Annotated in this window: 42 protein-coding genes (1 of these 42 running past the window's edge); 3 read left to right on the top strand and 39 right to left on the bottom strand. The window is 40.0% G+C overall.

The features are described from left to right. The 15 genes from J2786_RS04835 to J2786_RS04765 form a co-directional block, all read right to left on the bottom strand. Positions 1-2, bottom strand: a 2-nt sliver of a protein-coding gene (locus J2786_RS04835) for a tetratricopeptide repeat-containing sensor histidine kinase (protein ID WP_310024126.1). It extends 2,152 nt beyond the left edge of the window; a 2-nt sliver of its 2,154-nt coding sequence is all that appears in the window; its start codon straddles the left edge of the window (only 2 of its three bases are visible, at positions 1-2); its stop codon lies off the left edge, out of view. 159 nt (positions 3-161) lie between these two features. Continuing rightward, complete coding sequence (locus tag J2786_RS04830; protein WP_047430830.1) at positions 162-827, bottom strand: YoaK family protein; 666 nt, start codon at positions 825-827, stop codon at positions 162-164. A 67-nt stretch (positions 828-894) separates the two neighbouring features. After that, entirely contained in the window at positions 895-1,305 is a 411-nt protein-coding gene (locus J2786_RS04825; RefSeq protein WP_310024122.1) for a Dps family protein, read from the bottom strand. Between the two features lies 1 nt (position 1,306). After that, positions 1,307-1,732, bottom strand: coding sequence for a DoxX family protein (locus tag J2786_RS04820; protein WP_047430835.1), 426 nt, complete (start codon positions 1,730-1,732; stop codon positions 1,307-1,309). Positions 1,733-1,744: 12 nt separating this feature from the next. Next, positions 1,745-3,634, bottom strand: a complete 1,890-nt coding sequence (locus tag J2786_RS04815) for an amidohydrolase (RefSeq protein ID WP_047430838.1) — start codon at positions 3,632-3,634, stop codon at positions 1,745-1,747. A 6-nt stretch (positions 3,635-3,640) separates the two neighbouring features. Continuing rightward, positions 3,641-4,384, bottom strand: coding sequence for a M17 family peptidase N-terminal domain-containing protein (locus tag J2786_RS04810; protein WP_047430841.1), 744 nt, complete (start codon positions 4,382-4,384; stop codon positions 3,641-3,643). Positions 4,385-4,404: 20 nt separating this feature from the next. Next, positions 4,405-5,793, bottom strand: a complete 1,389-nt coding sequence (locus J2786_RS04805) for an alginate export family protein (protein WP_047430844.1) — start codon at positions 5,791-5,793, stop codon at positions 4,405-4,407. Between the two features lie 19 nt (positions 5,794-5,812). After that, positions 5,813-6,445, bottom strand: coding sequence for a hydrolase (locus J2786_RS04800; protein WP_047430847.1), 633 nt, complete (start codon positions 6,443-6,445; stop codon positions 5,813-5,815). A 34-nt stretch (positions 6,446-6,479) separates the two neighbouring features. Then, positions 6,480-6,791 carry a hypothetical protein gene (locus tag J2786_RS04795; RefSeq protein WP_047430850.1) on the bottom strand — a complete coding sequence of 104 codons (312 nt, stop codon included), beginning with the start codon at positions 6,789-6,791 and terminating at the stop codon, positions 6,480-6,482. 16 nt (positions 6,792-6,807) lie between these two features. Further along, positions 6,808-7,629 (bottom strand): alpha/beta fold hydrolase, encoded by an 822-nt coding sequence (locus J2786_RS04790; protein ID WP_047430853.1) that lies wholly within the window; start codon positions 7,627-7,629, stop codon positions 6,808-6,810. A 298-nt stretch (positions 7,630-7,927) separates the two neighbouring features. After that, positions 7,928-8,134 (bottom strand): hypothetical protein, encoded by a 207-nt coding sequence (locus J2786_RS04785; protein ID WP_047430855.1) that lies wholly within the window; start codon positions 8,132-8,134, stop codon positions 7,928-7,930. A 40-nt stretch (positions 8,135-8,174) separates the two neighbouring features. After that, a complete protein-coding gene (locus tag J2786_RS04780) occupies positions 8,175-8,975 on the bottom strand; it encodes a Cof-type HAD-IIB family hydrolase (protein WP_047430858.1) in 801 nt (266 codons plus the stop codon). A gap of 76 nt (positions 8,976-9,051) precedes the next feature. Then, positions 9,052-10,101 carry a UDP-glucose--hexose-1-phosphate uridylyltransferase gene (locus J2786_RS04775; RefSeq protein WP_047430861.1) on the bottom strand — a complete coding sequence of 350 codons (1,050 nt, stop codon included), beginning with the start codon at positions 10,099-10,101 and terminating at the stop codon, positions 9,052-9,054. Next, entirely contained in the window at positions 10,085-11,269 is a 1,185-nt protein-coding gene (galK, locus tag J2786_RS04770; RefSeq protein ID WP_047430864.1) for a galactokinase, read from the bottom strand. The genes J2786_RS04775 and galK overlap by 17 nt, the downstream gene beginning before the upstream one ends. Positions 11,270-11,431: 162 nt before the next feature. Then, positions 11,432-12,304, bottom strand: a complete 873-nt coding sequence (locus tag J2786_RS04765) for an AraC family transcriptional regulator (protein ID WP_047430866.1) — start codon at positions 12,302-12,304, stop codon at positions 11,432-11,434. Positions 12,305-12,460: 156 nt separating this feature from the next. On the opposite strand from J2786_RS04765, the gene J2786_RS04760 reads away from it, so the two are divergent. Further along, entirely contained in the window at positions 12,461-13,057 is a 597-nt protein-coding gene (locus J2786_RS04760) for a hypothetical protein (RefSeq protein ID WP_047430869.1), read from the top strand. 125 nt (positions 13,058-13,182) lie between these two features. Here J2786_RS04760 and J2786_RS04755 read toward each other — a convergent pair whose 3' ends face one another. The 6 genes from J2786_RS04755 to J2786_RS04730 are packed head-to-tail and all read right to left on the bottom strand — an operon-like array spanning position 13,183 to position 23,146. Next, positions 13,183-15,216, bottom strand: a complete 2,034-nt coding sequence (locus J2786_RS04755) for an alpha-glucuronidase (protein WP_047430871.1) — start codon at positions 15,214-15,216, stop codon at positions 13,183-13,185. A gap of 27 nt (positions 15,217-15,243) precedes the next feature. Beyond that, positions 15,244-16,218: a glycoside hydrolase family 43 protein gene (locus J2786_RS04750; RefSeq protein ID WP_047430874.1), complete on the bottom strand. Its 975-nt coding sequence runs from the start codon at positions 16,216-16,218 to the stop codon at positions 15,244-15,246. Positions 16,219-16,239: 21 nt separating this feature from the next. Further along, complete coding sequence (locus J2786_RS04745) at positions 16,240-17,349, bottom strand: endo-1,4-beta-xylanase (protein WP_047433279.1); 1,110 nt, start codon at positions 17,347-17,349, stop codon at positions 16,240-16,242. Between the two features lie 10 nt (positions 17,350-17,359). After that, positions 17,360-18,805, bottom strand: coding sequence for an MFS transporter (locus J2786_RS04740; protein WP_047430876.1), 1,446 nt, complete (start codon positions 18,803-18,805; stop codon positions 17,360-17,362). 28 nt (positions 18,806-18,833) lie between these two features. Then, positions 18,834-20,738, bottom strand: coding sequence for a sialate O-acetylesterase (locus J2786_RS04735; protein WP_082001957.1), 1,905 nt, complete (start codon positions 20,736-20,738; stop codon positions 18,834-18,836). 32 nt (positions 20,739-20,770) lie between these two features. Then, on the bottom strand, positions 20,771-23,146 hold the full coding sequence (locus J2786_RS04730; protein ID WP_047430879.1) for a glycoside hydrolase family 127 protein: 2,376 nt from the start codon (positions 23,144-23,146) through the stop codon (positions 20,771-20,773). A gap of 514 nt (positions 23,147-23,660) precedes the next feature. Between J2786_RS04730 and J2786_RS04725 the strand changes: the two genes are divergently transcribed. Together J2786_RS04725 and J2786_RS04720 are read left to right on the top strand one after the other, a co-directional pair. Further along, positions 23,661-24,347 (top strand): NUDIX hydrolase, encoded by a 687-nt coding sequence (locus J2786_RS04725; RefSeq protein WP_047430882.1) that lies wholly within the window; start codon positions 23,661-23,663, stop codon positions 24,345-24,347. A gap of 642 nt (positions 24,348-24,989) precedes the next feature. Next, entirely contained in the window at positions 24,990-26,711 is a 1,722-nt protein-coding gene (locus J2786_RS04720; protein ID WP_047430884.1) for an RICIN domain-containing protein, read from the top strand. A gap of 405 nt (positions 26,712-27,116) precedes the next feature. On the opposite strand, the gene J2786_RS04715 is transcribed toward J2786_RS04720, so the two are convergent. From J2786_RS04715 to uxaC, 18 genes are all read right to left on the bottom strand, one after another. Continuing rightward, complete coding sequence (locus tag J2786_RS04715) at positions 27,117-28,844, bottom strand: sodium:solute symporter family transporter (RefSeq protein ID WP_047430888.1); 1,728 nt, start codon at positions 28,842-28,844, stop codon at positions 27,117-27,119. A 3-nt stretch (positions 28,845-28,847) separates the two neighbouring features. After that, the gene (locus tag J2786_RS04710) at positions 28,848-30,005 is read right to left on the bottom strand and encodes an aldose epimerase family protein (protein ID WP_047430891.1); all 1,158 of its coding nucleotides are present in this window, start codon (positions 30,003-30,005) and stop codon (positions 28,848-28,850) included. Between the two features lie 27 nt (positions 30,006-30,032). Further along, positions 30,033-31,529 carry an L-arabinose isomerase gene (gene araA / locus J2786_RS04705; protein ID WP_047430893.1) on the bottom strand — a complete coding sequence of 499 codons (1,497 nt, stop codon included), beginning with the start codon at positions 31,527-31,529 and terminating at the stop codon, positions 30,033-30,035. A gap of 36 nt (positions 31,530-31,565) precedes the next feature. Continuing rightward, on the bottom strand, positions 31,566-32,276 hold the full coding sequence (locus J2786_RS04700; protein WP_047430895.1) for an L-ribulose-5-phosphate 4-epimerase: 711 nt from the start codon (positions 32,274-32,276) through the stop codon (positions 31,566-31,568). A 27-nt stretch (positions 32,277-32,303) separates the two neighbouring features. Continuing rightward, a complete protein-coding gene (locus J2786_RS04695; RefSeq protein WP_310024114.1) occupies positions 32,304-34,004 on the bottom strand; it encodes a ribulokinase in 1,701 nt (566 codons plus the stop codon). Positions 34,005-34,132: 128 nt separating this feature from the next. Beyond that, complete coding sequence (locus tag J2786_RS04690) at positions 34,133-36,121, bottom strand: alpha-L-arabinofuranosidase family protein (RefSeq protein WP_047430900.1); 1,989 nt, start codon at positions 36,119-36,121, stop codon at positions 34,133-34,135. A gap of 63 nt (positions 36,122-36,184) precedes the next feature. Next, positions 36,185-38,818: a beta-glucosidase gene (locus tag J2786_RS04685; protein WP_082001958.1), complete on the bottom strand. Its 2,634-nt coding sequence runs from the start codon at positions 38,816-38,818 to the stop codon at positions 36,185-36,187. A gap of 500 nt (positions 38,819-39,318) precedes the next feature. Then, positions 39,319-42,054 (bottom strand): T9SS type A sorting domain-containing protein, encoded by a 2,736-nt coding sequence (locus tag J2786_RS04680; RefSeq protein ID WP_047430906.1) that lies wholly within the window; start codon positions 42,052-42,054, stop codon positions 39,319-39,321. A gap of 268 nt (positions 42,055-42,322) precedes the next feature. Further along, on the bottom strand, positions 42,323-44,845 hold the full coding sequence (locus tag J2786_RS04675; protein ID WP_047430908.1) for a glycosyl hydrolase 115 family protein: 2,523 nt from the start codon (positions 44,843-44,845) through the stop codon (positions 42,323-42,325). Between the two features lie 88 nt (positions 44,846-44,933). Then, a complete protein-coding gene (locus J2786_RS04670) occupies positions 44,934-46,871 on the bottom strand; it encodes a glycoside hydrolase family 97 protein (RefSeq protein ID WP_047430911.1) in 1,938 nt (645 codons plus the stop codon). A 2-nt stretch (positions 46,872-46,873) separates the two neighbouring features. Beyond that, the gene (locus tag J2786_RS04665) at positions 46,874-48,250 is read right to left on the bottom strand and encodes a glycoside hydrolase family 43 protein (RefSeq protein ID WP_052186964.1); all 1,377 of its coding nucleotides are present in this window, start codon (positions 48,248-48,250) and stop codon (positions 46,874-46,876) included. 32 nt (positions 48,251-48,282) lie between these two features. After that, positions 48,283-49,155 carry an alpha/beta hydrolase gene (locus J2786_RS04660; RefSeq protein ID WP_047430914.1) on the bottom strand — a complete coding sequence of 291 codons (873 nt, stop codon included), beginning with the start codon at positions 49,153-49,155 and terminating at the stop codon, positions 48,283-48,285. Positions 49,156-49,483: 328 nt separating this feature from the next. Continuing rightward, positions 49,484-51,097 (bottom strand): glycoside hydrolase family 43 protein, encoded by a 1,614-nt coding sequence (locus tag J2786_RS04655; RefSeq protein WP_082001959.1) that lies wholly within the window; start codon positions 51,095-51,097, stop codon positions 49,484-49,486. Positions 51,098-51,183: 86 nt separating this feature from the next. Beyond that, positions 51,184-52,902 carry a glycoside hydrolase family 43 protein gene (locus J2786_RS04650; RefSeq protein WP_047430917.1) on the bottom strand — a complete coding sequence of 573 codons (1,719 nt, stop codon included), beginning with the start codon at positions 52,900-52,902 and terminating at the stop codon, positions 51,184-51,186. Positions 52,903-53,073: 171 nt separating this feature from the next. Then, positions 53,074-54,348, bottom strand: a complete 1,275-nt coding sequence (locus tag J2786_RS04645) for an MFS transporter (RefSeq protein ID WP_047430921.1) — start codon at positions 54,346-54,348, stop codon at positions 53,074-53,076. Beyond that, on the bottom strand, positions 54,349-54,984 hold the full coding sequence (locus J2786_RS04640; protein WP_047430925.1) for a bifunctional 4-hydroxy-2-oxoglutarate aldolase/2-dehydro-3-deoxy-phosphogluconate aldolase: 636 nt from the start codon (positions 54,982-54,984) through the stop codon (positions 54,349-54,351). Continuing rightward, entirely contained in the window at positions 54,981-55,979 is a 999-nt protein-coding gene (locus tag J2786_RS04635) for a sugar kinase (protein ID WP_047430930.1), read from the bottom strand. The genes J2786_RS04640 and J2786_RS04635 overlap by 4 nt, the downstream gene beginning before the upstream one ends. A gap of 4 nt (positions 55,980-55,983) precedes the next feature. Continuing rightward, positions 55,984-57,402 (bottom strand): glucuronate isomerase, encoded by a 1,419-nt coding sequence (gene uxaC / locus J2786_RS04630; RefSeq protein ID WP_047430933.1) that lies wholly within the window; start codon positions 57,400-57,402, stop codon positions 55,984-55,986. Positions 57,403-57,671 lie beyond the last annotated feature (269 nt).

The following is a 57,671-nucleotide window of genomic DNA, read 5'->3' as shown; positions in this document are numbered from 1 at the left end:
AACAGTGCAGGATTTTCTTGGGTCTGTGCTTTTGTATTGCATGAAAACATCAAAACCAACGAAAAACATACTATCTTTAGTAGATTTTTAGAAAAAAAATAAAGACTGAAATTCATTTTTTAAAGGTAATCTATTATCCTGTAATCTGCCATAGCCGAATACTAGTTTTTACGGTGGTAAAAATAGCAGATTATCATTGCCAGCCCCGGTACAATCAGTGTTACCAACCCATATTGTTTTCCTGCATAAGCCCCTAAAAAACAGCCTACCAGAAATCCGAGTATGGTAATCAGTTGCTTCTTCAGGCTTGCCCATGCGTCAGGATGGTGAAAGCCGTTTGATAAAAGCGTTCCGAAATCCAGGGAGGCCTGGGTCACGTTTCCTGTCATCATGGTAGTCGGGCCATGAGTGTCCTTTGCATAGAGTTTTCCGAAAGCATTCTGAAGTCCCATTGCAAAAACGGTAATCATAGCCACAGTATACATCACGACTGCTGAAAATGTTCCATAGTAACTGAAAACGGCAACAATAATTCCGGCCGACAAAAGCAATGCTCCTTCCCAGAACAACAGGGTATAATGGTTAATGACTTTCCCGGCGATTCTTCCTCCTGCCATAACCGCAAGAATAAATACCGGAAAAGTAAGCAGCTTTACCCAGGCATGAATATCCGATCCTTTCACAAACTGATAGGCAAAGACAATAAAGTTTCCCGTAACATGGGCCGAAAAAAGGGCATCTGCCGATACAAAAGTCACGGTATCGCAATATCCGGCAATCATGGTTAACAATAAGGTGACAAAACCGATATTATGTTTTACTTCCATTTTTTTATTTTAAATGTGAACGGAGCATCCAGGCCATTTTCTCATGAGTTTCCAGCAAACCTGTGATTTAGTCGCTTGTACCTGAATCACGGAATTCAACAGCAAAGTTTTCAATATTTTCACGAAGATGAATGATGATGCTTTCGTGGTCGGAAAGAAGTGCTCTGATATAGGTCAGACTGTCGTTCGATTCCAGATGATGCTCAGACAGATGCGTTAATGCAAGATACTCCCTTAAAGTCGCCGGCGCATAATGGCCCAGCGTTCTGATTCTTTCAGCCAGATCATCGATGATATCGTCCAGCTGTCCGTATTGTGCCTCGAAAAACAGGTGTTTATTGTAAAAATCCGCTCCTTCCACATTCCAGTGTGCTTTTCTTGTTTTGGTATACAAGACAAATTCGTCTGCTAAAGTGCTAACCAGTACTTCAGCAACTTTTGCTAAATTTTCGTTTTTAATTCCGATTGAAGTTTTCATTTTATAATAGATTTAATAAGTAATAATCAAGTGAATATCTTCCTGCTCCCAATGCAAGAACCAGTAACAGGGAAAGGGTGTACATAAAAGGAACATCCCGTACTTCCAGTGAATCTTTTCTGTGAACCACAAAATATCCGATAGCTGTCACTCCAATGGTCGGTAAAACCGCAAGCCTGGTACCCAGTCCTAAAATAATCAGAAATGGAACCACCAGATCAGCAAATGAAGCGACTATGGCATTGAGTTGATCAGGCAATCCCAGAGGATTTGGGATCACTTCCCTCTGTCCGTTTTCCAGCCTGAATTTCTTTAAGCCATGCACTCTGAACAACTGAATGGCAAGGAGTACCCGGAAAACCAGAAATGAAGCATCATTGAATGTTGAGCCTAAATCTGATGAAAGGATCTGTTTTAAAATTTCCATATGTATTGATATTTAAAAAGCAAAGCAGGAACAACCTAGAGCTCCCCAGAATGTGTGGTAATTGTTAACAGGCACGTTGCTCATCCTTGCCTGGTTATGGTTATGATGGTGAATATCACAGCTTCCTGCACAGCTATGAATTTGCGAAGCAAACGGAGCTTTTAAATCCTGTTTCGCATTTTTCTCTATTTCTTTCTGGACGTGTCCGCCAACAGGGTAATATCCGTTATAAAGATTCGTTGGAGACCAATCCGGTAGTACAGGAACGGATGGTGGTGCATAGGATGAAAAGGTTCCTTTTGCATAGACAATTTTACCGCCTACAATGGTCATTTCCGCTTCAATATTTTTGATCTCTTCATCATCAACTGTGAAATAATCCTGATTAAGAACTGCCAGATCAGCAAACATTCCCACTCTGATATCACCTTTTTTCTGCTGTTCCTGAGAGAACCATGCGCTGCCTTTTGTGTACAGTTCCAGTGCGGTTGCCCTGTCCAGCTTTGTCTCGTGATACAGTTGAAGTCCGCCAACGGTTTTTCCTGCGGTCAGCCAATACATGGAAACCCATGGGTTATAACTGCTTACTCTTGTGGCATCCGAGCCTCCACCTACAGGAACTCCCATTTCCAGCATTTTTTTCACGGGCGGCGTACTTTCTGCCGCTTCTGAACCATAACGGTCTGCAAAATACTCTCCCTGGTAAGCCATTCTGCTCTGGATAGCGATTCCGCCGCCAAGCATTTTTACCCTTTCGATATTTTTTTCATCAATGGTTTCTGCATGATCAAAAATCCATGGAAGGCCATTGAAGGGAATATCGTGGTTTACTTTTTCAAAAACATTTAAAAAGCGGGTGATGCTTTCATTATAGGTGGCGTGAAGTCTGAATGGCCAGCGGTTTTCTACCAGTAACCGGACTACTTTTTCAAGATCTGCTTCCATGTTTTCAGGCAGATCCGGTCTTGGCTGAAGAAAGTCTTCAAAATCGGCCGCCGAAAATACCAGCATCTCTCCTGCTCCGTTGTGGCGGTACATGTCATCGCCCTGATATAATTTTACAGTATCGATCCAATCGCTGAAATCTTCGAATTCATGCTTAGGTTTCTGGGTAAAAAGATTATAGGCAATTCTTACGGTAAGCTGTTTTTTTTCATTCAGCTCGTTCACCACCTGATAATCGTCCGGGAAATTCTGGAATCCTCCTCCGGCATCAATGACGCTGGTAATTCCGAAGCGGTTCAGTTCTGTCATAAAGTGTCTGGTAGAATTCAGCTGGTGTTCGTAAGAAAGCTTCGGACCTTTTGCCAGTGTTGAGTATAAAATCATGGCATTGGGTGTCGCAATAATCAGCCCCGTGGGCTCACCGTTAGCATCTCTTTCAATATGTCCGCCTGCCGGAGCCGGAGTATCTTTGGTAAATCCTACCGCCTTCAATGCTGCCCTGTTCATTAAGGCCCTGTCGTATAAATGCAGGATAAAAACCGGAGTTTCCGGAGCGATGGCATTAATCTCTTCCAGGGTTGGCATCCTTCTTTCTGCAAACTGGAATTCGGACCATCCTCCTACGACACGAACCCATTGCGGAGAAGGTGTACGGTCTACCTGGTCTTTTAACATTCTGAGCGCATCAGCCAGTGAGGGAACGCCGTCCCATCTTAATTCCAGGTTGTAGTTTAATCCGCCACGAATCAGATGGATGTGAGAATCATTGATTCCCGGCACCACTCTTTTCTTCTTAAGATCAATCAGTTCCGTGGATTCATCTGCGAACTGGTCTGCCAGTCCGTCATTTCCGACCGCAATAATTTTCCCGTCTTTAATGGCCACTGCAGAAACTTCCGGAGTTTCCTGATTGAAAGTGTGAATTTTTCCGTTGTATACTATGAGATCTGCTTTCATCTGTAATTATTTGGTGTTCAACTTCGAAATCGCATCCTGAATTCCTCCTCCGGCAACAGTGAAAAATGATGGCCCGGCCAGCAGAATCAGTTTTTTTAATTTCATTTTGTCGGATAAATGCTGAGTATTTAAATAAGACTGGGCACGATAGGCATCAAATGCACCCAAAACCACATTTTCTGCCACTAAAGCGGTTGGAGAATCAATTCCGGCATCTTTGATATCACTGGCAAATGATACGGTGTGTACCTGCAGTTTCAAAGCTTCTCTCATCGCAACACTTCCTACTTCTTTCATGAGCCCGGCATCAAAAGAATTCCTGTTTCCGAGCCCGATCAGCAATAATTTCCCGGAGGCAAGGCTTCCTTTCGGAGGATTAATTAATAAGGTTTCCAAAGCATGTCCTTTGAACTGTCCTTTTTTACGGACTTCTGTAATAATTCCTTTGAGTGCTTCATCCAGGTGAACCATACCGTTCAGTTCTTTGGGAAGCGCCGGCGGATTGAAAATATCTCCTTCCGTATACTCGAAAACGCAGGCGATCTGCAAATCTGCTTTGGCGGCAGAAGGTCCCTGTACCAGCCCTACCACAGAAATGCCGTCAACGATTCCCCATGTTTTTGAGGTTCCGATTGCTCTTTTTTCTGCGGCCACCTGTGCTGAAACAAAGTTGGTTCCTGCAGTTGCCAACAATAATGCTGTAAAGAGTGTTTTTGACCAATTGATGTATTTTGAAATTGAATTTTGCATAATAAATGATTTAGTAATAATTAAAATTTGAATCCCAGCCTGATATTCCAGAAAACACCGCTTTTTGCATCCTGAATGATATCTTCAATAAAAGGTCCTTTGTGGAAATACTGAAGTCCGCTCACCAAAGAGAAATGTTTGTTGAAATTATAGGTAAAGCTGGTTAAATAAGCCGTTCCGATATATCTTTTATCTGAGCTGCTTCCGGGACGGTTCAATGCTCCGCTTGGTCTGTATACTCCATCATTCAGGGAATATCGCCAGTTGAAGACAACATCCATCTGCATTTTGAGTTGAGACGTCAGATCCAGGGTCATATACGGATGAATATCAATTAAATTGACAGGTCCCACCTGCGGACTGAAGCCGAAATACCCTCCTTTCGGATATAAAGGATTAAATGTATTGAGCTTTCCGTCGTTTTTAGAATGATCTCCTGAGATATAATCGTTTCTCAGGTTGATGCTTGGGCTGAATGTAAGGTTTTCAAAGAGATATCCTACATCCACAGAGCCCGTCCAGGCACTGATTTTTTCGTTTCCGAAGCTTCCGAACTGATAGGCAGCTTCCAGGTTATAGATAAATCCGCCGCCATATTTCCAGAGTCTTCCGCCGACGGTATGTCGTTTTTCTCTGTCTGTTCCTGCTTCGAAAACAGATTCATCTCTACGGATTCCGAGGTAATACAGATCCAGATTTCCAGCTTCAGGAATAATAATTTTGGAATAAAGCCCCCAAAGATTAAGCTTTTTTGAAATGGTATTATCAAAAACTCCGGTATTGACAGAGTCTGCCATCATCGCAAAAGCATCTACGGAAACATTTTTATAGGAATACATGATTTTAGCTCCTGTAAAAGACAACCTTGCATTCGGTCCTTCCCTTACAGAAATTAATCTGCCGGAACCGTAGTCCAGCTCCTGCCTTCCCAGTCTCACTATCAACTTCTGATTTTCCTTATTCACCAAACCTGCATCCAGAAAGAGATTCTGAATACTCAGCTGGTCTTCATCAATGCCTCTTGAACCGTTTTTTCTCCCATTCTGCAAAGCACTTCTGATCTGTGAAAATATTCTGAGGTTTTTCCCGAAATGCCAGTCTGCATGAAGATCATAGCGCTGGAGAAAAAAGTCGTTGTGCCCTATGTTAAGCCTGCCCCAATCTTCATTGTTGAAATCCACATATTCATACCTTGCTTCGCCACCCAATGAGAGATAAATATCTTTTTTTTCATTGAGAGGGAGATATTTAATGTTATCATAAAAGCTTTTGGTGGAATCTTTCAGGTATTCATAATTTTCATCATACCTCAGAAGCTTAAAACTCTGGGATGAAAACGTTTCAGAACATAAAAGAACCGTCATGATAAAAGCTTTTAAAAACAGTACTGAAGGTGCAGATTTCAACATTGAAAATGGTATATAGATTTTAATGATTCAGCATATGGTGGGCATAGTGGATCCCTAATCCGTACGAAGCACCATATTTTTTCATAAGGTCAGTTACAGGACCATAGGTCTCCTGGCGTGCCCAATCTCTCTGAAGCTCAAGGATATACTGAATGGAAGTCATAGGCTTTACTCCTGAATGGATCATTCTCTGTACGGCTCTTTCGTGTGCTTCATCACTTACATCTCCGCAGGCATCGGTAATGACATACACGTCATAGCCTTCCTCAAGTGCAGATAAAGCTGGTCCTACGATACATACACCTGTCCAAAGTCCTGCGAAAACCAGTTTTTGCTTCTGGGTTCCTGTAATGGCTTTATAAGCAGCTTCATCTTCCCATGTGTTCATGGTTGTTCTGTCGATATATCCTGAAGTTGCCATAGGAAATGCTTCTTCAATTTCCGGGAAAACAGGACCTGAAAAGCTTTGTTCTGCAACTGTGGTAACGACAGTCGGAACATTGAATATTTTAGAAGCTCCACACAGTACTGCTACATTATTACGCAGTTCATTCATTGAAATACTTTTGGTTGCAAATGCCATTTGTCCTTCAAAATCAATCAGTACCAGAGCATGATTTTCAGGAGAAAGGAGTTTTGATGATGGTTTCATAAAGTTTATTTTTATTTAAATAATTTGGGTTACGTTAATTGGATGATAGTTTTCTGATGAGTTCTGTACTTACAGTATCGGCATAGATTCCGTAAGCGCTCGTCAGGATGCCTTTTACAGAATACTTGTCGGAAGCGATGCCGTAGACTACTTCTTCATCTCCCTGATCGGTATCTCCTTCAAAGCGGAATGTGTATCGTATTTTAAAATCTTCCGGAGAGACATCAAGAAAACTATTGAGCCTGATGCAATCATTTTTAAGATTAAAATCTTCTGTATATCCGTTTTGATTAAGCCACTGAACGGCCTCAGTCAACGTATCAAAAGCTGGCTGTATCGTATTCATTTATAGGGAATGCTGATTATTCTGTGATAAAAGCTAAAATATCTTTATTGATGGTTGGATGCTCTGTAGTCGGCATACCGTGAGGGAAACCAGGATACGTGATCAGTTTTCCGTTCTTTAGTAATTTGGCTGATTTTATCGCTGAATTTTCAATCGGTACAATCTGGTCATCTTCACCGTGAAGAACCAATACCGGAATATCAACAGCTTTTAAATCTTCGGTTAAATCTGTTTCTGAAAAGGCTTTGATTCCATCATAATGAGCAACAATTCCACCCATCAGTCCCTGTCTCCACCAGTTTCTCTGTATCCCGTCTTTTACATCAGCACCTTCTCTGTTGTAACCGTAGAAAGGAATAGTAAGATCATAATAAAACTGGTTTCTGTTGTTCATCGTCTGCTCTCTGATATTGTCGAAAACTTCCATAGGAACGCCATCAGGATTGTTCTCACTTTTCACCATTACCGGTGGAATGGCGCTGATCAGAACCGCTTTCTTAGCTCTTCCATTTGCATATTTGTTAACATAACGGATTACTTCACCACCACCTGTTGAGTGCCCGATGTGTACTACGTCTTTCAGATCTAAAAATTCTACCAGTTCTGCAGCATCAGATGCATATTGCTCAATAGTGTGATTGTAGATATTCTGACTTGAACGTCCGTGGCCTCTTCTGTCGTGGGTAACCACTCTGTAGCCTTTTTGTAAAAAGAAAATCACCTGTGCATCCCAGTCATCAGATGATAAAGGCCATCCGTGGTGAAACATTAATACCGGGCCTTGTCCCTGATCTTTGTAAAAAATTTCTGTTCCGTCTTTTAATGTTAATGTGCTCATTGTTGTAGTATTTTTTGAATTAAACTTATGAGCATAATGCCAAAAAACAACCCAAAACAATAAAGCAATTGGTTTTCAACATATTATTAAAAACAGTTCGCAAATTACACTACGAAATATCGTAGTTTTATGATTTACCCTTTACCTTTTATATAAAAAACATATAAAATTTAACAATAGAAACAGTCCAAATTGAAGCTTACCACGATTAAAAACAAAAAAATCAGACCTGAGTCTGACTTTATTTTTAATAAATAATATTAATATCTTAATCTGCTGAAAGTTACTGTGATAGCCGCTATTCTGTCTTTATTTGTGACAGATCAAGGCCCATTTTTGTAAATTCTTCCTGCCCTTTCTCTGTAATATAATAGTTACGGTCTACAGGATTTTCTTTGGCAATCCAGCCTTTTTCAACGAACTGTTCCAAGAGAAGCTGTCCTAATTTTCCGCCGATGTGCTCATAGCATGTTTTGGCTGGCTTTCTGCCGGTTGATGTATTCATATTATTAGTTTATTAGTTTAACTGGTGTTATATGGATGTACTAATTCAAATGCAGATAATCCTTAATGGTTTTCAGAACTCCAAAGCTGTCATTGGTGCATGCTTCAAAATTGGCTACCTGTTTTACATTCGGATGGGCATTTTGCATGGCGTAAGAATATTTGGCATTCTTCAGCATTTCTATATCGTTCATATAATCTCCGAAAGCCATTGTATTTTCAGGAGAGATTCCCAGCGATTTCTGAAGGATCTTCAGCGCATTTCCTTTATTGATATCTTTATTCATCACATCCAGCCAATGGGCTCCTGAAACCACTATTTCCAAACCGAATTCCTCAAATTTTTTAAGGGCCGGATACAGATATTGTTCAGAACCTTCCGGGTGATAGACTGCTATTTTAAAGGCGGTGTCATCAATTTTCTCCGTCAGGTCATCCTTCTTCATGTTTTCGGTGTAATATTTTGAGAAAAAGTCTACAAACTGCTGATCTTCGGTTTCGTAATACGCCATCTTTTTAGCTGACAATACGGCTTTGGCACCGGGTATTTCACGGACCGCTTTAATGATGTCAACAATATATTTGTATTCAAGGGTATCAGCGAAAAGCTCCTGATCTTTATAGATCACGTACCCTCCGTTTTCAGCAATAAAACCGATCTCACTTTCTATTTCTCCGAAATAATGGGTAATACCCGGCATCTGTCTTCCGCTTGCGGGTACAAATACAATATTTCTTTTTTTCAGTTCTTTATAAACTTCTGAAAACTCAGGGCTCATTTCATGGCTGGAGTTGAGAAACGTCCCATCCATGTCCGTCACAATTAATTTAATCTGTTCCATAATTTTATTGGGAAAAGCGAAATTCTGTACGCAGCAGAATCATAATGTGCTTATTCTTTTCAAAGATATTGATTTATTATTTTTTCTTGTAATGAATGGTGGAAAGGTTTCTTAATATTGCGGCACTTTGTTCCGGGGTAATGTCCCTCTGAGGCTCGGCAAGCATTTCGTATCCAACCATAAATTTTTTAACTTCCGCACTTCTGAGCAGCGGCGGATAAAAGTGCATATGAAAATGCCATTCCGGATGTTCTTTGCCATCTGTAGGTGACTGGTGAATACCCGCAGAATAAGGAAATGACGTTTCAAAAAGATTATCATAGATTGTGGTCAGATCCTTGAGTACAGCGGCAAAAGATTCTTTTTCATCTTCAGAAAATTCCGCAATATTTTCTCTTTTCTGTTTGCTGATCATCATGGTTTCATAAGGCCACGACGCCCAAAATGGCACCAATGCGACAAAGTGTTCATTTTCTGTGACGATGCGCTCACCAGCTGTGATTTCCTGCTCCAGATAGTCTTCCAGTAATGTTCTTTTATTCTTTTCATAATACGATTTCAGCTGATCCTGGGTTTTCTGAACCATTGCCGGAATGGACGACTGTGCCCATATCTGACCATGTGGATGAGGGTTACTGCAGCCCATGATGCTTCCTTTATTTTCAAAAATCTGAACATAATTGATATGATCCAGGGCCGCCAGCTCATTGAACTGCTCCTGCCACACATCCACCACATTTTTAATATGTTCCACAGACATTTCCGGTAAGGTAAGGCTGTGATTTTCGGAAAAACAAACTACCCTGTTGATACCGCGTTCCGGAAGAAGGGTAAAAAATCCGGATTGTTTTTCGGAAAATTCAACTTCTTCATTCAGCAATGCTCCAAAATCATTGTTAAAGACATAGGTTCCCTTGTATTCAGGGTTCCGGTCTCCGTTCGCACGGATATTTCCTGAACAGAGATAGCAGTCCGGATCGTATCCGGGACGGTTTTCTTCTGCTGTTTCTTCTCTCTGCCCCTGCCATGGCCGGTTTGCCCGTTGTGGAGAAACCAGTAACCATTCATCCAAAAGAGGATTGTATCTTCTATGGGGATGTTTTTTAGGGTCAAATGATGTATTCATTGTTATATTCTTTTATTCCGTCTGAAATTTTAACCTGGTAAACTTTCATCTGAATATTAAAATGTTCGAAATATTTTTCACTGATAGCCTGCATTACTTCTTCAGCTTTATTTTCTTTAATGAGGTTGATGCTGCAGCCTCCGAAACCGCCTCCCATCATTCTTGCTCCCAATACGCCTTCCTGCTGTAAGGTATGTTCCACTAAAAAATCAAGTTCATCACAGCTGACCTCAAATTCAGTGGACAGTCCGGCATGGGTTTCCGTGAGAAGTCTTCCCAGATATTCAATATTTCCTTCTGAAATTGCTTTGGCCGCCATTTCTACCCGTTTAATTTCGTTTAGTAAGTAAAGACATCTTTTGTATGAAACACTTCCCATTTCCTCTTTAACACTGTCAAGCATAGTCGTGGTAAAATCCCGGAACTTCTCTACTTCTGGGAATTTTTTCCATAAGACTTTTTTTCCATGTTCAACATCTTTACGTCTTTCATTATAACCGGATGTCAGATGGGTATGCTTTACACAGCTGTCAAAAAGCAGCAGGCTGTATCCCTTAAGCTCAGCATCAAAATATTGATGTTCCAGGGAATGACAGTCGAGCATCATCACTTTATCTTCCTTTCCGAAAACGGAGGCAAACTGATCCATAATTCCGCACTGAACTCCGGCAAAAGTATGTTCTGATTTCTGCCCGATCACCGCGATTTCTTTTTTGGTGAGATGAAGATAAAAAAGTTCATTGAGGATATAGGCAAACCCACATTCAAGGGCTGCAGAAGAAGAAAGTCCGGATCCCATCGGAATGGTACTGCTGAAAACAATTTCCATTCCGCAAAACTGGTTTTCCGAATTTTGCAACTGGCTGAAAACACCCAGAATATAGTTCATCCACATCTGTTGAACCGGTTTTACTTCTTTTGTAACATCAAATGTATATTCTTCTCCGAGATCCTTAGCTATGATGGTACAAAGGTTTGTCTGAGGGAGTTTGCGGACAGCAAAACAGATATATTTGTCTATGGCAGCAGGCAATACAAAGCCGTCGCTATAGTCTACATGCTCACCGATAATATTAATTCGGCCGGGAGAAAGGAAAATATGTTCAGGCTCTTCTTTGAATTCGGTCCTAAACTTTTGCAGGGTTGGGTTAATTAACTGTTCATGCATATCAATCTTATCTGATCAAACAGATCCTTGGGATCTTAAGTATAAAACTACTGAATTTATAACAGAGAAATTATACTTTTAAACATTGTTTATAAGTGTTAAATATACACTTATATTTCAATACATTCCAACAAAGTACTTGATTTAAAGCCCGAATGTAAATTATTCCATAAAATAGTTGAATTCTTTCCTGTACTGAGAAGGGCTTTTACTGATATATTCTTTAAAAGTCCTGTTAAAATAGCTGAAGTTATTGAACCCCGATTCAAAGCAGACTTCCGTAATACTCAAAGGCTGTTCTGCAAGCAATTTGAGGGCATGGGTAATTCTGTATTCGTTGACAAACTGCGTAAAGGTTTTATTGGTAATTTTTTTAAAGTAGCGACAAAAAGACGGTACTCTCATATTGGCAAGATCAGCCATTTCTTCGAGGGTTATGGCTTCCTTGAAATGGTCTTTAACGTAATTGAATATAAGATTGATCCTTTCATTGTCTTCAACCTGTGTCTGAAGGTAATATTTTCCTGCATTTAAAATTCTGTAATCCTGGGTAACAGACAGTTCATCCAATATTTTCAGAAATCTGCACAACTTGTCCAGTGAGGAAGTTTCATGCATCTCAGTAATCTCCTTTCCTATTTTTTTCTTCACCTCTTCCCCAAACACAATACCCGCTTTTGATTTTTCCAGTAAAGCCGAAATCCTCTGCATTTCCGGTATATCCCAGACAGGTTCTCCTAAAAAGTCAGGTTTAAACTGAATGACCATTTCATACTCATTATGTGTACTTTCATTGGTCAGTCCGCAATGTGGAAGATTGCTTCCGATCAGTACAAGATCTCCTTCTGAAAAATAAGAAATACTGCTTCCAATCTGTCTTTTCCCGGAACCTTTGCATACAAAGATCAGCTCAATCTCAGGATGGTAATGCCAGACATGGGATTTTATATTCTCATTGGTGAGAAATTTAAGGCTGGTAAAGCTGCTTCCTATATTGGGCCTTATCGCTTCAAAAGAAGGATTTACATGTTTCATACTCTAAAAACAAATAATTTCATATGCAAAATTAACAAATACTACACCAATAACACCAAACAAGGTTAATATAGTACATTAATATGAAAATTTAATTATAGCCTGGGAACTGTCGCTGCCATAGCTTTGCAATAGTAATTCTAAAAGCCTTAACCCATGAGCACATTATTAAAAGCCGTATTTTTTGCTGGGGCCTTCTTGTTCTCCGCAAATGTAATGAGTAAGGACAGAGATTTTTCCCTTTCCTTTGGAAATGTACAGGCCAAAACGTTAAACTTTGAGCTTTCAAATGCTAAAAGTGTTTCTGTTTTTGTCTACAACACTGCACATGATGAGCTATTTTCGGAGAATCTTGCAGATGGAGACCATGTGATGAAGACTTATGATTTTCAAAGCTTTACACCGGGAACGTATTACCTGGTAGCAGAATCAGAAGCCAAGATAGAGAAATACAAAATCAAAATTGGTGCTGATAATGTAATGGAGGTTGAAAAAACACCTGTAAGTGCTGTGCATAAGCCTGAATATACTATTTCCGGGCATATGGCCAAGCTTCACATGTCTGATGTTAAAGGGCCTGTAAGCATTTCAGTATATGACCTTTCCAATACAACGTATTATACTTCAAACAAAAAATATGCTGACGGCAAAGTGGATCTCACTTTTGATCTTGATCCTAAAACAGCAGATCAATACATTATCCAGGTTGAAGAAAACGGAAATGTTTTTAATAAGATAATTTCTCTCCGATAAAACGGAATATATACAGATAGATTGACCTATCGATGATTCCAATTATTTTGGATTAAAATTTTACTTACAGTTTATTGTTTTGAGGCAGCTCCATTTCCGACCAGGAAAAAGAGCTGCCTCATTTTTTAATTGTGATGCCCCATGTCCAATTTGATCTTTTTCAGATCTTCCAGCTCATGAACAGGACGTTCTATGTCGTATGGAATAGGCTTTTTGGAAAAAGTCTGGAAATACAGCAGGCAGGCATCTTTCCACCATACCGCATCTTTTGACTGAATTCTGAGCTTTGACTGAACATCTGCAAACCTCTGTTTGTCTATATAAGGTTCCATTCCATCCCAGGTTTTCTGATAATCCCTTACCTTTTTCACCCCGGAATCATACGTATAGCACAGCTCGTCCCATAGGGTTTTCCCATCTTTCATCGTATAATCCCAAGGAACATGATGAAACCACAGAATAAGATTTTCCGGGCAGATTGAGATATTGCCGTACCTTTCATTAAGTGGCGGAAAATACTGTGAAACAGCATTACTCCCTGTTTTTGTTCTGTTGAAACCCAATCCCTGAACATCAGCCTGATGGTAATAGACAGGTGACCAATCCGGCCTTCCGCCTTTATAATCTCCCCACGGTTCAGGACCGTAATGATGTCCACCCGCAAAGATATGGTGCAATCCTAATGGCATCATATACTCTACAGCAGTTTCTCTGGAAGAAAGCATGATTTCCTTTACCGGATTCAGGAAGTTCTGATCGTCTGTGAAGGTCATTTTAACCCATTCATTGGCAATCTGCTCTGAACTTAGCTGATGGTTCCATGCTAATCTCCCGAATGCATACCAGTTGGCCTGTGCAAAATGATGCCCGGTCCAGTTGGTGTCTTCCCCGATATTGGCAACGGCAGAAATGGCTGTCAATTTTGCGGGTCTTAACGTACCGTCTGTTATTTTAGCAATCGTAGAGCCCTGGCCGTCAGAATAGGTGTCGCTATCCAATGTTTCCTTGAATAAAGGAGCCAGAAAAACGAGATGATTTGAAAAGCCCAGATATTCCTGGGTGATCTGAAACTCTACCATTTCAGAAGTCTTTCTTAAAGCTCCGAAAAGCGGATTAAACGCTTCGCGCGGCTGGAAATCAACCGGACCGTTTTTAATCTGAATAATCACATTATCCCTGAATTTACCGTCCAGAGGAACAAATTCCAGATAAGCCTGTTTAGCTCTGTCGTCTTTGCTAGGACTGTAGACAAAGGCTCTCCACATGACGATTCCGTTGTAAGGTTTCAGGGCATCAGCCATCATATTGGCTCCGTCTGCATGGGTTCTTCCGTAATCCTGAGGACCCGGCTGCCCTTCGGAATTGGCTTTTACCAGAAATCCTCCGAAATCGGGAATCAGCTTGTAAATTTCAGCAGCTTTATCTTTCCACCACTTTTGTACGTCTTTATTCAATGGATCTGAATTTTGTAATCCGCCCAGCACTTTAGGTGAAGAAAAATTCACGGAAAGATATACCTTGATGCCATATGGTCTGAAAATATCGGCCAGAACCTTTACTTTTTTAAGATAGTCTTCCCTAAGCATATTGGGTGATGCATTCACGTTATTTAAAACAACGGAATTGATTCCTACAGAAGCATTGGCTCTTGCATATTCTTCATAGCGCGGAGAAATTTTACCGGGTAAATCTTCCCATTTCCAAAGTGATCTTCCTGCGTATCCTCTTTCAATACTTCCATCCAGGTTGTCCCAATGGTCCAGAACTCTTACATCGTATGATGGTTTTTCAATAGTATTTAAATGTGACAGATCGGCTTTTGTCTGCTGCAATCGTAAGATATGATAGACTCCATATAACAATCCTATTTCTTTCCTTGCGGAAATAACGACTTTTTCAGGGGAGGAAACAATCCTGTAACCGTCTTTCAGGTTTTTGTCTTTGTTTTCTGTACGAAGTTCCACCACCTGTCCCAGCCAGTGACTGCTCAGCTCTTTTCTGGCAATATTCAGGGTTGGACTGCTGCCTTTGGAAATAATTTGATCTGCCGATATTCCGTTTTTTGCAGGAAACCGTAGCCAAAGCTGACTTCCGTCTTCAGCAAAAACCAGTAACGGAAATATCAGAAAAAATAGAATGTTGAGTCTCAGATATCGCATTGAAAAATTTTAAGTTATTAAAGATGATTATGACTGGTTTTCCAAACCTTCAATCGTCTTGATTTTACCTTCCAGATCGTATTCCAGTTCTATTACTTTCATACTTCTCAGCCATGTTTTACCGCCACTCGGAACAGAATCATGGAAAAACAGATACCATTTTCCTTTAAACTCCACAATGCTGTGATGGGTTGTCCACCCTACTACCGGAGTAAGAATTTCTCCCTGAAAAGTAAACGGACCGTAAGGATTATCCCCTGTTGCATAGCAAATCAGGTGAGTATCTCCTGTTGAATAAGAGAAATAATATGTACCGTTGTACTGATGCATCCATGATGCTTCAAAAAACCGGTGCTTATCCCCATGAAGCAGTGGTTTTCCGTTTTCATCGATGATAACAACATCTTTAGGAGCTTCAGCAAATTCAAGCATATCATCGCTTAGCAGAGCTACCTTTGAGTGGATTGCAGGTTCGTCATTTTCAGGAATTAAAGCAGATTCAAGTGCTTTATTATCTCTGTAGCGCTGCAATTGTCCGCCCCAGATTCCTCCGAAATACATATAATATTTTCCGTTATCTTCAAAAATGCAGGGATCGATGCTGTAACTTCCCATCATCGGATGTTTTTCAGGGATGAAAGGCCCGTAAGGTTTATCGCTCACAGCGACACCGATCCTGAAAATGTCATTCTGATCTTTAAGAGGAAAGTACATATAATATTTGCCGTCTTTAAAGGCCACATCGCAATCCCAAAGCTGTCTCCCCGCCCATGGAATATCTTTTACCGAAAGGACTACTCCATGATCTTTAATTTCTCCCCCGTCCACATCATCCATTGAGAAGACATGGTAATCATTCATGTCGAAATGATCTCCGTTATCGTTTTCTTCAATTCCGCTTTCGCGGTCGTGAGAAGGATAGATATAGATTTTATCTTCAAAAACGTGAACGGAAGGGTCTGCCATATAATCTTCCGGGAATAAATATTTTGATTTTTTCATTAAGTAAAAATTCTATTGATTTTAATTTTTCTCTGCCAGCTTTATTATCTTTTGTACTACAGGTTTTTCCTTGTCTTTTCTGTCAAACAGTAACGGATAATCTGTTCTTCCTTTCACCGGAAAATCATTTTTCCAGGATTGTTTGTCGGTAACGCCCCACAAGGTTACTCTTCTTATTTTGTCTTTATGTTGTAAGAACAAACCAAAGAAATCAAGGTAACGCTTTTCCCATTTTGCTTCTACTTCTTTGGGAAGTCCTTTGGTGTAAGGATTCATTTCTTTCTGATAAGCAACGGTATCCGAAACATTGGCGGAGCTTCCCCATGGAGAAGGCAGCGCACTGATTTCAAGTTCTGTGATATTAACCTTAACTCCTGCATTAGAATAGGCAAGAATCGCTTTCTCATATTCATCGATAGAAGGGTTATCCATCCCGACATGGGCCTGCATTCCTACCCCATCAATACGGATTCCTCCTGATTTAAGTTTTTCAACCATTTTAATGACTGTTTTTACCTTTTCCGGATACCATTCATTATAATCGTTGTAATATAATTCTGCATTGGGATCGGCTTCCTGTGCATACTGAAATGCCAAAGGGATAAAATCTTCACCCAGGATTTCATAAAACTTACTTTTTCTGTAAGTTCCGTCTTCAAGAATCGCTTCATTGACCACATCCCACCCTTTTACTTTTCCTTTGTAGCGTGAAACTACGGTTATAATGTGGCTTTTCATGCGCTGTTTCAATACTTCCGGAGAAACATCTTTTCCGTTGCTGTCTTCAAAAAACCATTTTGGAAGCTGGGAATGCCAGATTAACGTATGCCCGATGAGGAACATATTATTTTTCATCCCGAATTCAACAAATTTATCGGCATCATCAAAAAAGAACTTTCCTTCCTGAGGCTGCAGAAACATCGATTTCATGCAATTTTCAGCAACAATAGAGCTGAATTGTTTTTTGATAATCGCTGCTGCTTTCTGATCTGTCCCGTCAATCTGAGGAAGACTCATCGCAGTTCCGATGTAGAATTTATCCTGAAATGCTTTTTTTAAAGTACCGTCGGATTTCTGCGCCGACAGCCCGGAAGCGGTAAGAGCCGCCAAACCAATTAAAATACGTTTCATAGTAATTGTTTTATTTTCTTCTTTCAGCCAGATCTTTTTCAATCTGAACTTCCATTTTTTTGTTGATTTTGTAAAATAAAAGCAGTCCGCATGCGATGAAAAACGGAATGGACGGGAATATGCTCACAAGCATTTTGGCTCCTGCCGCCACTGTTTCAGGCTGAATCACCTGCTCGCTTCCGTGTACAGAAATATATCCGTATTTTCCTATAATCAAAGCTACCAGAGAGCTTCCGATGCTGAGACCCACTTTCAATCCTACCATCATGGCAGAAAAGATAATAGCGGTAGCCCTGCGGTTGTTCTTCCATTCCGAATAATCGGCCACATCAGCAATCATAGCCCATAAAAGCGGTGTGCTGATTCCGTAAAAAAATCCGTGTACAATCTGTGATAAAAACATAATTCCTACTGCTTTCGGAGGATAAAATATAAAAGCGAGGATGAATAATGTAGAAATGAATAATGACGCAATAAAAGTGTCACGCTTTCCAAAGCGGTCTGCCAGTTTTTTAGAGAACGTAATCCCTACGATCATCATCACAATTCCTCCTGCATTAAACAATCCGAATCCTGCAGACTTTGGGTCTTCTCCGAAGAAATTCATCCCTGCAGAATTAAAAAATGCTGTAATGGGTGAGATAAAACTTTTGAGAGCATTCTCATCCACATAATTGTTAAAATAATATACATAAGATCCTCCTTTCATGGCCAGCGTGATGAATATAAATGCGGTCACGGTGAGCATAATAATCCATGGCCTGTTTTGAAATAAGTCTTTTAAATCTTCTTTCAGACTTGATTTCTGCTCCGGCTTGGGAATGATTCTTTCTTTGGTCGTAAAAAAGGTAATCAGTAACATGACGGATCCGATCACAGCCAGCCATGTCATAACGGTTTCAATTCCCTGTGCTTTGTCTCCGTGTCCTACATATAAAATGATAGGAAGCATGAATACCTGTACAAAGAACTGTGCAAACATCACCGCTACAAAACGGTACGAAGAAATACTGTTCCTTTCTCCCATATCTCCCGTGATAACACCGCTCAGAGCAGCATACGGTAAGTTATTGGACGCATACAATAACAGTAATAATGAATAGGTTCCCGCAGCATAGATCATTTTACCCTGATAGGAAAAGTGAGGTGTACTGAAGGCCAAAAGTGCTGCAATACCAAGCGGTACAGCAGTAAATAAAATCCATGGACGGAATTTCCCCCATCGTGAGCTTGTACGGTCTGCCAGCGCTCCGATAAGCGGATTAAAGCCAAACCCGGCAATTAAACCTACGGTAAGGGTAATGACAGAAGCATCTTCTGCTTTGAGTCCGTAAATATCCGTATAAAAATAGGTCAGGTAGGTCACTAAGGTCTGAAAAACAAGGTTGGCCGCCAGATCTCCCAGGCTGTACCCTACTTTTTCTATTACCGATATTTTTTGTGGCTGATTATCCATTGATTTTGATAAGATTTTCTATGTTAAATTAATTTTTTTCTGTGGTAAAAGGTGAAGCAGGAAGGCCGCTTTTGTTTTTAAGATTACCGTCAGGGTTATCTGCCCAGTCGTAGCGTACATTGACAGGGCTTGTGATCTGATCATTCCATACCATGACTTTATTTCCTTTTGCTTCTGCTTTTGCCCACTGATAGCTGCCGTCTTTCTGCTGTATGGCAAAACCTGTAAGGCTTCCCTGTACCAGATCATCTGTTCCGGGTTTAAAGGATAGGATAATGGTATTTCCTTCTGTTTTCATCGACTGATAAACGGGTCCGTCAGCTATGATTTTTTTACCTTCCCCGATTTTCAGGGCCTGTAAAGCAAGTCTGTCACCCACTGTTTTTTTATTGAGCGGGTGAATGTCATTCCATTCTCCCAAATCAATAGCCACAGCAAGTCCTGTATAAGGAACATTGAGGGAAACCTGTCTCTGCTGCTCTCTCAGCTCAGCCCAACCACTATCCAGAGGCTCATCTTTTTTCTCCATGAAATTGGCCAGCTGTACAATCAGGAATGGCATATCTTTTTTGTTCCACTTTGAACGCCAGTCTGAGATCATGGTTGACAGCAAATCTCCGTATTCTTTTGATTTCCCGGTATTACTTTCACCCTGATACCAGATAAATCCTTTGACTTTATAATTGATCAGTGGATTAATCATGGCATTGTAAAGTCCAACTGGTTTCCATCGGATAAATGTTTGTCCGGGAGCCATTTTTTCCATTTTGGCTCCTATTTTATATTTCCACTCGCCTTTAAGGTCTGTTTTTTGTCCGTCGATTTCCAGATAATATGGTTTATCAGCAATAAACTGCCCTTTTCCGCTGCCATTGATGACTCTTACCGTAATGATATTCTTTCCTTCTTTTAAAACGCTTTTCGGAATATCATACCAGCGTGGCGGATATTCATAGGTTACATTGCCTACTTTAATTCCATTGATGTAAGTAACATCAGCATCTTTTATCCTTCCCAGATTTAAAAATGCTGTTTTCTGGTCTGCTCCTTTGGGAAGAATAATTTCTTTACGCAACCATACCGAACCGTCAAACGGGCCTTCCTGATCTTCCCATGATCCCGGAACCATCATGGTTTTCCATCCGGAATCATTGGCGTTATCTTTTTCCCAGTGCTGGTTGAAACCAATGTCGCTCTGATCCAGCTCTGCATACCATGCTTTGCTTAATGATCTTTCCTGGGATTCTGTAGATTGTATCAACTCATCATTTTTCCATTTTTCTGCTTCAGCAAGATATTCCGGATATTTTTTCAAAGTTTTTTCATCCATCCAGGCCTGAACCGGAGAGCCTCCCAGACTGGTATGAATAATGCCTACAGGCACTTTGTTTTTTTCATTCAGTTCTTTGGCGAAAAAATAAGCAACCCCTGAAAAATTAAGGATGGTCTGAGGATTTGTACTTTCCCACTTTCCTCCGTCAAGATCATTTTGCGGCGCTTTAAAATTGTATTTCTGCGGAACCGTGAAGAATCTTATATTCTGATTATTGGCGTTTTTAATTTCATCTCCATACAAAGGTGTGAGCCTGCGCATCGGAAGTTCCATATTGGATTGTCCTGAAGCTACCCACACATCACCAATAAGAATATCTTTTAGGGTAATCTCATTAATTGTCATGATATACGGACCTCCCGCAGTAAGCTTTGGAAGCATAAGAGACCAGTTGCCATTTTGGTCAGCTGCTGCATGGTACGTTTTATTGATAAATTTAACCGTAATTTTTTCTCCTGCATCTGCATATCCCCAGATTTTCAGATCCTGATTCCTCTGTAGGATCATTCCGTCTGAAACCAAAGCAGGCAGCCTTACTTTTGCATAAAAGCTGCAAATGCCTGCAAGAAAAAATAATAAGTATAAGATTCTGTTTTTCATGGGAAAAATCTGTTTTTAATTTTGGTTAAGCTTTATTTCTTTTCGTAATTTTCTGACAGTATACGGACTTCAATGATTTTGGCGGCCATCAATTTTTCATCCGCCAGGAATTTTACGGTAAGATTTTCTTTATTCTTTTCTGAATCCGGTATCGGAAGGACCAGATATTGAGGTGAAGCTCCGGACTTCCCTTCCAGATTTTGAGCAATGATTTTTTTACCGTTGATCTCAATATTCAACGTACGATTGTTATTGGCATCAAAATACAGCAGGTAAAGGAATGAAGCGTTTTTTCCGTTATTTTTCATCCGGTAACTGAACCAGCTTTTGGCTTCACGGAAATGATGGTCTTCCATATACCCTGTGCCGGAGTCTTTGCTTTCTATAAAATGATCTGATTCCGGCTGCTGTTCGCCCAGCTGGATCTTATCTGCCGTGATCATATCCAGGTTTCTGGTTTCAGCTTCTTCTTTTGCCCTTTGCTTCAATGTATTTTCTATTCCGTTTTTGTCCGACTGTGGCCAGTACAGAATATATCTTTCTGCCTGAATACTGTAAAACGGCACAAGACTTAAGCCTTTTCCGAATTTTTCAGACGGATAAAGTCCTGTAATGGCAAAGTTGAGCGGTCCATTGTTTGAGGGCTTAACATGATTGACCACCTCGGAGGAATTCCCAAGGATAACCGGAATTTCATTTAAAGGGATCTGCGGACCATGAGCAATATGGCCTCCTCTGCTATCGTCCGCAAGAAGTCCCTGTTGGTTTTCGGCTCCGTATGTTGCAGCAAGCACTACAGGCCCGTATTTAAATGCATAATAATTGGAATGGTCAGGCAGCTGTTCTGCGGAGATATGCATGGGTAAAATCATTTTTACGACATCTCCCTTTTTCCATTTTTTAGTAAGGGTAAAATAACCGTCAGAACCGCGCTGTACTTTTTCCTGTTTTCCGTTGATCAGAATCTTTACTTCCGAAGGTGTGGTCCATTCCGGACATCTCAGTTTTACATCAAATTCTGACTTCCCTGCAGCATCAAAGATCAATGTTGTTTCAGGAACTTCCGGGAAGTTATTGACCTGACGGAGCACTACATTTTGCTCTTTCCATGTCAGTGTGGAAGGGATAAACAGGTTCACATATAAATCCTTATCCGACTTTGCATAAATCATTTCTCCATATTTCGCATGGTTTTCCATTCCGGATCCTACGCAGCACCAGAAGCTGGTCTGAGGCTGTGAATATACACGATAATGCCCGGGACGCATTGGGGTAAAATACACGAAGCCTCCCTGATCATGATTTTCTGTGGAAAGGATATGATTGTATAATGCTTTTTCGTAATAATCGATATAGTAAGATGCTGGCAGGGTTGCATAAAGCTCTTTGGTCAGCTTTAGCATATTATAGGTATTGCAGGTTTCCGGACCTTCAATACTTTTTATCATGCTGCTGAAATCATTGACAGGGTTAAAATGCTCACTCACACTGTTACCTCCAATAACTGAAGATCTTTTCTCTGTAACATTATGCCAGAAAAAATCAGCGGCATTACTCCAGGACGTATTATTTTCAAGATCGGCAATCCGTTTATATCCGATTACTTTTGGAATTTGTGTATTGGCATGAAGTCCTGTCAGCTTATCTTCACCTGCTAAAAGCGGTGTAAGGATAGTCTGATGGGAAAAGCGGTGAGCCAGTTTCAGATATTTCCGGTCATGGGTGATCTCATAAACATCTGCAAAAACTTCGTTGAGTCCTCCATGTTCACTGCGCAGCATATCCTGAATCTGTTCATCGGAAAGGTCTGATACTTCATTCAATATCCAATCTGTCAGTCTGATCAGCATTGTTTTTGCTTTTTCATTTTTCGCATACCAATAGGCATCACGTAATCCTGAGTACAGCTTATGAATATTATACAATGGAACCCAGCGGTCATTCAAACCGAAGCCTGAGGCACGAATGTTCCCCTGTTTTATTTCTTTCCAGATCTTTTTCCCGTCGGGAATTCCTGAAATGTATCCGTCCGGAGAGATATTCTGGCAGCGTGCCAGTTCACTGATCATATAATCAATTCTCTGTTGTATTGTATTATCTCCTGTAGAGGCATACATCAGGGATAATGCGGAAATGTAATGTCCTCCTATGTGGCCGTCCAACCCTGTGTTTTCCCAATTGGGATAATTGTCTGCTTTGGGTTTCAGTCCGGCTTCTTTAAGGTAAGGAGCCAGCAATCTGTCCGGTTCCATGGCCATGAGATATTGACGGTCTGCCATCATGGCTTTATTGAAAATACTTTCTGATAATTTTACAGTTTCCAAAGGGAAATAATGAATTTTCTTCTTTACCTGTGCAGAGGTAAATGCAGCAAAACATAATAAAATAACTGAAAGTTTTGAAGTCATGGATAAATGTTAATTCAACATTTCTAAAATAATGGAAAGAATCTATATACAAAACATTTCCAACGTCTGATTCAGTTATTTTTTTATTTAAAACTTTCTACAAAGCCCTGAAAATAGCAAAAAACGCAGTAGCTTATCATAAAAAATAAGATATTAAAACAACAAAAAAACAAAGCTGTAAAATCATATGATTCCCTATGAAAATGAGTTGAGAATGTATTTTGATAAAAAACCCAACGATATACTGAATACCTTATCGTATTTTTAACAGTAAGCCTCTTTACTTAATTATTATTAACATTAAATCTAATTTTAACACAACTTTAACATTCCATTCATGTATAATTAACCTGATTTTTGTGATAATTTTCAGTTTTACCAACTCATCAAGCTCCCAAAATATGCTTTAAGAATAATTTTAATGAAATAAATCATTTATATTTAAAAGTGTAATAATCACATTTATATAATATTGTATTCATAAAAGATTTACCTTTGTAGTAAAATATAAAAGATGACCGAGGATTACTCCCAATATCCCAAACACCTTGTTGCCGTTGACTGTATCATTTTCGGTTTTGATGGCGAAAATCTAAAAATACTTCTTGTAAAAAGAAATTTTGAACCGCAGATGGGCGAATGGTCACTGATGGGCGGCTTCGTTGGCGGTGAAGAAACTTCAGATGAAGCAGCTAACAGAGTGCTTTTTACACTAACCGGTCTTGAAAATATTTATCTTGAACAGCTGAAATGCTATACGGAAATTAACCGTGAGCCAACAGCAAGAATCATGTCTATTTCCTATTATGCACTGATCAATATTGAGAAAGATATTCAGATCAATGAGCAGTACAGTGCAGAATGGGTAGAACTGCAGAAAGCGCCTGATCTTATCTTCGATCATAATGAAATGGTAAAGGATGCTGTAGCCAGGCTGAGGAGAAGAGCTTCCACAGGACCTATCGGGTTTGAGCTTCTTCCTGAAAAATTCACAATGAAGGATCTTCAGAATCTTTACGAAGCTATTTTTGATGAAAAATTTGATAAACGGAATTTTACCAGCAAGATCAACAGTATGGATATTCTTTTGAATACCAACAAAAAGGATATGACCTCTTCCAGAAAAGGATCTTTTCTTTACCGCTTTGACGAAAAAAAATACAACAAAAAAATCTCCCGCGGATTTATGTTTAAGATCTAATCTATACAACTGTATACTTTTGAAAATGAATTTGTAGAAAGTTAACAGTTTGGAGTGATACAAATTCCGCATACTCTTATTAGAAATCTCACTTTTGTGAGATTTTTTTGTGTACTTACCGACAATTTCAAGCAAACCAAACAGTTATTTTCACTTTTTTCAGAATGATCATAATAAAAATTTATGATAAGGTTTTTTATTTTCTCCTACCACACAATAGATTATAATTAAATAGTTTATAATCGTATTTATGATATGTAATTTTTTGTTAATTTTTAATAAAATATTGATTTATATTTAATATTATACTTATTTTTATATAAAACTAATAACCATATTTAACAGCAGCTCAAATTTTCACAAACCCATCCTCACCTTCATGGGAAACCAGAAAAAGAGAGAAAAAGATTTTCAAATCAGAAACTGAATAGAAATGATTCAATTGTTCTGTTAAAACCATTGTTGAAGAAACGGAAACAAGTAGTTGAGTAGTTTTAATAGAACAATATAGCATCAATCCTCATTCAAATCCAGCGTCAATAAATCAGAAAGTTTTACTTATCTGCGCAATACTCCTGTGCAGGATGGGAAACAAGTTATTGAAAGCTAAAAAATAAGACCAAACCTTTAAATATATCAATTATGAAAACAAACAAAACGTGGCTTTTTCTGGCCTTTCTGTTAATCATTCTTTCCAGCTGTTCCACGATGGATGAAAAAAATCTACTAGAAGAAGCTGAAACCAACTTAAGTGCCAGCGTTAGCGCAAGAGCATTGGCAGCAACACCAATGCTGCATGTTGGAGGCAAATACCTTAAAGATCCCTGTGACAATAATGTTGTCTTACATGGTGTGGCCATAACTCCCAGCCCCTGGTTCAATGGCTGTCAATATGGTGCTAATTCCGGCTACTGTACCTGGGATAATTATAATGTACAGGGCGCTCTTAACTATAATAAAGCAGTCATGAACAAGCTCAGCAACGCTGCTGATGGCTGGTATCTCAATTACATCCGCCTCCATATTGATCCGTATTGGACCAATGATCCCGGACCGTCTATCCCTGAAAACGATATCTCAAGATTCAATTATAACCGTCTGGTAACATATACCGATCAGGTGATAATCCCACTGATTAACCACGCCCGCAGTCTGGGAATGTATGTCATCCTACGTCCACCAGGCGTATGTCCGAGCCGTATTGCAGTGAATGATGCATACCATAGCTATCTTAAGACGGTATGGACTTTCCTTTCTCAACATCCCGGATTGAAGAATGCTGACAATGTAATGTTTGAACTTGCCAATGAACCTGTTGAGATTCTTGGAACAAACGGTACATGGGGATCAACGGGCAACGAGCATTTTGCCGCGCTTAAAAACTTCTTCCAGCCACTGGTTAACATCATCCGTAACAACGGGGCCAATAATGTTTGCTGGATTCCGGGTACGGGCTGGCAATCGCATTATCAAGGCTATGTCAATAACCAGATCACCGGTGGTAATATTGGTTATGCTGTTCACATCTATCCTGGATATTGGGGTGGTGTCAATAACTATCAATCCTTTCAGAATGCATGGAATATCAATGTTAAACCGATTGCTGACATTGCACCAATCGCCATTACAGAAACCGACTGGGCACCACAGGGATATGGTACTTTCGGTATTGGTACAACAGGTACGGCAGGCGGAAGCGGATTTGGCGCCAATTTAAAATATATAGTGGATCAGTCAGGCAATGTAAGCTGGAATGTTCTTGCCCCGGATAATCTCCTCCATAAGGGCGACCCTAATGCAGGAACGGCCTACAACAACGATTGGGAAGCCTGCGCCGCACCAGTTAAACAGTGGTTCCAGCAATATGCATCCTCCAATTATCCTGTTGGAAACTGTAATACAAACAACGGTCTGGTTAACAATGGTATTTACGAAATCGAATTTCAGACCGATGCCAATAAAGTACTTGATCTGAAATCCGGAGAGGATGCCAATGGTGCAGTGCTAAGACCATGGACAAGAAATGGCGCTTCTGCACAGCGATGGGTTGCCATTGATGCGGGTAATGGCTACTGGCGCTTTGTATCCAAAGCGAGTGCATCCAATCGCTGTATTGATTTAGCCAGCAACAGCAATACACTGGGAACTGCAATCCGGCTTTGGCAAAGCTATAGTAACGATGCACAAAGCTGGCAGGTAGTTGCCGCTTCAAATGGTTACTACAAAATTCTGTCCAAGGTGGATCCTACACGTGGCTGGGACATTCCCAACTGTACCATGGATGGTAATTCAAACTTACACCTTTGGGATTATTACGGTACGTCCTGTCAGTTGTTCAAGTTCAAATATATTGGGATGAACTGATATCAATAAAAAAACAGGATGCTTTTTAAGCGTCCTGTTTTTTTTATATGCAAAAAGTCAATTTTACTTCGCAAGACAATGGTGAATTTTTAAAAATTGACAGTGAAACGAATTCACTATTGATCATTCGCTTTTACCAAAACCTCACATACAAGGCAGTCAGTAAAAAGCAATGTCATCACGATCAAAAACTAAAGTTCAGGTTCAAATATATTGAAATGAACTAAGCTCCATAGAAGTGCATTTAGCTAATTCTGAAACAAAAAAACAGAATGCTTTTTAAGCATCCTGTTTTTTTATATGTAAAAAGTCAATTTTGCTTGGCAAGTCAATAATAAATTTTTAAAAATTGACAGTGAAACGAATTCATTATTGACCATTCATTTTTTCATATTCAACGTTCGTTTACCAAAACCTTACATACAAGGCGGTCAGTAAAAGCAGTGTCATCACAATCAAAACTAAAGTTCTGTTGTCTACTTTAAACATCGTAGCATCAATGGCAAAAGCTTTAGGATTAATTTTAGGACCTGCAAGACTGATCAGAATCATGGCAATAATCGTGATAAAGAATGACCATCCCATATTGATCAGGAAAGGGATTTCGGTAATGGTATGCACTACTCCATTTTCCAGCTTTTCATAAGTGAAAGCAGTGTACATCCATGTCTCTTTCCCGAAAATTTCTACGGCAAAGCTGTTGAAGAAGATCGCAAGGACGAAGCCTAAAATCACTCCTACCAAAGCAGCAGTTCCGGTTGTTCTTTTCCAGAACATTCCCAGAAGGAACATGGCAAACACTCCAGGACTGATAAAGCCGGTATATTTCTGGATAAATGTGAAGCCTCCTTCACCCCCAATTCCCAAAACATCTGTCCAGGTGAATGCCAGTGCAGCCATCATGGCGATAATGATTACCCAGCGGCCTGTTCTCACCATCTGAATTTCGGTGGCGTCTGTTTTAAGGTATTTTTTATAGATATCGAGGGTAAAAATGGTTGAGATACTGTTTACTTTTCCTGCCAGAGAGGCGACAATCGCTGCCGTTAATGCTGCAATAGCCAGCCCTTTAAGACCGGAAGGTAGAAATCCTAAGATTGCAGAATAGGCTCCGTCTTTTACTCCATTAAATCCCGGAAGGTGTCCTTTTGAATATAAAACGTAAGCAGCAATTCCCGGAAGCATTACGATCACAGGCATGAATAGTTTCAGGAAACCTGCAAATAAAATTCCTGTTCTTGCCGTTTTCAGATCTGCTCCCAAAGCTCTCTGGGTGATGTACTGATTACAGCCCCAATAGTTCAGGTTAACAATCCACTGACCTGCAAAATACATGGCCAGCCCCGGCAGCACGACATACTTCTGTACATCAAGGTTCTGAGGCATTGCCAGCGTAGTTGTGGTCGTTGTTGGTTTTTGAAGAATCAGCTTAAAGTGTTGCGGAGCTTCATTGATCAGGGTATTGAATCCTGCCAGCGCATTTCCTACAGCCGCTCCATTGATTCTCTGGTCTACAATCTGCAAAGCCATATAAACCGTTGCAAAACCTCCGATAATAAGGACTGCTACCTGGATAACATCTGTATATCCAATTACTTTCATTCCTCCAAGACCGATCAGAAGGGCCATAAGCAAAAGAGCGATCATAATACCGTGAAGATGTTCTCCTCCCAGTAAAGTATCAATGGCAAGAGCTCCAAGGTAAAGAATGGAAGTAAGATTCACAATAACATACAGAAACAGCCAGAAGACTGCCATGATCAGCGAAACAGATTTATTATACCTTCTTTCCAGAAACTGGGGCATGGTATAGATCTTATTTTTAAGATAGATCGGAATAAACCAAACTGCAATGATAATTAGTGCAAGCGCAGCGATCCATTCGTAAGCGGCAACAGCGATTCCAACAAAGAAACCTTCACCGCTCATTCCGATAAACTGTTCAGCAGAAATATTGGAAGCGATTAAGCTGGCTCCAATCGCCCACCAGGTCAAAGATCCTTCTGCAAGGAAATAATCTTTACTTCCTGTAGATTCAGATTTTTTCTTTTTATAGATCCATAGTCCGTAGGAAGCTACCACTACGAAATAGATCAGGAATATGATAATATCAATAGTTGCTAATTTTCCCATGGTTTAGTTTTTAACGGAGAATTTATAGATGGTTTTCGACTGGTATTTCTGTCCGGGCTTCAATTCTGTAGAAGGAAAAGAAGGCTGGTTCGGTGAGTCCGGGAAATGTTGTGTTTCTAAGCAGAATCCTGTTCTGAATTCATTTTTACCGCCGGTTTTGGTGTCAAACTTTCCGTCGAGAAAATTACCGGAATAAAACTGCACACCGGGTTCATCTGTGAAGACTTCCATCAGTCTTCCTGTTCCCTGATGATACACTTTGGCGATGCTCCTCAGACCTTTTCCGTTCAGGATCCAATTATGGTCATATCCTTTTCCTTTTTTCAGCTGATCGTCGTCTGCATTGATATCTTTTTCAATTGGTTTTGAAACCGTGAAATCAAAAGGAGTTCCTTTTACGGCTTTCTGCTCACCGGTAGGAATCAGGGTTTCATTAACCGGAAGGAATTGATCTGCATTAATTTGCAGCTCGTGATCGGTAATCGTTTTAGTGAAATTTCCTGACAGGTTAAAATAGGAATGCTGGGTAAGATTTACCACTGTTGGCTTATCAGTTTCTGCTTCATAGGAGATTTCCAAAGTATTGTCGTCCGTAAGCGTGTAGAAAACGGTTGTTGTCAGTTTTCCCGGATATCCTTCTTCACCATCTGCACTGGTGTAGGATAATTTCAACGTTGGAAATTTTGCATCTTTTACCACTTCAATATTCCAGAATCTGGTATGAAATCCCTCTTTTCCTCCATGAAGGCTGTTGGGTCCATCATTTTTATCGATTTCGTATGCTTTACCTTCCAGTGTGAATTTAGCATTGGCAATTCTGTTACCATATCTTCCGATCAATGCACCGAAATAATACGGGTTGCCATTGAAATACCCTTCTGGTTTTGTAAAGCCAAGGACTACATCCTCATATTTCCCGTTCCTGTCCGGAGCGGTTAAAGAAGTGATAATTCCTCCGAAGTTGATGATCTCAACTTTCATCCCGTTTTTATTGCTTAAAGTATATTTTTTAATAGAATCGCCTTTTGGCGTCACTCCATAGTCTGAAGTATGCACATTCTCCATTTTTCCTGAAATATCCTGTTTGTTATTTTCTTTTCTGCAGCCGAAAATAATTAAAAATAATAAAATAAAAATGCCATTATGTGTTGCTTTTTTCATAATTATTTACATATTTTTTAAAATTAATTAACGATAATACATTTCATTCCAACGAAGTGTATTTTTAAAATCACGCATTCTGGTATCTTCATCAATAACTAATGATTCAATTCCAGCAATTTCAGCAAAATCCTCCAGCTGCTCTGCTGAAATGTTTTCACTGTAACATGTATGGTGCGCCCCTCCAGCCAGTATCCAGGCTTCTGCGGCGGTATATAAATCAGGAAGAGGTTTCCATAAAACCCTTGCTACCGGAAGTTTTGGCAACTCTTCTGTAATTTCCAATGCTCTGGTTTTATTGATCAGCAGTCTGAAATGGTTTCCAAAGTCCATCAGGGCAGCGTTGAGAGAATCAATGTTTCCTCTGGAATTGAAAACGAGACGCACCGGATCTGCTTTTCCCCCGATTCCCAGTGGATGAATCTCACATGAAGGTTTTCCGGCTGCCAGCACAGGATCTACTTCCAGCATGTGGGAACCTAAAATGGAAGGATTGGAAGGATCCAGATGATAGGTATAATCTTCCATAAAAGCATTTCCTCCTTCAAGGCCCTGCCCCATCGTTTTCATGGCACGCACCAGCGCTGCTGTTTTCCAGTCTCCTTCGCCTGCAAATCCGTATCCTTTCTGCATAAGGCGCTGTACGGCAATTCCCGGCAGCTGCTCCAGCCCGTGAAGGTCTTCAAAGGTATCTGAAAATCCTTTAAATCCTCCGTCTTTTAAAAATTTTCCAAGTCCTAATTCAATTTTTGCAGCGGTGTGCAGTGAACTTCTGTGGGCTCCTCCTGCCAAAAGAGAGGCTGCCATGTGATAAGAAGATTCATATTCTTCCATCAGGCTTTTTATTTCTCCTTCACTTACTGAGTTAATAACTCCTACAAGATCACCGATTCCCCAGGTATTCACTGAAAAGCCGAACTGGGTTTCAGCTTCAACTTTGTCACCGTCTGTAACGGCTACAAACCTCATATTATCTCCAAAGCGTGCAAATTTAGCTCCCTGCCAGTCGTCCCAGCCTGCAGCAACACGGCTCCAGTCACCGATCTGCTTCTGAACTCTTTCTTCTGACCAGTGCCCTACCACTACTTTTCTGCTCTTTCTCAGTCTGCTTACCATAAAACCGAACTCGCGGTCTCCGTGAGCTGCCTGGTTAAGATTCATAAAATCCATATCCATGGTAGACCACGGAATATCTCTGTTGAACTGGGTATGCAGATGCAGAAGAGGTTTCTGTAAGATTTTTAATCCTCTGATCCACATTTTAGCGGGTGAAAAAGTATGCATCCACGTGATAATTCCTATACAATTTTCTGCATGATTGGCTGCTGCAATGGTTTCAAATATCTCTTCGGTAGTTTTTACCGTTGGTTTTACAATGACTTTTACCGGAATGAAAGAAGATTTTTCAAGTTCTGTCACAATTTTTTGTGAGTGGTCTGCTACCTGTGCCAGTGTTTCTGGTCCGTATAAATGCTGACTTCCTGTGATGAACCAGACTTCTTTGGTATTGAGAGGTGTTAACATAATTTTGTTGATCGTTAGTTGTTTATGTTGAAGTGTTTAGTGTTTAAATTCCTGTCCATAGTAAGCGTTCTTGCCGTGCTTACGTTCATAGTGTTTTTTGATGAGTGATTCTTTCAGACGTTCTGCATCAGGATTGATCTGTCTGGTGAGATACGCCATTTCGGCAATGGTTTCGAGCACTTTGCTGTTGTAGACTGCTTTCTCAGCATTTTTTCCCCAGGTAAACGGACCGTGATTGCCGATCAGAACCATTTCTACTTCTTCCGGAGAGAGCTTCTTTTCTTTAAAGCATTCCAGAATCTGTATTCCTGTATTGTATTCGTAGTTTCCTTCAATCAGTTCATCCCGCATAGGTGGAGCACAAGGAATATCTGTTGTTAAATGGTCTGCATGGGTGGTCCCGAAAACAGGAATATCCATTTGTGCCTGTGCCCACGCCACGGAATAGATGGCATGAGTATGTGAAATTCCACCAATATTTTCCCAGTTTTTATACAGATAAGCATGGGTTTTGGTATCGGAAGAAGGTCTGAGCCTGCCCTCAATGACATTGGCATCAAAGTCCAGAATCACCATATCTTCCGGCTTTAAAACGTCATAAGGAACACCGCTGGGTTTAATGGCAAAAATGCCTTTGTCACGGTCTACAGCACTCACATTCCCGAAAGTATAGACCACCAGCTTCAGCGCATCCAGCTGCATATTCGCTTCATAACATTCTCTTTGGAGTTCTTTATAAGTATTCATTTAAAGTATCATTCAAAAGGTTAATATTCAGGAGTTCTGAAGTTCTTTTCTGTTGTTTTTCAGCTTGGTATTGTATTCTACAAAATCAGCGAGCTTCTGGTATTGCTGCATTAATTCTCTGTAATGCTGTACTTCTTCGGCTTTGGGTTGGTATTCCGCTTCAAATGCGGAGCCCATTTTCATGCTTGCTTCCTGAACGGTGGGATAAATTCCTGCTGATACAGCTGCATAAACAGCAGCCCCTAACGCGGGAGTCTGGTCCGAAGCGGCAACAACAATCGGCATATCCAGAACATTAGCGAGTGTCTGCATGATAAACGGCGATTTCCTTGCTACTCCTCCGATTCCGATCACTTTATTGATTTTCACACCTTCGTCTTCAAAACGGTCAACGATCTTTTTAGCTCCGAAACAAATGGCATTCACCAAAGCTTTGAAAATATGAGGAGCTTTTGTTCCCAGAGAAAGCTGGCTGATCGCTGCCTTAAGTTCCTGGTCTGCATCCGGTGTTCTTCTTCCGTTTACCCAGTCCAATGCAACCGGAACGGTATCTGAAAGAGGAATTTTTTCAGCTTCAAGGGTTAATTTTCTGATAAGTCCTGTCTCCATTTCTTCAGCAAGCTTTGTCTTCTGCTCATCTGAAATACTTTCAGATTGCATCATAACCTGGTGAACCGGCCACATCAGGATATCTTTATACCATGCCAGTACATCTCCAAAGGCAGACTGCCCTGCTTCAAGCCCTATCAATCCGGGAATTACGGAGCCCTCAACCTGTCCACAGATTCCTTTTACCGTTGTATCCCCGACAGCTTCCTGTGAGGCTACCATAATATCACAGGTAGAAGTTCCCATGATCCTGATCAGTGTATTTTCTTCCACCCTTGCTCCCACAGCTCCTGAATGGGCATCAAAGGTTCCTACGGTAATGATGGTTTTGGTGGTAAGACCTGTTTTTGCAGCCCATTCTTCATTCAGGTAACCGGCAATTTCATCTGAAGTATAGGTTTCCCGGTATAATCTTGCTCTGAGCGCTCCCAGAGAAGGATCAAGCCTGTTGAGGAATTCTTCGGAAGGCAGACCGTCCCATGACTCATGCCACATGGCTTTATGACCAGCTGCACAACGGCTTCTTTTAAAGGTGGCCAGATCTTTATGATCTGATAAAAGGAAAGTCAGATAATCACAGTGTTCCATCCAGCTATAAGCTACATTTTTTACTTCTGCATCTGCTCTGCTGATGTGCAGTATTTTAGCCCAGAACCATTCTGAAGAATAAATACCACCTTCATATTTTGTATAATCTTCACCACCCCATGTTCTTGCAAGGGTATTGATTTCTTCGGCTTCACGAATGGCGGTGTGGTCTTTCCACAGAACCATCATGGCATTGGGATTTTCTTCAAATCCCGGAACCAGGGCCAGGGCTGTTCCGTCACTGGTTACAGGAAGCGGTGAAGAGCCTGTAGTATCAATACAAATACCGACGATCTGCTCTGCCGGTAATCCGCTTTCTCTTACTACTTCTGAAATAGTCTTTTCCAGACCTTCAATATGATCTGAAGGATGCTGTCTGAAACTATTGGCTGAGGGATTACAGAATTTACCTTCCTTCCATCTCTGGTAGTAGCTGACTGAAGAAGTTATTTCGGAACCGTTTTCAGTATCAATTAAGACGGCCCGTACGGAATCTGTACCATAGTCCAGCCCGATAACATATTTTTTCATGGTGGTGAAACGTTTTTGATTGTTGAGATTTTAATTTCTCCTGATGAGATAAAAACAAATATAAGATTCTATTTTAAATAAATGTAAAAAATACACTTATTTTTCATAAACACATGTTTTACAGTTAATTAAATTGTTTTTAACTTTAAAACCACTAAAGAATTGGCCGGAATTTCCGTTGAAATTTCACCATTTTTGGCTTCAGAAATCTCTTCTTTAGGTTTTATGGACTCAGCATCGAAACTATTTTCAGTAGAAAGCTGTGGTGCAGACAAAAGGATTTTGGTTATTTCCTTACCTATTTTCAGAGTTCCGGGTTTGATATTTACTGTTTTAGCCTGAGTATCAGTATTAACTATTTTAATAATGATCTCATGAGTTTTAACATCCTTTACTGCTGTAGCGTATAATTTTTCCTGGCCGGATACCGCTTTTCTGTTGCTTTCTATTTTCAGTACATCCGTTCCTTTGTTGTTGGAGAATAATTTCTGAACATAATAGTTTGGGGTTGCATAAGATTTCAGATTATTGAACCAGATAAGATCAGGTGTCCACTGCCAACCATCAGCATGGGCAAAAAGCGGTGCATAGGAAGTCATATACACAACATCTGCATTTCTTTCAAGACCGGTCATAAAAGCGGCTTCCGAAAGGGCGGTCAGCCAGTTATTTTTATTATCAGGTTTTACCACTCCTACAGACTGCGCTGCGTATTCTCCGGCAAAAACTTTTGGTCCGGTACGATCATATTCATCATACCTTCCGGCGTTTTTCATAAACCATTCGGGTGAGTTGTAATAATGCTCATCTACAATCTGCGCATTAAGCTGCTTCAATTCTTTCCAGCCATATTCAAAGAATTCGCCATCAGGTGACGGTCCGCTTCCGGAAATAATCTTAATGTCAGGATATTTTGCATGAATGGCTTTTTCAAATACTTTATAACGTTCAATATAATCTGCTCCCCACTGTTCATTTCCCACTCCGATAAATTTTAGATTAAAAGGCTTCGGATGTCCCATTTCAGTTCGGATTCTCCCCCATTTTGTTCCGGAATCTCCGTTGGCAAATTCGATAAGGTCCAGGGCATCATGAACATAAGGATCGAGATTTTCCATTTTCACCAGTTCTGCCGTATTGAACTGGCAAGCCATACCACAACTCAGAATAGGAACCGGTTCTGCACCCAGATCCTCTGAAAGCTGGAAATATTCAAAAAATCCTAACCCGAAGGACTGTCCGTAATCCGGTGTAAGGCGATGCGGAAACCCTGTACTCCATTTATTGATGAGGTATTCACGGTCTGCCACATTTCCTATTGTTTTTTTCCATTGATAGCGTTCTGCCAACGTTCTTCCTTCAACAATACAGCCTCCAGGAAATCTCAAAAATCCGGGCTGCAAATCATATAGTTTCTGAACAAGATCTTTTCGTAATCCTCCTTTTCTGCCTTTCCAGGTATTTTGAGGGAAAAGTGAGATCATATCCATATTTACAATGCCGTTTCCTGTAAATGTGATCTGCAGTTTTGCTTTTTCTATGGTTTGCGGTGCTTTGAAAACGGCTGTATACTTCTGCCACCCCTTTCCTTTTATAAGTGTGGAAACTGAAGAAATTTCCTTACCGCTTTCATCAACAAGACTTGCATTTACCGCAGCAATATTTCCTGAAACATTCTCCAGATCAAAACTGAAATCATAATTTTCACCCTGATGAATACCTATTCCTCTGAATCCTTCATTCTCCAGAATATAATTTTTATCGTTCAGAACGGTAATTCGTGCGTAATTTTTATTGGTTTTGGCAGGCTCGGAATAAATGGTCAGAAACCCGGAATCAAGATTAGGAGAAAGTGTTTTTGTGTTGGGCTGTTTCCATCCTGTAAATGGCTCATCAAATTCAAAGCTTCGGTTTTTAATCAGCTCAGCATACAATCCGCCGTCTGCTGCAAAATTGATGTCTTCAAAGAAAATCCCATACATGGTAGGTTGTATTTTAACAGGTGCAGAAGTTTCTTTCAGATCCAGGCTAAAGCTACGAACCGTATTATTCTGAGCCGAAAAAAAAGCAGCACTGAGGGAAATTGCGATGGAAAATATTTTATTTTTGGTTGTCATAGATCGTATATTTTGAAAGTTGCAGTAATGTTTACAATGTTTACAAGTCTTCCTAATCAATTTTTATTTTACTGTTAACGGAATACTTTTCAATTCTGCATCATCAGAAGTTCCGCCATAAAAAATGGTATAATCGCCGGGCTTTGAAACCAGATCATCTGCTTTTTCATCATAAAAGGCAAATGAATCTTTGGAAAGGTTGAGTTGAATATTTTTTGTTTCTTTGGATTTAATCAAAGTTCTTTCAAAAGCTCTTAACGTTTTTACCGGCACGTGGATATCATTATTTCTTTTAATATAGACCTGAACCACTTCTTCGCCATCCCTTTCTGAAACATTGGTTACCGGAATTGTGATCGTCACATTTTCGTTGGTACTGATTGTATTTTTGCTCAGTTTTGAATCTCCGTAAACAAATTTGGAATAACTCAGCCCATGCCCGAAAGGATAAAGAGGCTTTTCCGTCATATAACGGTATGTTCTTCCCTGCATATCATAATTTTCAAATCCCTCATGCTTACTTGTCTTTGAAAGAGCATTGTCCAGCTGTTCCAGGTTTTTATAAAAAGTAATGGGTAATTTTCCGGAAGGATTATAATCCCCTGCCAAAACATCTGCTACAGCCGTTCCTCCGGATTGCCCGCCATACCAGGCATTTAATAAAACATCGTAATTTTTTTCATCCTGTTCCAATCCCAGAGCACTTCCGGTGCAAAGAACAAAGACAACAGGTTTGCCGGTTTTTCTAAGCTCTGCCAACAGGTCCCTCTGGACTTTAGGAAGGGCAATGGAAGTTTTGTCACCTCCTTTGAAGCCTTCTGCATTCACCATCATCTCTTCACCTTCCAGACTCGGAGAAAGTCCGCCTGCAAAGACAATGACGTCTGCATTTTTCACCTTTTCTCTCACCGAAGCAAAATTAACAGGGTCTTTTCTGTAGACTTCAAAGCTGATGCTTACATATTTTCCTTTTTGTGTATGACGCAGCTCTATCTGGTATTCTTTTCCTTTTTCCATTTTTACAGGAAACTCCGAAGGATGTCTTGCATCAGGTCCTTTCCTTGTGGCGATTTCTTTTCCGTCCACAAAAAGTGTATAGATATCAGAAGTGGAAGCAGAAAACACGACATCTCCTGTATAAGTGCTTTTGAAAATTCCTGAAATGATGGCTGAGGTATTTTCTCTTCCTACATTGGGTGCGAGCTGGGTTCCTCCAAAGCTGTTGTAGCTGATGGCGGTGGAATTTACGGAAGTATTGGCCGGCTGCCCTTTGAATTCATTGTTATTGAAAAACTCTACTTTCATTCCTTTCGCGCCGTTTTTCTGACTGATGAAATTCTGATAGAGTGACGTTCTGGACGAAGGATCTGTTACTTCACTTCCTTTTTCATAAATAATTTCAGCATTCGGGAATTTGGTTTTGATTCCGTCTAAAATCGTTACAATGGAAGAAGGCGTCCCGTTATAGTTTCCTAACTGCATCAATCCGTCATCAGCATTTGGGCCTACAACGGCAATTTTTTTAATACTTCTGCTGAGAGGCAAAATATTCTTTTCATTTTTCATCAGCACAATTGATTTTTGTGCCATTTTCAGTGCCTGCTTTTTATGTTCTTCAGAATCTACTACAGAATATGGAATGGTATTCCAGTGAACGGAAGATTTCGGATCAAGCATTCCCAGCTCAAACCAACCTTTCAGGATTCTGCGCATCGATGCATCGATATCATTTTCGGTAATCAGCCCGCTTGCAAGAGATTTATTCAGATTGTTATAGGTATCTCCGCATTCCAGATCCGTGGAATGTTTCAAAGCATCTGCTGCGGTTGTTTTCTCATCAGGATGGGTGCCATGATATTTTTTCTGAAAGAAATCGGCCAGTGCCCAGCAGTCCGAGACCACCATTCCGTCATACTTCCATTTTCCACGGAGAATTTCAGTAAGCAAAGTATTGTTTGCACAGCATGGCTGGCCATCAAAAGCATTGTAGGCACACATTACTTCTCTTACATTTCCTTCCTGAACCAATGCTTTGAAAGCGGGAAGATATGTCTCATACAGATCTCTTTTTGAGATTTCTGCGTTATAAGAGTGGCGATTCCATTCCGGTCCGCTGTGTACTGCAAAATGTTTGGCGCAGGCATGGGTTTTAAAAAATTTCGGGTCGTTTCCCTGCAGGCCTTTTACTGCTGCAACACCGAGAACAGAGGTAAGATACGGATCTTCACCATAGGTTTCCTGGCCTCTTCCCCATCTTGGGTCACGAAAGATATTGATATTGGGGGTCCAGAAGGTAAGTCCTTCGTACCGCCCTGTTTTTAGAGCCTCATCAAAAGATCTGTTGTATTTTGCACGTGCTTCATCAGAAATCATTTCAAAAGTTTTAAAATGCTCCGGAACATCCCATGTGGCCGCCATCCCGATTGCCTGAGGAAAAACAGTAGCCGTACCTGCTCTTGCCACCCCGTGAAGTGCTTCATTCCACCATCCGTAGGCAGGAATTTCCAGACGGGGAACTGCCTGGGAGTTATCCATCATCATTCCTATCTTTTCTTCTGTTGTCAGTAAAAAAAGAAGGTTTTCTATTCTTTCATTAACCGGAAGGTCCGGATTTCTGAATGGGTATTTATAATGGCTTTGGGCAAAAAATAAAGGGGTTGCCAGGGTTGCACATAGGATTATTACAATTCTTTTCATAGGTATATGGTTTCAATAAAGTCCTAAGACTTTGTGGATTCTGTAATTAATGGTTTTCTAACCACAGATTTCACGGATTTTCACAGATGACTGCGCATATTTCTTTATAAGAATTAGGGATTAGTAAACTCCTAAGACTTTGTGCATTCTGTAATTAATGATTTTCTTACCACAGATTTCACGGATTTTCACAGATGACTGCGCATATTTCTTTATAAGAATTAGGGGTCAGTAAAGTCCTAAAAACTTTTGTGGATTCTGTAATTAATGATTTTCTTACCACAGATTTTCACGGATAATTATGTTTTCATTCTTATTTTATACACATTGCCCGTATCATTGAGCAGAAGTGCACTGAAAAACAAATATAATGTTCTATTTTAAATAAATGTAAATAATACACTTAAATTAATGATAAATCACAGTTATTTTTGGTTTTCATCTACGAAATTGTGGAAATAAGCCACCATAAGCAATGTTTATGATGGCTTAAATTCAATTTATTCTTTGACAAATTTTTGTTTTACCACTGTATTATTCTTTTGAGTAACCTCAATAAAGTAAATACCAGCGGGGAAATCTCCCACATTAATATGGTTTTTCCCTGAATTTATTTTTACTCTGGATCTGATGACACCACCTCTTCCATCAAAAATGGTTGCCGTAGCTTCTGAGAGATCAGAATCAATGAAAAGATCTGCTTTTGCCGGATTTGGATATATTTTCACACTTTCTTTTTGAGTCTCACCAGGAATATTTCTGGCACTTAACGATCCGAAATTTAAAGGGAGAACGTTGGCAGAATAGGCATTTTCTTCTGTAAGATATGCTTTGAAAGATCCTATTGCAGGCTCGCTTCCGGCCGTTACTTTATAGAAGCCTGTTACTCCGTTTTCTGTTTTCAGCACATAAGCATTGGCTGGAACTTTTATGCTCTGATAAACCCCGTTCATCTGATTGACAGTAATTGCTTTGGGAGTGGAAACATTTCCTGTACCGTTGAAAGTAATATTTCCTGTCGCGTTGATGATTACCGGAGTATTTGCAGGAATGATTCCGTTTGAAATTGCGGTACAGTTGATATAACTGGCATCCGGTGACATCATATAAGCAGTAACCCCGGACGGTATATTAGCCTGGAATGGCAGGATCAGCACATCATACCCATTAAATGTACGGCTGTAAGAGGCTGTATTGGCTGTGAAGTTAAATGGCACCTGAAAATCCATACCCTGACCGGAAAGGACAAGATTTGAACAAGCTGTCCCTGAAATCACATTATTGGCAGATGAAGTTACGTTTGAATTCACATAATAGATGCTGTTAGTGTTAGCACTCATAGGCTGCCAGTTATTGGAGGAAGTAACTCCTGCTGCATTTCTGAAGTCTACAGAAGTGTAATAGCCGTTTTCCAGGGCATCCATCAGATAGCTGTCGCTTGCGGAATAGGTTCCTCCAAATTTGGAAGCAATTTCATTACCCACATTGAAATAAACATCACCAAGATTAAGCGTAAGTACAGAGCTGTAATTGGAATTTCTCAGTCCTAAAATTCCTTTACATCCGTCTGTAAGAACCTGTCTTGAAATATCGAATGTGATATCGAAATTTCCTCCCTGCGGAAAATTAATCTTACCGTAATTATATGATTTGGTTATGCCCTGGTTATTGATATAGTATAAAGTAGTATTGTCCGAATAGCTTTGTCCTGCTGTCGTATAGCTTTTTACATGCAGAATCAGTTTATTGTACCTGTCATTAAGCTGAAGATATCCGTTAGATGCAGTCGTATTATTGCTGATAAGAGGACTTGGATTGGAGAATGTCACCGTTGTATTGCTGATATTGAATCCTGTCCCAAAAGATGTACTGGTAGCCGTTTGTGTTTCGATTTTATTATAATGAATATCACCACCTGTCATCAGAGAAGCAGGCCTGTCACCACTTTTATTAAAAACAAAAGTCATGACACTGGAAGGGCTGATATCAGCAGCTGGCCGGAATGTTGCCGTACTCAAAGAAATAGGTGTACTCACCATATTGGATTGTGTATTGGTCAATATCTTTGTTCCCGAAGTTGTATAAAAGGGCAGGTCAACTTTCAAACTATACGCATTCTGAGAAGGATTGATGACCATAAGAACAACCTGATTGCCATCCTGGGAAATATAGGAAGAGCCTTGTAAAACTCCGGTTTTGTCATCCCATTTTGCTTCTATTCTCGTCTTTCCTGTTGTGTATTTGGCATAATGTGAAAGAATATAGCCTCTTTTGGTCATTACACCTGCAGGAGTTCCGTAAGTTCCGTCACCCATTAAGCCATAATAACGTTTGGCAGAATAATGAATCCAGGCATTGACATTGCCCAATAATGCATTGTTGACACTGCTAGCGAAAGTAAAAGCATCTGTATTCCAGCTGAAATCACGGGCTGGCTGGGTAGATGAAGAGTTCCAGTTGATCAGATATTCTGTCTGCCAGATTTCTTTGTTGTAATTCTGGAATTGTTTGTAGGTAGACTGCATAAGCCCATATTGATGACCGCCATACACTTCAAAATTAGCCATTGCCGTAGGATCCAGCAAAGCATTGGCAAAATTATCCGTAAATCCCACACTTTCTGGAGCAATTACTTTACAGTTGATGAGTTGCCCGTAATTCTTGATAAAAGTAGCAATCTGTGTAGGTGTCCAAATACATCCCTGATACTGCGCCATTTCATCCGGCTCATTCTGGATTGAAATATAATCAAGCTCTACTCCATTGTTCTGAAGATAGGTAACAAAACTGTTAAGATAAAGCGCATAATCCTGATAATTTTCCGGCTTTAAATATCCGATCTGCTGTACTCCGTTGGCATCGGTATAGACTGCATTTACATGGTTATTGGTTTTCCAGGCTGCGGGCATTGTCCATGGTGAGGCGAAAATGATAAGCCCCATAGATTTGGCGAGCTGTGCTGTGGCAAGTACGGAACTCCAGTTGCTGCTGTTTTCAGGAATATACAATCTCATAATATTATATCCGCCTTCACTGGAAGCGCCCCAAAGTGTCTGAATTTCTGAGGTAGACATATGGTTATACGCAAACTGAGGACTGCATACAAATCCCCCGAATCCTTTTATTTTCTGATAAGATGTGTTCTTATCAATTTTTACAGTGGTAAGCTGTCCATGCAGCAGACAACTGAAAAACAATATAGAATGAATACTGACAAGATTTAAAAGTTTTTTCATAATGGTTTAGTTTTAGATATTCGTGATTTTGATTGCAAATAATTAGAGTAAGGGCAATAGAGTCCCCATCAAGACAGTTCATTTTTAAAAACCGTCAGGAAATATCCTGAAATAGATCAGGCAGCGATCTGTTAAATAAAGCTGTTTACAAAATCATCCGCTGTTTTTTTCTCTTCATTCTCTGTCAGGGAACTGTATTTCAGATTGGATGTGAATAAAGGTTAGTGTTTCATAATTAAAGTGTTGTTTGTGATGAGTATTGGGGCATTCAGTGAAGTATTTCGCTTTCGGGAGCGCCCAGATAAGAGGGTTTTAAACCTCCGGTGTTGATCAGGAGTTTTTCAAGGACAATTCCTGGTTCCAGCACTCTGAAACGTAAAGTATGTTTTCCTGTCTGCTGAACCGAATGTTTTGTAGCGGATTTAATGATATGTTCAGACTGCCATCTTCCCAATTCTCCTTTGTAATGGCCATTGAAGTTGACAATCTGCGGAGTTTCGTTGTCAAAAGAAATCTCATAACGCAATCCTTTATTATGATTAAAATTTAAAGTCGGAGCTAATAATAACTGGACTTCAAACTCACCTTTTGATTCAAAGTTTATATCATATTCAAGCCAGATATTTTCATCAGCTTTTGGATAGGCATTCTGCGGAAAGGTTGTCACGCCGGATTTTGTTTTTCCGAAATCAGGAATCACTTCCCAATGGATCCGGTCAGAATTACTCATTCTTGCAAAATTTTCTGCTTCAATGGAAACATAACCATTTTTCTCCTGAAATATCTTTTCTTTGGGAACTTCAGCGTCAGAAATATAGGTCACTTCTGGCATTATATTTTCTTTTCCGTCTGCCCAGCTTTTATATCCTATTCTCATCTGATCCATCATATGCTTCCATTTTCCTCCGGCAATCACATTATTGTATTGATTGTCCAGATAAGCGTTTCTTTCAAAACATGTCTTCACTTTATCTGCATAGAAATTGGCTTCCGGATCTTTTTTCGCTGCCAGTTCCCTGTTTTTTGCTACCGCGTAGTACATTTCGTACAAATTGCTGCATGCATCGATAGGATACAAAACCAACTGATAATACGCATCCTGATATTCTGCCGGAATCTGCTCTTTTAACCGTAAAGCTTCTACGGCCAATGCTCTGTAATCATTTAAAACCGTCTCAAATTCATGATAATTTTCAAGGCTGTACGTTTTGCTGTCAAGGGTTTCAGGGGTAACTCTTCTGTTGTATTTGGCATACAGATTAATCATCCTGGCAATTTCTTTGGCGTGTTTTTCACCAAACTGCTGAGCAGCCCATTTTTCAGTATATCCCAAAAGGTTTTTAGCGTTAAACTGTTTTGGATTCCAGGCCATTTCCAGGAAAAAGCTGATCGGAAATTCCATAGGTTTTAAATCTCCTACATTCACTACCCAAAGCTTATCTACTTTATGTTCGTAAGAAAGATTCATCTGTTCCCAGACTCTCTGGATGGGACTGATGTTGATCCATTTGGAGTTTCTCGGACCTCCTACATAATCGAAGTGGTAATAGATTCCATAGCCTCCTTTATGCAAAGGCTTTGAAAGGTCCGGAAGCTTTCTTACATTTCCCCAGTTATCATCACAGAACAACAGGATCACATCATCCGGAACCCGCATTCCTTTATCATAATAATCCTGAACTTCTTTATACAATGCCCAGACCTGAGGTGTTTTCTCAGCTTTTTTACCTGTAACATTTGCAATAATTTTACGCTGGTCTTTTACAATTTTCTCGAGCAGAGAAATATTGGTTCCCTCTCCCATTGCTTCGTCGCCGTCACCCCGCATTCCTACTGTAACGAGCTTTTCCCAGTTTTTGCTTCTTTCGAGTCCGGATTTCCAGAATTTCTGTAAAACGTCTGCATTTTTAGCGTAATCCCAGACATTCGGAAGGTTATTTTTTTTGATATACCTGTGCCAATCGGTTTGTGCCAAAGCCATAGGTTCATGGTGGGAAGTTCCCATAACAATTCCCATTTCATTTGCTAATGGCCCGCTCAGAGGATCATCGTCATAGAATGCTTTTCCCCACATTGCCGGCCAGATATAATTTCCTTTAAGGCGCAGGATCAGTTCAAAAACTTTTTCGTAGAACTTACTGTTTACTCCGCCAAATGTAGCTCTTGCCCATCCTCCAAGTGAAGGCTCTTCATCATTAAGGAAAATACCACGATATTCTACAGCAGGCTCACCATCGGTATAAATTCCTTTTTTAAAGTATACATTATCTTTTTTCTCAACCGGAACATCTGCCCAGTAATACCAGGGAGAAATACCTATCTGCTGAGACATTTCATAGATCCCATAAATGGTTCCTCTTTTATCGCTTCCTGCAATCACGATGGCCTCAGAAACGCCAGGAAAAGGATTGCTGACATTCTGAATGATATATTTTTCCCTTTTCCCCGCCAATGCTTTTCCATCCAGCTTTTTTTGTCTTATTAAATCATCAATGACCGATTTTGTCCCCACCGTTCCGATAATGAGTAAAGGTGACTGCAATCCTGATATACGGTTAAGAATCACAGGCTGCTCTCCTGTCACTTTCTCAAAATCGGTCTGCAGATTTTTCACAGCTCTCATAATTCCATGATCTATCCCGGAATTAGTAAAAATCGAAAGATGGAATGTTTTTTCTTTTAAAGCGATACTTCCGGAGGTTTTCTCAGTGGTGATGAACGGTTCTGCTGCATGAATTTGTATACAAAACCCAAATAATACAGTGAGAAAAAATATTTTTAGATGATTCATAATTAGTTTTTTTTAATTTCAAAAGCTTTGTAGTCTTTTTACTCAATTCAAACCTTACAGGTTTTAAAAACCTGTAAGGTTTACTTCTTTAATTTTTCAGTACAAAACCTCCCTGCGACTGCATTTCAATACTAAAATCTCCCCTGGCATTTACCTTTACTTCTTTCTCTGATGAGTTTCCTTTTGCATCATCATAGATCAGTTTTGCAGTTTTTCCAGCAAACATTGGAAGTTTTATTTTCAGTTTCCGGGATTGTTTTTCAGCATTTACACCAGCCACATACCACTGATCCGCATGTCTTCTCGCAACCACTGCATATTTCCCGGGATAACCGTCTACGAAAACTGTCTCATCCCAAAGTGTCGGGATTTCTTTCATAAAATCCAGCTGAAACTTCGGAGCATCGGTCAGGTTATTCGGCATGATACCAAACATCTGAACGGGATTCTGAAACAACACTGCTGTAGCCAGCTGAAAGCTATCCGTGGTATATCTTTTATTTTTGTCTCTGTTGGACTCCGTTAAATATGTATTGAGGAAAGTTCCTCCGAATTCCATACTTCCCACCGTATTTCTGATAAAAGGATGAAGCGTGGCAAAAAAAGCTTCCTGCCTGCGTACATCTTCTGAGAAATAGAGCATTTCTGAGGCAAGAACGGCCTCGCTTCCTGCATAATTCGGATACATTACTTCCCAGCCCCTCGGTAAAGTGGCCCCGTGAAAAATAATGGTTAATCCAAAATCATTGGCGTCGGAGAGAATGTCTTCGTAAAGACGCATGGTTTCCTGTTTGTCCCCTCCGAAGAAATCCACTTTGAGTCCTTTTACACCAACATCTTTCAGCCATTTCATTTCTTTTTTACGTTCAACGGATGAGCTCATTTTGTTTCTCGGTCCCATCGGTGCATCATTGGCTGCTCCGTTGGAGTTGTACCAAAGCAATACCCCAACATTTTTCGATTTTGCATATTGAATAAGCTCTCTCATGCGGTCTTTGCCTATGTTTTTATCCCAAAGCGCATCCATGAGAATAAACTGATATTTCAATGCAGCAGCAAGGTCTATGAATTTCACCTGATCATCATAATTCATGCTTTTGTCCTGCCACAGAATCCAGCTCCAGGTAGATTTCCCGAACTGATACTCCTGTGAAGGCTCATACATCGGATCTACGACATCAAAAGGAATGGTAGTCTCTACGATGGGTTTCAAAGAATTGCCCACTGTAATTGTTCTCCACGGTGTTTTTCCGGGAAGTGAAATGGCTGCTCCGGTACTTCCGAAACCATTGTTTTCCGCGATATCCGGATAGGCTACTTTGTAAAGGCTTTTTTCTGCTGTGGTTTCAAGGTGTGAAGCACAATATGTACTATTTACTCCTGTCTCGGAAAGCAATATCCAGCCTTCATTTCCAATATGGAAAAGACCAGGGAAAACATAGCCGTAATCGGATGGCAATCCCAGTTCAGCATCGGCTTTATAGCCACTTTCATAACTTGGTGCCGTGCGTGCAAAACCTGTCATCGGCTTCATCATAGGTGAAAGAAAAGTAGTGGTCTGTGAAGGGAATCTGTACCCTGTAATTTCTGACTGTACCACAACACTCAGCCGCTCTTTCATCGGTGGAATATTGTACCGGAAAGCAATATTATTGTTACTTACCTGAAATTCGATGCTGATCTGATGCTGGTCTGCATTGGTGAAATTAACGGTTAAAGTATTGGCATTATAATGAACCTCAGACTTTTTGATCCTTTGGTTCGTATATTTCTTAGAAACGATATCTTTTTGGCTGTCGGTAAATTTCAGGTTCTTTGAAAAATCGGACTCGTTGGTTACCAGGCCTAACGGGGATTTTTCAAGCATTGTTTTTCCCTGAAGGATAATATCATATAAGGCTTTTCCGTCTTCTGAAAAAACATGAAGCTTCAGTTGTCCGTCCGGACTTGAAATTTCTGCTACCTGTGCAAAGCTTTTGCTGATCAGAAACAAGCTGAATACAATATATAAAACTTTTTTTCTCATAATTAATTATTTTCAAGAAAGGTCCAGTAATCGAAATACATAATATCTGTTGAGGCTTTGCCATTGAATACAAAATACAGATCATGAACACCTGTGATTTTTTCAGCAAACTGAGCTTTTACGGTTTCCCAGCGGTCATCTCCACCCGTCAGCGGAACCTTTACCGTTGCAGCAACCGGTCCGTTCACAGCATCCAGATGAACGCTCATTGTTACCTCACTGTTATGTGTAGTTCCTACTCTTGCAGAAAAAGCTGCGGCTCCTTTTGTTCGGAAATCCACATTCTTTACACTGGTATAAGCACCATTTTTCTTTGCTTTGATGAAAACACCAGCCTCTTTATTCTGATAGGATTTTACATTTTCCGACCAGGCAATCATTTCTGCCTGATTGAATGAATAAGGATTAACGGTTGCGATAGCTTTTGTAATTCCGTTAGTCATTTTAAATGGTGAAATGGAGCCGTCTTTATTGAATGTAAGCTCTTCCAGGCTTACCGATCTTGTAAAACCGCTTCCGCCCGGCAATGCGCCATTGTGATAAAAGAAATAGGTTTTCCCGCGGAAATCAATAACTCCGGGATGATTGGTGAATGATTTCCCTTCCGTAGGCATCACAATTCCTCCATATTTCCAGGGTCCCTGTGCTGTTTTACTTGTAGAATATCCTATGAATTCAGGTAGCGGACCACCCGGCCAGAAAAGATAATACAGATTTTTTCTTTTGTACAGCCACGGTCCTTCCTCATATTTTGAAGGTCTTTCTGGGTTGGGTTTTCCGTCCCTTTTGCCAAATGATTCTTCGGTCATCGGGACTTCTACAATATTGCCGGAATAGGAAATCATATCTTCATTCAGCTTTACGTATTTAAGCTTAGGATTTCCCCAGTACATATGAGCCTGTCCGTCATCATCCACAAAAACCGTGGGATCAATATCTCCCCATTCGCTCTGAACGAGAGGTTTTCCCAATGGATCATGGAAAGGGCCAAACGGACTATCACCCACAGCAACCCCTATAGCGCCTTTGTTACTGGTTTTGGACCACATCGGAACATAGATAAAAAACTTTCCGTTTCTTTCTACACATTGTGCGGCCCAGGCATCGCGTTTTGCCCAGTCAAAGTCTTTATACGAGAGAATTGTCCCGTGATCTGTCCAGTTCACCATATCATTGGTGGAATATACTTTCCAGTCGTTCATGGTAAACCAGGTAGAATCGTCTTCATCGTGTGTGGTATACACATACAGCCTGTCATTGTAGACCATTGGCGCAGGATCTGCAGTGTAATTGGTCTGAATAATTGGATTCTGCGCAGATCCTATCGAAAATAAACCTGTCAGCGCAATGAAACTTATAAATATTGTTCGGATATTCATAGAAATTTGGATTTAAAACTTTAATCCTGTATTTATTGTGACTTCAGAATACGATTAACTTCTTCCTGATTGACAGGTTTGAAAAGCAGTTGCGAGAACAGATACAGATCATTTTTCCACACTTTGAAATCGTGGCCACCCGGTTCTACATAAAAAATATGCGGAACTTTATTGTCTGTAAGATAATCACTCGTTCTTTTGCTGAAAGGCATCAGTCTGTCCTGATCTCCGCATGAGATCCAGAGAAGTTTTAATTCTTTAGCTTTGGATGGATCCGGAAGAAGAAGTTGAGGTTCTTTGGTATTTGGAGCTGCGGAAAAGGCTCCCACCCATGCGAACTTGTCGATATTTCCCAGTCCGAAATTCAGGGTCTGCCCGCCTCCCATGGAAAGTCCGGCAATCGCTCTGTTATTTCGGTCTTTTTTCACCGGATATTTTTTTTCTACAAAGGGAATCAAATCATTCAGCAGGTCTTTTTCAAAGGTTGCAAAAGCTTCCACCTTATCCTTTGCCATGATGTCTCCGGTTGCCCTGTCGTCCTTCATCGCCCGGCCGTTGGGAAGTACAACGATCATAGGAGAAAGTTTTCCTTTGGCATACAGATTATCTAAAATAATTTGCGGAGTTCCGTTTTTGAACCACTCTTTTTCATCTCCTCCAATACCGTGTAGCAGATACAAAACAGGATATTGAGTGCCTTTTTTATATCCGGGAGGTGTATATACCAAAGCTTTACGTGTAGTTCCAACCGTTGCCGAAGAATACTGTATTGTATCTATTTTTCCGTGTGGAATTTCCTTTTTTTCTATATCGAAATCCCGGGGTACTTTTTTCTCAAAAGCCTGTGCAGAAATAAAAACTCCTGACAGCACGAAACCTAATGCTAATACAACTGATTTATTCATGATTTTTTATTTGTAGTTTTAACACTTATTATTTTAGATAAAAAAATAGCAATACTGTTTAATTATTTTTAACCACAAAAGGCACAAAAGTTTTAAACACTTAAGTTTTTTTGAGCCAAATCTTACGCATAATAAGTACACTTAAGTTTTGTGAAAATCTTTGATTTTCATCTATGTGAACTTCTCTTCGGAATCATTTTAAACTTACTTAGGTGAACTAAAGTGTTTTAAAATGAAGCTTTTGTGACTTTTGTGGTTAATAAAGTTTAAACATCTGAATACTTATTTTATTTATTTGTTTACAGCAGACTTTTCTCTGCTAATTTTGTTATTTTTCATTCTCGGCTTTATTGACTCTGAAAAAATCCACATCTATAAATCCTCCGGTATTTTTAGTGGCATAATTAAAAACTGCGAATTTTGATCCCATAAAAAATCTCCGGTAATCAAAGATCATTTTATAGTCTTTTGCCATTTTCATCCAGTTCTTCTGATCCGCACTGTAATAAAAGTCTGCAAGATCTTTCCCGAGGTTAAAATCGGCATCAATACGGAGGAAAACCTTATCCGAATTGAGAAGAATCCGTTTTTTCTCTTCTTTTTTAACTCCTGTAATCGCTTTGGTTTTACTATCCAGACTTACTTCATTGGTTGAAAAAACAATGAATTTTTCTTTACCTTCCTTTACTATTGACAAAATCCCGGAATCCCCGTTGAAAGCACTGAAACCTGCAACATCTCCATCTTTCATTCCTTTAAGATCCATTGCAACAACTGCTGAAGAAGTCGGGCCTTCCATTCTCTGGGTCAAAGTATTGGGTGCAGCGTACAGATTATCTACCATTCTGCTGGTTTTCAGCCTCAGAAAGCCTTTTCTTTCGGACAAAGACCATGCTTCATTTACGGGATTATGATTCCATTGCCATTGAATTTTCATTTTTTTATCAGAGAATTCATCACTTTCCACGAGATGATTTTTGGCTTTGAATGGCTGAAGAGGAACTTCTCCTTTCAAAGGAACTTTTCCGTCATCTCCCAGTACCGGCCAGTCGTTTTCCCATTGTACGGGAAGCAGCAGCGGAACACGTCCCACTCCGTTTCTGTCCTGGAAAATAAGGGAATACCAATTCCCGTTTTTATCATCAATCAAAGCGCCCTGACCTGCGTAGGAAAATCCTAAAAAATTGTCTTCCAGGATTACTTTTTTCTCATAATGACCCGTCACTTTATCTGTTCTGTAGACGACCTGACGGCGTTTTCCGTTTTTGGGCCAGGATATCATCATCATATAATATTTTCCGTTTCTTTTGATGATCTGGTTGCCTTCCAGAAGTCCGGTTTCCGAAGCATCTTTCTGAAACACTTCAGTTCCATCCGGATTTCCGATCACTTCTTTAAAATCGGGGCTCAATTCAAAAACTTTGTTGGAAGTGAAAACATATATTCTGTCATCATCATCAAAAAACAGTGAAGCATCATGAAAATGCCGTGTTCTTGTAATCAGTTTCCATTTTCCTTTTTCAGGATTATCAGTCACATAGAAATAAGATTTGAAAGGTTCATCATTCGGAGAGAATAAAACGTAGTACTTCCCTTTATGATAACGGATTGAGGAAGCCCATTGGCCTCTGCCGTAAACGGTTCCGTTCAATAAATCATATTTCGGGTTGTCATTCAAAGTATCAAAAACATATCCTGACATTTCCCAATGAACCAGATCCCTGGAATGCATCACCGGAGCTCCCGGCATCAGATGCATGGTGGTACTGATCAGGTAAAAATCGTTTCCATTTCTGGTAATGGATAAATCCGGTGCATCTGCCCAAATGATGGGATTAGTAAATGCTGTACTTTGTTTTCCGGAAGGATTTACCTGGGCTGAAAGAAGATTCAGCCCGATAAATCCCAATAAAGAAACTATATAAGATTTTTTGATTTTCAAAATGTACTGTGATATTTGGTTTTACTCTTTTTCAATCTTAAATGAAAACACTTCGACGGGCTCAGTGTGACATTGCTAATACTAACTTAATTCGGTATAATATCATTGGAAGAGGTACTGTACAGCCCGATAAGGCTTCCTGTAAAACCGCCTGCAACGTCCGTAGAAAGTATATCTCCTGAAACCGGTCCGCCAAGGTTTTTATAGTTCTTACCATCCAGCGAATAATTAAAGCTATGCTCATCTTTATCTGCTACCACCTGCAGTTTAACCGGTTTGGATAATGCAATCTTTTCGCTCGCGATCAGCTTTGACTGTCCTTTTTCAGTTCTTTCCAATACGATGTAGAAATCTTTATCTTTTTTCGTGATTCCGAAAACATAATTGAATGTTTCACTTTGATAACAGGTAATTCCTGCCAGCTCTTTTTCTGATTTAGGCTTAAAATCCAGGGTTACAGAAGTTTCAAAAGATTCATGCTGCAATCTGTGGAACAGTGCCGAAACCGGAGCCAACGCTTTGATATTGGTGGTAAAAGGGTTTACTTTCACCCCGTTTTTTGTAACCGTAATAAAGCTTTCACGAGGTCCGCGCATGGCAATCCATCGGTAATCAAGATTTTTATCGGTTAATTTGTCGTTATAGGTAAAGTTTCCGTTGGGAAAAAATCCGTTTTGTCCGTTTTGATTCTGAACTCCAGCAGGTAATTTCAGTTTTGGTTTCATTGGAACCAGTCCATTTTGGAAAACCGGGTATTTTCCGCTCCAGTCAACCGGAAGGATAAATGTTTCACGGCCTTTGTTAACACGATTTTTTTCGTTAGGACGTATCGCCAGAAATACTCCGTAATATTGGCCATCCGGTGTTTCTACCAGATCTGCATGACCAGCCCAGTCGACTTTTTCTTTTCGGTCTTTCGGGAAATAGCGCTGTGTCAGAATCGGGTTATTGCCAGCCGGAACGTAAGGTCCTTTCGGAGAATCGGACATAAAAATAACTTCACTGTGATTACCGCCGGTTCCTCCTTCTGCACACATCAGATAGTATTTACCGTTCTTTTTGTAAATATGGGGACCTTCGATCCAGATGGGCTTTTGGGAAAGATCCACACCGCCGTTTACAATAATTTTATCCGAACCCGCAACTACCTGGTCTTTTTCGAGATCATAGTCCCACATCTTAATCACACGGTGGCCGTTGTACTGCTCGGTACCTTGTGGTGGAGCATCATTATGAACAATATATGCTTTTCCGTCATCATCAAAGAAAATAGCAGGATCAATACCTTCAAAATTGAGTTTCTGAACTTCGCTCCAACCTTTTGCCGGATCTTTTGTTTTTACGACCATATTCCCAATACCACCTGCAAATTGAGTAGTGATCATATAAAAAGTGTCATTGTGCTTATTGTATTTAATGTCCGGGGCATAAATTCCATGGGAAACACCTGATTTTTCGACCTTAAGTTGTGAAGGTCTGTCCAGAACGTGCCCTACCTGTTTCCAGTTCACAAGATCTTTAGACGTAAAAATAGGAACTCCCGGAAACATTGAAAATGAAGAGTTTACTAGGTAATAATCTTCTCCCTTTCTGGTAATACTGGGATCGGGGTAACAGCCTTGAAGAATCGGGGAATAAAACTCGCCCGGTTGAAGAGGGTTATCATTGTATGTTTTATCGTTTCCACGGTAGTTGAAATCTGAGAATGTCTGGGCAGAAATAGTAGTCACTGAAAGTAAAGCAGCTGCTGCAAGTACATTCGTTTTATTCCTGAAGAAAGCTAAATTCATTATATTCTGTTTCATTATTATTCTTTTTATAGTTTTTAAAATGTATATTTTTGAATAGGTGTTGTTCTTTTTAACGCTGAGTCCGCAAGTTTTTTTACTACATCCTTGATAAGGTTCGCAAGGGCGTTACACTCAGCAAATGGCATTCATATTTATCATTATAATCGTTTACCGATCTTATATATTTTAAACGGTTTTCTTCCGGTTGATTATTTTAATCAATCCCCAGGCTGTAACATAGGATATTCCGGCTATGAAAAATATAATATTGTAGCCTCCGTTGATATTTCCTGATTTTTTAAAGGCATCGAGAACAATTCCGATAAAAAGCGGAAAAATTATTCCTGCCGCTGAACCGAGCATTCCACCAAAACCAATGACAGAACTGACATAATTGTTAGGCAACTGATCTCCGACTGTCGTCATAAGATTGGCTCCCCAACCTTGATGCGCGGCTGTTGCAAAGGCAATGATGATTGTGATCATCCACATATTATCTACATACTTTGAGAACATGACCGGAACGACCATCAAAGCAAACAGTAACATCGTAATACTTCTGGCTCTTCCGATGGCCCAGCCTTTTTTGATCAGAAATGATGAAAGATAGCCTCCGCCAATACTTCCGATCGTAGTTCCGCTGTAAATAATAATCAATGGAAGAGACGGTTTTGTTAAATCCATTTTGAAGACATCCGAGAAATAGGCCGGCAGCCAGAACATGAAGAAATACCATATAGGATCGGTTAACATTTTACCAATGGCAAATGCCCATGTTACTTTATATTTGAGTAATTCCGATAAAGGGATTTTCGTTTTTTCTTCTGCTTTTTCAGCCTGATCACTTTTAATGTATTGCAGTTCTTCCTTGCTGAGATTTTTTGTTTTTTCCGGTACGGCATAGAATTTCCACCAAAGGATAATCCAAATCATGCCCAAAGCTCCAATCCACACAAAAGTCTGTCTCCAGCCGTAATGTCCGAGTATGAAAGGAACCAATAGCGGCGCTAAAATAGCTCCCACAGTTGCTCCTGAGTTAAAAATTCCGGTTGCCAGCGCTCTTTCTTTTTTAGGAAACCACTCGGCCACTGATTTGATCGCGGCAGGAAAGTTTCCCGCTTCACTGATTCCCAAAGTGCTTCTCGCAATGATAAACCCGATGGTACTTTTCACAAAACCATGTCCTATAGAAGCAAGACTCCATACAATAAGAGAAACCGCATACCCGATTTTGGTTCCCACCTTGTCTATAAACCTTCCCATCGCCATATAACCTATGGCATAAGTAGTGGTAAAGGCCATGACGATATAGCTGTAATCTTTTTCATCCCAGCTGAATTCCTTTTCCAGTACAGGTTTCAGTAAACCCATTACCTGCCGGTCAAGGTAATTGATCGTAGTGGCTAGAAAGACAAGGGACAGCATCCACCATCTTATATTGCGGTTTTGAGGAGCCTGCATTTAGTTCTGATTAAGTTGTTGTAATAAATTCTGTGTTTTCTGGGTCAATTCTTCTTCATTAAAATCTTTTCCAATTAGGGAACTTCCCAGCCCTGCTGCTACAGCTCCGCCATTGAGCCATTCCATAATATCTTCAAATTCAGCATGGATCCCTCCGGTGGGCATAAAATTCATTCCCGGGAAAACTGGCTGTACCGATTTGATGTATTTCTTCCCTAAAGCATCAGCCGGAAATATTTTAACCATGTTTAAACCATTCTGATAGGCAATATTGATATCGGTAGGAGTAAAACAGCCCGGAATCAAAAGGATATTTCTTTCAAGTGCATGTTTCACCAATGCTTCACTGATGACCGGTGTAATGATGAAATCTGCTTTTGCATGAGCATAATCATCCATTTCTTTTATGTTTTTCACCGTTCCGATTCCTAGCAGAAGTCCGGGAAATTCTTTACGGGAAATTTCTTTTAGTCTGGTAAAATTTCCCAGGGCCTGCTGGCCCCGGTTGGTATATTCTATCACACGGATTCCTGCTTCGTATAAAGCTTTTACGATATTTTTTGAGACTTCAAACGATTCGTTGTAAAACAACGGAACGATTTTCTGGTCTTTTATTTTTTGTAGTATTTCACTCATAATGTTTCGATATTAATGCTTTCATCAATGGTATCTCCTTTTACGAAAAGCTTTTTAAAAGCAACTCTTGTCGCATCCTCAAGGATCTGCTGATCAGGATGTCCTTTTAAAATTCCATGAATTAAGGCCGCCATGAAAGAATCACCACTTCCTACCCTTTCTTCAATTTTATCTGAGTTATATTTTTCTGAAATCAAAAGTTTCTCATCAGTAAATAAGGTGGCAAAATAATTGATCTGTTCGCCGTTTGTAAAGCGGAAGGTATTTGCAATTTTTTCCACAGCCGGGAATTGTTTCCGGATTTCCAATGCTGTTTTTTCAGCCTGTTTCAGAAGATTTTCATCGTCGAATTTTCCATTAAGCTCATATTCAACGGGAATATTCAGGAACTGCTCTACAGACCATATATTTCCCATGAGAACGCTGACAAAAGGCATCAGTTCTTTAATTTTATGAGGATTCTGGTTTTGCCAAAGCAACGCTCTGTAATTCAGATCAAGAGAAACCGTAATATTTCTGGTTCTGGCTTCTTTCATGATGCGCAGACACTTGAGAAATGCATTCTCACTCAAAGCCGGCGTGATAGTGCTGATATGTAACCATTTTACTCCTGAAAATATTTCATCATCACTGAACGTTTCAAAATCCGATTGGGTAAAAACAGACGGAAAACGGTCGTAAACCACTGAAGCATTCTGCATATCACCATCGGAAGAAAGATAAAATGTTCCTATTCTCCCTTGAGTTTTTTCTGTAAGGACTTCTATTCCTTTATTTTTAAGCTGAGATTCCAACTGGTTTCCTACAAAATTCTCCGGTAATGCTGATAACAGTTTTACAGGATTCTTCCACTGGGAAAGTGCTGCCGCGACATTGTATTCAGCGCCGCCAACATACATCTTCAGAGACTGCTCATTGAGCCAGTTTCCTTCGGAATCCGGGGCAAAGTGGAGAAGCAGTTCCCCGAAACATAATATTTTCGTCGAGTCCTGCATAGTATTAAATTTCAAAATAATTTTTTGTATTGTGATAGCAGATGTCCTGAATGATTTTTCCTACCCATTTTTCATCATCAGGCAGCAGACCTCTTTCCATTTCACTTCCGAACAGATTGCACAAAAGTCTTCTGAAATAATCGTGTCTTGAGAATGAGAGCAGGCTTCGGGAATCGGTTAACATGCCGACAAAAGTGCTGATGAGACCAATATTGGAAAGCGTATTCATCTGCTTGGTCATCCCGTCAAGCTGATCGAGAAACCACCAGGCTGCTCCAAACTGTACTTTGGATTTGATTCCTCCTTCATTAAAGTTTCCGGCAAGAGTTGCCAAAACCTCGTTAAATGCCGGATTCAGATTGTATATAATTGTTTTGGCCAGTTTCCCTTCTGTATTCAGTGCATCCAGTAAAACGCTCAATCTCTGTGCATAATAGGGTTCTCCAATGGCGTCATATCCTGCATTGGGGCCCATTTTTATGAACATTTCTGAATTGTTGTTTCGGGTTGCCCCTACATGAAACTGCTGTACCCAGCCTTTTTCTGCGTACATTTTGCAAAGCTCTTTCAGCAAATAGCCGCATAATCCATCCGGATCGGAAAACGTTAAAAGATTACCTTTCAGAAATTCGGAAAACTCTTTTTCAAGGCTATGATTCCATTTTGTGGTATCCGGGAAATATTCAAAGCCATGATCGGCCACTTTTGCTCCTGCTTCCACAAAATAGTTGATTCTGGACTGAAGTGCATTCAACAGGTCAGAGGCTGATGTGATTGAAAATCCGCAGACTTTTTCAAGCTTTTTAATTCCTGAAAGATATTGTTCAGAATTAATAATATTAATATAGGAATCAGGGCGGAAAGCCGGAAGAACAGCTGTGTTAAATCCACTGTTTTTTAAAGCCTTGTGATGAACCAGATCATCAGCAGGATCATCTGTAGTGCACAACGCTTCTACCTTAAAATTCTGAATGATGGATTGTGGTAAAAAGCCGGATGTCTGCAGACTTTCATTCATCTGATGATATACAGTATCTGCATTATTGGGTGATAAATATTCACTGATTCCAAAAGGATTTTTGAGCTCCAGATGCGTCCAGTGAAACAGCGGGTTACGAAGGGTATAAGGCACCACTTCTGCCCATTTCATGAATTTTTCTTTATCTGAAGCATTTCCTGAAATAAACTGTTCATCAATACCAAAATTTCTCATGGCTCTCCATTTGTAATGGTCCCCATCCAGCCAGATAGCTGTTGGAGAACGGAAGTTTTGATTGGCAGCAATAACATTGGGCTCAAGATGATTGTGATAATCGATCACGGGCATATCTTTGGCATATCCGAAATAGAGATTCTCTGCCTTTGCTGATTCAAGCAGAAACAATTCTCCGAAAACTTCTTTATTTTTAATGGAATTACTCATTATTTATTTTTACAATCCTGAATTTTAATTAACTTGTTTAAACTTTGTAAAACCACAAAGTCACAAAAGCTTTATTTTAAAACACTTTAGCTCACTTAAGAAAGTTTCCATGATTCTGCAGAAAGTTCACATAAGATGAAAATCAGAGATTTCATAAAACTTAGGAGTGTTGATTATGCATAAAGCCTGCTCTAAAAAAGCTTAAGTGGTTAAACGTTGAACATTTTAAAAACAAGACCTTTAATGAAACCATTAAGGTCCTGTTCCAA

The sequence above is a fragment of the Chryseobacterium vietnamense genome (assembly GCF_031454475.1).
Taxonomy (GTDB): domain Bacteria; phylum Bacteroidota; class Bacteroidia; order Flavobacteriales; family Weeksellaceae; genus Chryseobacterium; species Chryseobacterium vietnamense.
Note: the sequence above shows the minus strand (reverse complement) of the source record. Positions and strands in the feature narration are given on the sequence as shown.

Excerpts from the sequence above, each read along its gene's own strand:
- J2786_RS04830 (WP_047430830.1), bottom strand. The coding sequence starts at position 827 with ATGGAAGTAAAACATAATATCGGTTTTGTCACCTTATTGTTAACCATG.
- J2786_RS04825 (WP_310024122.1), bottom strand. The coding sequence starts at position 1,305 with ATGAAAACTTCAATCGGAATTAAAAACGAAAATTTAGCAAAAGTTGCT.
- J2786_RS04820 (WP_047430835.1), bottom strand. The coding sequence starts at position 1,732 with ATGGAAATTTTAAAACAGATCCTTTCATCAGATTTAGGCTCAACATTC.
- J2786_RS04815 (WP_047430838.1), bottom strand. The coding sequence starts at position 3,634 with ATGAAAGCAGATCTCATAGTATACAACGGAAAAATTCACACTTTCAAT.
- J2786_RS04810 (WP_047430841.1), bottom strand. The coding sequence starts at position 4,384 with ATGCAAAATTCAATTTCAAAATACATCAATTGGTCAAAAACACTCTTT.
- J2786_RS04805 (WP_047430844.1), bottom strand. The coding sequence starts at position 5,793 with ATGTTGAAATCTGCACCTTCAGTACTGTTTTTAAAAGCTTTTATCATG.
- J2786_RS04800 (WP_047430847.1), bottom strand. The coding sequence starts at position 6,445 with ATGAAACCATCATCAAAACTCCTTTCTCCTGAAAATCATGCTCTGGTA.
- J2786_RS04795 (WP_047430850.1), bottom strand. The coding sequence starts at position 6,791 with ATGAATACGATACAGCCAGCTTTTGATACGTTGACTGAGGCCGTTCAG.
- J2786_RS04790 (WP_047430853.1), bottom strand. The coding sequence starts at position 7,629 with ATGAGCACATTAACATTAAAAGACGGAACAGAAATTTTTTACAAAGAT.
- J2786_RS04785 (WP_047430855.1), bottom strand. The coding sequence starts at position 8,134 with ATGAATACATCAACCGGCAGAAAGCCAGCCAAAACATGCTATGAGCAC.
- J2786_RS04780 (WP_047430858.1), bottom strand. The coding sequence starts at position 8,975 with ATGGAACAGATTAAATTAATTGTGACGGACATGGATGGGACGTTTCTC.
- J2786_RS04775 (WP_047430861.1), bottom strand. The coding sequence starts at position 10,101 with ATGAATACATCATTTGACCCTAAAAAACATCCCCATAGAAGATACAAT.
- galK (WP_047430864.1), bottom strand. The coding sequence starts at position 11,269 with ATGCATGAACAGTTAATTAACCCAACCCTGCAAAAGTTTAGGACCGAA.
- J2786_RS04765 (WP_047430866.1), bottom strand. The coding sequence starts at position 12,304 with ATGAAACATGTAAATCCTTCTTTTGAAGCGATAAGGCCCAATATAGGA.
- J2786_RS04760 (WP_047430869.1), top strand. The coding sequence starts at position 12,461 with ATGAGCACATTATTAAAAGCCGTATTTTTTGCTGGGGCCTTCTTGTTC.
- J2786_RS04755 (WP_047430871.1), bottom strand. The coding sequence starts at position 15,216 with ATGCGATATCTGAGACTCAACATTCTATTTTTTCTGATATTTCCGTTA.
- J2786_RS04750 (WP_047430874.1), bottom strand. The coding sequence starts at position 16,218 with ATGAAAAAATCAAAATATTTATTCCCGGAAGATTATATGGCAGACCCT.
- J2786_RS04745 (WP_047433279.1), bottom strand. The coding sequence starts at position 17,349 with ATGAAACGTATTTTAATTGGTTTGGCGGCTCTTACCGCTTCCGGGCTG.
- J2786_RS04740 (WP_047430876.1), bottom strand. The coding sequence starts at position 18,805 with ATGGATAATCAGCCACAAAAAATATCGGTAATAGAAAAAGTAGGGTAC.
- J2786_RS04735 (WP_082001957.1), bottom strand. The coding sequence starts at position 20,738 with ATGAAAAACAGAATCTTATACTTATTATTTTTTCTTGCAGGCATTTGC.
- J2786_RS04730 (WP_047430879.1), bottom strand. The coding sequence starts at position 23,146 with ATGACTTCAAAACTTTCAGTTATTTTATTATGTTTTGCTGCATTTACC.
- J2786_RS04725 (WP_047430882.1), top strand. The coding sequence starts at position 23,661 with ATGACCGAGGATTACTCCCAATATCCCAAACACCTTGTTGCCGTTGAC.
- J2786_RS04720 (WP_047430884.1), top strand. The coding sequence starts at position 24,990 with ATGAAAACAAACAAAACGTGGCTTTTTCTGGCCTTTCTGTTAATCATT.
- J2786_RS04715 (WP_047430888.1), bottom strand. The coding sequence starts at position 28,844 with ATGGGAAAATTAGCAACTATTGATATTATCATATTCCTGATCTATTTC.
- J2786_RS04710 (WP_047430891.1), bottom strand. The coding sequence starts at position 30,005 with ATGAAAAAAGCAACACATAATGGCATTTTTATTTTATTATTTTTAATT.
- araA (WP_047430893.1), bottom strand. The coding sequence starts at position 31,529 with ATGTTAACACCTCTCAATACCAAAGAAGTCTGGTTCATCACAGGAAGT.
- J2786_RS04700 (WP_047430895.1), bottom strand. The coding sequence starts at position 32,276 with ATGAATACTTATAAAGAACTCCAAAGAGAATGTTATGAAGCGAATATG.
- J2786_RS04695 (WP_310024114.1), bottom strand. The coding sequence starts at position 34,004 with ATGAAAAAATATGTTATCGGGCTGGACTATGGTACAGATTCCGTACGG.
- J2786_RS04690 (WP_047430900.1), bottom strand. The coding sequence starts at position 36,121 with ATGACAACCAAAAATAAAATATTTTCCATCGCAATTTCCCTCAGTGCT.
- J2786_RS04685 (WP_082001958.1), bottom strand. The coding sequence starts at position 38,818 with ATGAAAAGAATTGTAATAATCCTATGTGCAACCCTGGCAACCCCTTTA.
- J2786_RS04680 (WP_047430906.1), bottom strand. The coding sequence starts at position 42,054 with ATGAAAAAACTTTTAAATCTTGTCAGTATTCATTCTATATTGTTTTTC.
- J2786_RS04675 (WP_047430908.1), bottom strand. The coding sequence starts at position 44,845 with ATGAATCATCTAAAAATATTTTTTCTCACTGTATTATTTGGGTTTTGT.
- J2786_RS04670 (WP_047430911.1), bottom strand. The coding sequence starts at position 46,871 with ATGAGAAAAAAAGTTTTATATATTGTATTCAGCTTGTTTCTGATCAGC.
- J2786_RS04665 (WP_052186964.1), bottom strand. The coding sequence starts at position 48,250 with ATGAATATCCGAACAATATTTATAAGTTTCATTGCGCTGACAGGTTTA.
- J2786_RS04660 (WP_047430914.1), bottom strand. The coding sequence starts at position 49,155 with ATGAATAAATCAGTTGTATTAGCATTAGGTTTCGTGCTGTCAGGAGTT.
- J2786_RS04650 (WP_047430917.1), bottom strand. The coding sequence starts at position 52,902 with ATGAAACAGAATATAATGAATTTAGCTTTCTTCAGGAATAAAACGAAT.
- J2786_RS04645 (WP_047430921.1), bottom strand. The coding sequence starts at position 54,348 with ATGCAGGCTCCTCAAAACCGCAATATAAGATGGTGGATGCTGTCCCTT.
- J2786_RS04640 (WP_047430925.1), bottom strand. The coding sequence starts at position 54,984 with ATGAGTGAAATACTACAAAAAATAAAAGACCAGAAAATCGTTCCGTTG.
- J2786_RS04635 (WP_047430930.1), bottom strand. The coding sequence starts at position 55,979 with ATGCAGGACTCGACGAAAATATTATGTTTCGGGGAACTGCTTCTCCAC.
- uxaC (WP_047430933.1), bottom strand. The coding sequence starts at position 57,402 with ATGAGTAATTCCATTAAAAATAAAGAAGTTTTCGGAGAATTGTTTCTG.